This is a genomic window from Herbidospora sakaeratensis, assembly GCF_001570525.1.
Lineage (GTDB): Bacteria > Actinomycetota > Actinomycetes > Streptosporangiales > Streptosporangiaceae > Herbidospora > Herbidospora sakaeratensis.
Window position 1 is genome coordinate 897867 of sequence record NZ_BBXC01000008.1, and the last position, 43552, is coordinate 941418.

General features: G+C 71.8%; 42 protein-coding genes (1 of these 42 running past the window's edge). 6 read left to right on the forward strand and 36 right to left on the reverse strand.

Going from position 1 to position 43552, the window contains the following annotated elements; all coding sequences use genetic code 11:
- The 3 genes in view from AW271_RS09830 to AW271_RS09840 are tightly spaced (at most 22 nt apart) and all read left to right on the forward strand, a layout consistent with a single transcriptional unit that may run on beyond the window.
- Positions 1-426, forward strand: the 3' portion of a protein-coding gene (locus AW271_RS09830) for a hemerythrin domain-containing protein (protein ID WP_062335129.1). Its footprint begins 165 nt before the window's first position; 426 of the gene's 591 nt are visible here — the last part of the coding sequence; its start codon lies off the left edge, out of view; its stop codon occupies positions 424-426.
- Positions 427-448: 22 nt separating this feature from the next.
- Complete coding sequence (gene sigJ / locus AW271_RS09835; RefSeq protein WP_062335131.1) at positions 449-1321, forward strand: RNA polymerase sigma factor SigJ; 873 nt, start codon at positions 449-451, stop codon at positions 1319-1321.
- 22 nt (positions 1322-1343) lie between these two features.
- Positions 1344-2504, forward strand: coding sequence for an NAD(P)-binding protein (locus AW271_RS09840; RefSeq protein ID WP_062335133.1), 1161 nt, complete (start codon positions 1344-1346; stop codon positions 2502-2504).
- Positions 2505-2598: 94 nt separating this feature from the next.
- Here the strand turns inward: AW271_RS09840 and AW271_RS40615 are convergent, their stop codons facing one another.
- The 13 genes from AW271_RS40615 to nadD all read right to left on the reverse strand — a co-directional run bounded on the left by AW271_RS40615 (position 2599) and on the right by nadD (position 14393).
- Entirely contained in the window at positions 2599-3321 is a 723-nt protein-coding gene (locus tag AW271_RS40615; protein WP_083976353.1) for an alanyl-tRNA editing protein, read from the reverse strand.
- Complete coding sequence (locus tag AW271_RS38355) at positions 3212-4630, reverse strand: CynX/NimT family MFS transporter (protein WP_083976355.1); 1419 nt, start codon at positions 4628-4630, stop codon at positions 3212-3214. Before AW271_RS38355 ends, AW271_RS40615 begins: the two co-directional genes overlap by 110 nt.
- 123 nt (positions 4631-4753) lie before the next feature.
- A complete protein-coding gene (locus AW271_RS09855; protein WP_083976357.1) occupies positions 4754-5338 on the reverse strand; it encodes an SRPBCC family protein in 585 nt (194 codons plus the stop codon).
- Between the two features lie 30 nt (positions 5339-5368).
- Positions 5369-5761, reverse strand: a complete 393-nt coding sequence (locus AW271_RS09860; protein ID WP_157554000.1) for a hypothetical protein — start codon at positions 5759-5761, stop codon at positions 5369-5371.
- Positions 5758-6108: a hypothetical protein gene (locus AW271_RS09865; RefSeq protein WP_062335139.1), complete on the reverse strand. Its 351-nt coding sequence runs from the start codon at positions 6106-6108 to the stop codon at positions 5758-5760. The genes AW271_RS09860 and AW271_RS09865 overlap by 4 nt, the downstream gene beginning before the upstream one ends.
- Positions 6109-6129: 21 nt before the next feature.
- Positions 6130-6765, reverse strand: coding sequence for a response regulator transcription factor (locus AW271_RS09870; RefSeq protein WP_062335140.1), 636 nt, complete (start codon positions 6763-6765; stop codon positions 6130-6132).
- A complete protein-coding gene (locus AW271_RS09875; protein ID WP_062335142.1) occupies positions 6762-7877 on the reverse strand; it encodes a sensor histidine kinase in 1116 nt (371 codons plus the stop codon). The genes AW271_RS09870 and AW271_RS09875 overlap by 4 nt, the downstream gene beginning before the upstream one ends.
- 55 nt (positions 7878-7932) lie before the next feature.
- Positions 7933-9027: a carboxylate-amine ligase gene (locus AW271_RS09880; RefSeq protein ID WP_245653003.1), complete on the reverse strand. Its 1095-nt coding sequence runs from the start codon at positions 9025-9027 to the stop codon at positions 7933-7935.
- Positions 9028-9113: 86 nt separating this feature from the next.
- Positions 9114-10910 carry an ABC transporter ATP-binding protein gene (locus AW271_RS09885; protein WP_062335144.1) on the reverse strand — a complete coding sequence of 599 codons (1797 nt, stop codon included), beginning with the start codon at positions 10908-10910 and terminating at the stop codon, positions 9114-9116.
- Complete coding sequence (locus tag AW271_RS09890) at positions 10907-12622, reverse strand: ABC transporter ATP-binding protein (RefSeq protein WP_245653004.1); 1716 nt, start codon at positions 12620-12622, stop codon at positions 10907-10909. The genes AW271_RS09885 and AW271_RS09890 overlap by 4 nt, the downstream gene beginning before the upstream one ends.
- Positions 12623-12673: 51 nt before the next feature.
- Entirely contained in the window at positions 12674-13315 is a 642-nt protein-coding gene (locus AW271_RS09895; RefSeq protein ID WP_062335148.1) for a histidine phosphatase family protein, read from the reverse strand.
- Positions 13312-13713: a ribosome silencing factor gene (gene rsfS, locus AW271_RS09900; RefSeq protein WP_030454810.1), complete on the reverse strand. Its 402-nt coding sequence runs from the start codon at positions 13711-13713 to the stop codon at positions 13312-13314. The genes AW271_RS09895 and rsfS overlap by 4 nt, the downstream gene beginning before the upstream one ends.
- 80 nt (positions 13714-13793) lie before the next feature.
- Positions 13794-14393 (reverse strand): nicotinate-nucleotide adenylyltransferase, encoded by a 600-nt coding sequence (gene nadD, locus AW271_RS09905; protein WP_083976361.1) that lies wholly within the window; start codon positions 14391-14393, stop codon positions 13794-13796.
- Between the two features lie 65 nt (positions 14394-14458).
- On the opposite strand from nadD, the gene AW271_RS09910 reads away from it, so the two are divergent.
- Positions 14459-15478, forward strand: coding sequence for a M48 family metallopeptidase (locus AW271_RS09910; RefSeq protein ID WP_062335153.1), 1020 nt, complete (start codon positions 14459-14461; stop codon positions 15476-15478).
- Here the strand turns inward: AW271_RS09910 and AW271_RS09915 are convergent.
- From AW271_RS09915 to AW271_RS40620, 3 genes are read right to left on the reverse strand one after another with little or no spacing between them, the layout of a single operon-like run.
- Positions 15475-17718: a serine/threonine protein kinase gene (locus AW271_RS09915; protein WP_062335161.1), complete on the reverse strand. Its 2244-nt coding sequence runs from the start codon at positions 17716-17718 to the stop codon at positions 15475-15477. The genes AW271_RS09910 and AW271_RS09915 overlap by 4 nt on opposite strands.
- 52 nt (positions 17719-17770) lie before the next feature.
- A complete protein-coding gene (locus AW271_RS09920) occupies positions 17771-18154 on the reverse strand; it encodes a DoxX family protein (protein ID WP_062335163.1) in 384 nt (127 codons plus the stop codon).
- Positions 18151-18315 carry a hypothetical protein gene (locus AW271_RS40620; RefSeq protein WP_169806304.1) on the reverse strand — a complete coding sequence of 55 codons (165 nt, stop codon included), beginning with the start codon at positions 18313-18315 and terminating at the stop codon, positions 18151-18153. Before AW271_RS40620 ends, AW271_RS09920 begins: the two co-directional genes overlap by 4 nt.
- A gap of 86 nt (positions 18316-18401) precedes the next feature.
- Between AW271_RS40620 and AW271_RS09925 the strand changes: the two genes are divergently transcribed.
- On the forward strand, positions 18402-19046 hold the full coding sequence (locus tag AW271_RS09925) for a LuxR C-terminal-related transcriptional regulator (protein WP_062335165.1): 645 nt from the start codon (positions 18402-18404) through the stop codon (positions 19044-19046).
- A gap of 13 nt (positions 19047-19059) precedes the next feature.
- On the opposite strand, the gene AW271_RS09930 is transcribed toward AW271_RS09925, so the two are convergent.
- The 20 genes from AW271_RS09930 to AW271_RS10025 form a co-directional block, all read right to left on the reverse strand.
- Positions 19060-20310, reverse strand: a complete 1251-nt coding sequence (locus AW271_RS09930) for a glutamate-5-semialdehyde dehydrogenase (protein ID WP_062335167.1) — start codon at positions 20308-20310, stop codon at positions 19060-19062.
- Between the two features lie 9 nt (positions 20311-20319).
- The gene (proB, locus tag AW271_RS09935; RefSeq protein ID WP_218008004.1) at positions 20320-21429 is read right to left on the reverse strand and encodes a glutamate 5-kinase; all 1110 of its coding nucleotides are present in this window, start codon (positions 21427-21429) and stop codon (positions 20320-20322) included.
- Between the two features lie 12 nt (positions 21430-21441).
- The gene (obgE, locus tag AW271_RS09940) at positions 21442-22785 is read right to left on the reverse strand and encodes a GTPase ObgE (RefSeq protein ID WP_062335168.1); all 1344 of its coding nucleotides are present in this window, start codon (positions 22783-22785) and stop codon (positions 21442-21444) included.
- Positions 22786-22872: 87 nt separating this feature from the next.
- Entirely contained in the window at positions 22873-23130 is a 258-nt protein-coding gene (rpmA, locus tag AW271_RS09945; RefSeq protein ID WP_030454820.1) for a 50S ribosomal protein L27, read from the reverse strand.
- A gap of 6 nt (positions 23131-23136) precedes the next feature.
- Positions 23137-23451, reverse strand: coding sequence for a 50S ribosomal protein L21 (rplU, locus tag AW271_RS09950; protein ID WP_030454821.1), 315 nt, complete (start codon positions 23449-23451; stop codon positions 23137-23139).
- A gap of 172 nt (positions 23452-23623) precedes the next feature.
- The gene (locus AW271_RS09955; protein WP_062335175.1) at positions 23624-26539 is read right to left on the reverse strand and encodes an Rne/Rng family ribonuclease; all 2916 of its coding nucleotides are present in this window, start codon (positions 26537-26539) and stop codon (positions 23624-23626) included.
- 106 nt (positions 26540-26645) lie between these two features.
- A complete protein-coding gene (locus AW271_RS09960; RefSeq protein ID WP_245653005.1) occupies positions 26646-27365 on the reverse strand; it encodes a TIGR03936 family radical SAM-associated protein in 720 nt (239 codons plus the stop codon).
- Between the two features lie 120 nt (positions 27366-27485).
- Positions 27486-29411, reverse strand: a complete 1926-nt coding sequence (locus tag AW271_RS09965) for a TIGR03960 family B12-binding radical SAM protein (RefSeq protein ID WP_062335180.1) — start codon at positions 29409-29411, stop codon at positions 27486-27488.
- A gap of 19 nt (positions 29412-29430) precedes the next feature.
- Positions 29431-30315 carry a phosphotransferase family protein gene (locus AW271_RS40625; RefSeq protein ID WP_062335182.1) on the reverse strand — a complete coding sequence of 295 codons (885 nt, stop codon included), beginning with the start codon at positions 30313-30315 and terminating at the stop codon, positions 29431-29433.
- Positions 30312-31727 (reverse strand): NsdA family TPR-like regulatory protein, encoded by a 1416-nt coding sequence (locus AW271_RS40630; protein ID WP_062335184.1) that lies wholly within the window; start codon positions 31725-31727, stop codon positions 30312-30314. The genes AW271_RS40625 and AW271_RS40630 overlap by 4 nt, the downstream gene beginning before the upstream one ends.
- Positions 31728-31781: 54 nt before the next feature.
- Positions 31782-32033 carry a hypothetical protein gene (locus AW271_RS09980; protein WP_062335186.1) on the reverse strand — a complete coding sequence of 84 codons (252 nt, stop codon included), beginning with the start codon at positions 32031-32033 and terminating at the stop codon, positions 31782-31784.
- 108 nt (positions 32034-32141) lie between these two features.
- Positions 32142-33305, reverse strand: coding sequence for a rod shape-determining protein RodA (gene rodA / locus AW271_RS09985; protein WP_062335189.1), 1164 nt, complete (start codon positions 33303-33305; stop codon positions 32142-32144).
- Complete coding sequence (gene mrdA, locus AW271_RS09990; protein WP_062335310.1) at positions 33305-35350, reverse strand: penicillin-binding protein 2; 2046 nt, start codon at positions 35348-35350, stop codon at positions 33305-33307. Before mrdA ends, rodA begins: the two co-directional genes overlap by 1 nt.
- Positions 35347-35856, reverse strand: a complete 510-nt coding sequence (gene mreD / locus AW271_RS09995; protein WP_062335191.1) for a rod shape-determining protein MreD — start codon at positions 35854-35856, stop codon at positions 35347-35349. The genes mrdA and mreD overlap by 4 nt, the downstream gene beginning before the upstream one ends.
- Positions 35857-35861: 5 nt before the next feature.
- Positions 35862-37052, reverse strand: a complete 1191-nt coding sequence (gene mreC, locus AW271_RS10000; protein WP_063817926.1) for a rod shape-determining protein MreC — start codon at positions 37050-37052, stop codon at positions 35862-35864.
- Positions 37053-37057: 5 nt separating this feature from the next.
- Positions 37058-38089: a rod shape-determining protein gene (locus tag AW271_RS10005; protein WP_030454832.1), complete on the reverse strand. Its 1032-nt coding sequence runs from the start codon at positions 38087-38089 to the stop codon at positions 37058-37060.
- 184 nt (positions 38090-38273) lie between these two features.
- Complete coding sequence (ndk, locus tag AW271_RS10010) at positions 38274-38684, reverse strand: nucleoside-diphosphate kinase (protein WP_062335193.1); 411 nt, start codon at positions 38682-38684, stop codon at positions 38274-38276.
- A gap of 44 nt (positions 38685-38728) precedes the next feature.
- Positions 38729-40234: a hypothetical protein gene (locus AW271_RS10015; protein ID WP_062335198.1), complete on the reverse strand. Its 1506-nt coding sequence runs from the start codon at positions 40232-40234 to the stop codon at positions 38729-38731.
- A gap of 38 nt (positions 40235-40272) precedes the next feature.
- Positions 40273-40614 (reverse strand): DUF4233 domain-containing protein, encoded by a 342-nt coding sequence (locus AW271_RS10020; protein ID WP_245653006.1) that lies wholly within the window; start codon positions 40612-40614, stop codon positions 40273-40275.
- Positions 40614-41924: a bifunctional folylpolyglutamate synthase/dihydrofolate synthase gene (locus AW271_RS10025; RefSeq protein WP_062335203.1), complete on the reverse strand. Its 1311-nt coding sequence runs from the start codon at positions 41922-41924 to the stop codon at positions 40614-40616. The genes AW271_RS10020 and AW271_RS10025 overlap by 1 nt, the downstream gene beginning before the upstream one ends.
- Before the next feature lie 36 nt (positions 41925-41960).
- Here AW271_RS10025 and AW271_RS10030 point away from each other — a divergent pair, with 36 nt between their 5' ends.
- On the forward strand, positions 41961-43091 hold the full coding sequence (locus tag AW271_RS10030; RefSeq protein ID WP_062335205.1) for a folylpolyglutamate synthase family protein: 1131 nt from the start codon (positions 41961-41963) through the stop codon (positions 43089-43091).
- The last annotated feature ends 461 nt before the right edge of the window (positions 43092-43552 follow it).

The window sequence follows — 43552 nt, forward strand, 5'->3', positions numbered from 1 at the left end:
GCCCTGTGGCCCGCCCTGCGCGCAGTGGTGCCCGAGACCGACCTGGCCCTCCTCGACGCCATGGAGGCCGAGCACGCCGTCATCGACCCCGCCCTGGCGGCCGTCGAGTCGAGCACCGCCGCCGACCTGGCCGAGAACGTGGCCGTCCTGCGCGACCGGCTGACCGCCCACCTGCGGCACGAGGAGCGCGAGACCCTCCCCCTGATCGCCGCCACCCTCCCGCAGCAGGAGTGGGCCCGGTTCGGCGAGCTGCACCGCGGCCGCGTCGGCTCCGACACCGGCCGCTACCTGCCCTGGCTGCTCGACTCCGCCTTCGACGACCTGGCCGACCGGGTCCTGGCCGGCATGCCCGAGTCGTTCAAGGCCGCCTACCGGGACGAATGGCTCCCGGGCTACCTCGCGACCCGGGGCGTGTCACATTCCTAGGGCGTGATACGTCTGTTCCGTCATGACCACAGAGTCGTTCAGTGAGCACCGGAAGGTCCTGCTCGGGGTCGCCTACCGCATCCTCGGCAGCGTCACCGACGCCGAAGACGTCGTCCAGGAGGCCTGGCTGCGCTGGTCGCAGCTGCCCGAGGGCCACGCTGACGACGAGCGCGCCTATCTCGTCCGGGTCGCCACGAACCTGGCCATCGACCGGCTCCGGCACGTCAGGACGCGCCGGGAGTCCTACGTCGGCCCGTGGTTGCCCGAGCTCGTCAGCACGCCCGACGTGGCCGAGGAGGCCGAGCTCGCCGACACGGTCGAGCTGGCGCTCATGGTCGTGCTGGAGACGCTCTCGCCGCTGGAGAGGGCCGTCTTCGTCCTGAGGGAGGCGTTCGGCTACAGCCACGCCGAGATCGGCGCGGTCCTCGGCCGCGACGAGGCGGCGGTCCGCCAGCTCGCCAAACGCGCCCGCGACCACGTCAGGGAGCGGCGGCCGCGCTACGACGTCGACCGGGGCGAGCGCCGCGAGATCACCGAGCGGTTCGTCAGCGCCGCCGCCGGGGGCGACCTCGACGGGCTGACCGCCCTGCTGGCCCGCGACGTCACGCTGGTCGGCGACGGCGGCGGGAAGGCCAAGGCGCCGCGCAACATCCTCGCGGGGGCCGGCAACGTGGCCCGGTTCCTGGTCGCCATCGCCTCCGAGCGCGGCGTCGACCGCTTCCTGGGCGGGGCCGACGTCGAGCTGTCCATCGAGATCGCGAGCGTGAACGGGGGGCCGGCGGTCGTCGTCCATGCCGACGGGCGGGTGGCGGCGGTCTTCTCGCTGCTCGTGGCCGACGGGCTGGTGCAGACGGTGTACGTCGTGGCCAACCCCGAGAAGATGTCACACCTGTGAGGTCGCGCCCGTCCACGGGTGCATGACGCAGATCACCATCATCGGCGGCGGGCTCGCCGGGCTGACCGCGGCCATCGCCTGCGCCGAGCAGGGCGCGGACGTCCTCCTCCACGAGGCCCACCAGACCCTCGGCGGCCGGGCCCGGTCGACCGCCGGGCCCTACGTCGCCAACGACGGCACCCACGTCCTCTACGCCGACGGAGCCCCGTTCCGCTGGCTGCACCGGCGCGGCCTGGCCGGGCCCTGCCGGTCGCTGGGCCTGAGGGAGGTCAGGAAGATCCGGGTCCGGTACGACTCCCGTCTGCTCTCCCGCCCGCCCCGCCCGCTGGTCACGGCCCTCCTGAACCGGGGCCGCGAGGCTCCCGTACACGAGAGCTTCGAAAGCTGGGGCCACCGCTGCCTGGGCGAGGAGGCGACGGGCGCCGTGGCCGGCCTGCTGGGCGTGGTCACCTACGAGGCCGACCCGGGCCGCCTGTCGGCGAAGTTCGTCTGGGACCGCTTCCGGCGGGTCTCGCGGCCCGGCTTCCCGGCCCCCCGCTACGTCGTCGGCGGCTGGGGACGCATGATCGAGCGCATGGCCGCGCGGGCCCGCGAGCTCGGCGTCGCGATCGAGACCGGTTCGCGGGTCACCGAGCCGCCCCCGGGCCCCGTCATCGTCGCCACCGGCCTGGACGCCGCTCGCACCCTCCTCGGCGACCCGGCCCTGACCTGGGAGAGCGGCCGGGCGGCCCTGCTCGACCTGGGCCTCCGGCGCGACCCCGCCGACGCCTTCCTGGTCGCCGATCTCGACGAGGGCGGCTTCTTGGAACGGTACTCATCGCCCGACCCCACCCTCGCGCCCGAGAACGAGAGCCTGATTCAGCTCCAGATGCCGCTACGTCCCGAAGAGAGCAAGCTCACAGGGATCGCCCGGTTGGAGCGGCTCGCCGACCTCGGTCTCCCCCGCTGGCGCGAGCGCCTCACCTGGCGGAGAGAGGCCCTCGCCTCGCGCCGCACCGGCGCCCTTGACCTGCCCGGATACACCTGGCGCGACCGTCCGGCCATCGACCGGGGCGACGGGGTCAGGCTCGCCGGAGACAGCGTCGCGGCCCCCGGTCTGCTGGGTGAGGTGGCGGTCAACAGCGCCCTGGAGGCGGCCCGTCAGACGGTCGGATCGATCGGGAAAACGCGCCTGATGACGTAAAGGATGGGGGCAGATTGGCCCGATCCACCTCCCATGGCCTAGGCTTAATGAGTGGTCGCCCGAGGCGAGGTCAGGTCGCCTCGGGCGGCCACCCTTATTTGCGGGCCACGCGCGTCGTCATCGCCAGTTCGTCGCCGTCCAGAGCGAACTCCACCGCGACCGCGTTGAGCTCTCCCGTACTGGTCAGATGGGTGCCCCCGCAGGGGATCGACGCCTCGGCCCCGGGCAGCAGGCAGCGCCACGTGCGGCGGGCGGTGAGGGCCTCGTCGGGGCAGTCGACCCAGACGGGCGCGTCGGCGGCGATCCACTCCTTGAGGCGCTCGCCGACCTGCTCGGTCACCGCGGCGAGGTCGAGGCCGGCGGGGTCGAAGCCCTTGCGCCGCAACGACTTGCCGAGCCTGTAGACGTCGCGGCTGCCGTGGTTCAGGATCCGCGACGACGTGATCGCGAGCTGGTCGAAGTCGGGGTGGCCGAGGCTGTCGGCCCTGGCCTCCTTGCGCCACAGCGGCGCCAGCGCCTCGTTGAGCGCCAGCGCCGTCAGATGGCAGGCGGTGTGGCCGGCCGAGAGGCCGTGCCGCCGGTCGGGGTCGACCCACAACTCGACCTGGCCCTCGATGGGCTCCTCCATGATGTGGACGACCAGCCAGTGCCACCCCTCGGCGCCCCGCTTCACGGGGATCTCGTCGCCGATGTAGAGGGTCTGGCCGTCAGTCGCACCGGTCTGGCAGTCGACCACCCGGGCCCCGGCGAGCAGGCCGGTGTCGGCCGGCTGGTCGGGCCAGGCGTGGTCGAGCGGGTGGAACGGGGTCCGGGCCACGATGACTCCGTGGCCGCCCCCCAGCGGCACCCGCGCGACCACTTCCGACGACCCGGTCAGCCCGCCCTGGGGATAGGTGACCTGGGTCGATGCGCGAAGGTCCATGACTGTCATTATCGGGCACGGCGTCCAGAACCCGGTCGCCGCCCACGTACCATCCGGTGACCGCCTGGGCCGCCACGACCACGAAGAGCAGGGCGAACGGCAACGTCCAGCCGCCGGAGAGCTGGTAGAGCAGGCCGACCAGGAGCGGCCCGGCCCCGGCGATGAGGTATCCGGCGCTCTGCCCGAACGCCGACAACGCGGCGGTGGCCTCGGCGGTCCGGGTGCGCAGCCCCAGCAGCGCCAAGGCCAGTGGGAACGACCCCATGGCCAGCGACAGCACCAGCGTCCACACGATGATCGCCTGGCCGGTCATCAGCCCGGCGAAGCCGATCACGTAGATGGCGACGAACCCGAGCACCAGGGCCCGCTGGTCGCGCATCCGGGTCGCCAGGGCCGGCACGACGAGCGAGACGGGGATGCCGACCGCCGCGAAGATCGCCATGACGGTCCCGGTCTGCTCGCCGGTGAACCCGTGGTCGAGCAGGAACTGCGGGAACCAGCCGAAGATGACGTACGCGATCAGGCTCTGCGAGCCGAAGTAGCCGGCCATGGCCCAGGCGAGCCGGTTGCGGAGCAGGTCCCCCGGCCTGATCCCGCCGGCCGCGCCGCGCTCGGGCTCGGTGCGCAGCAGCGCGAGCCACGGGATGACCGCCACGGCCGCCAGCGCCGCCCACACCCCGAGGGCGACGTGCCAGTCGCCGTCGGCGGCCTTCTGGATCGGCACGGTCGCGGCCGCCGAGATCATCGTGCCGAACGCGAGCCCGACCGAGTAGAGCGTGGTCAGCGGCCCCGGTCGCGACGGGAAGTGCCGCTTGATGAGCGTGGGGATCAGCACGTTGCCGATCGCACCGCCCGCCAGCGCGACGGCGCTGGCCAGCAGGAACACCGCGGCGTCGTCGACCATCGACCGGATCAGCAGGCCCACGCCGGTGAGCACCAGCGCCGCCACGAGCAGCCGGTGTTCCCCGGCCCGTCGGGACAGGGCCGGGGTCACCGCGCCGAAGGCGGCGAAACAGAGGACCGGCAGCGTGGTGAGCACCCCCGCGGTCACCGCCGACATGCCGAGAGAGTCTCTGACCTGGTCCAGCACGGGGCCGACGCTGCTGACCGCGGTACGCAGGTTCAGCGCGGCCAGCACGATCCCCAGGGCCACCAGCCAGGCGATCGATCCGGTACGACTTCGGCGGGCGGCGATCGCTGCCATGCCTAACTCAATCCCCCACTCATCGAATCATCCTATGATTCGACAAAGTTTAGGACCCTTTTGTCCCGTTAGGCAAACTGGTTGTAATGAACGTGGGTGGCCCGGGGGCCGCCCACGGGGGAATCAGGCCACCGGAGGGGTCATCGGCGGGCCCTCGTCGTACCGGGGGTTGCCGAAAGGCCGGGGCGTCGCGCCGGGCGTCGGGCCGGGCGGGGGCAGGGTCGTGTCGCCCGGCAGGGCGCCCCCCGGCTCGTGCCGGTCGCCGACGTCGCCGCGCCAGCCGCCGGTCTCCTCGCCGCGCGACTCGATGAACTCCTTGAACCGGTCGAGGTCGCCGTTGACCCGCATGCGGACGATCTGCAACGCGTCGCCCACGGTCTCGGTGAACCCCTCGGGGTCGTACTCCATGCGCAGCGTCACCCGGCAGGCGGCGGCCCCGAGGGTCTCGAAGGTCACCGTCCCCGACTGGCGGGGGCGCTCCAGCGAGCGCCACTCGATGCGGTGGTCGGGGGTCTGCTCGGTGATCTCGGCCTCGAACTCGCGCCGGATGCCGGCGATCTCGACGACCCAGTGCGTGCGCCGGTCGTCGAGCTGCTTGACCGACTCCACGCCTTCCATGAATTCGGGGAAGGACTCGAACTGCGTCCACTGGTTGTAGGCGGTCCGGATAGGCACATCCACGTCCACCGTGTGTTCGATCGTGCTCACTGCCGTTCCTCCAGAATTGTTGGGGAACGGTCACCCCTGCCCGCGTCTGCGGTTTCCGAACAACCACAGCAGACCGATCACCGGCAGGACGAGCGGGATGAACAGGTAGCCGCTGCCGTATCCCGACCACACGGTCGCGTGCGGGAACGCCTGCGAGTCGACGATCGACAGGGTGCCCACGACGAGCACGCCGGCCAGCTCGATCAGGCACGCCGCCACCGCCAGCCGCTCGTTCCCCCTGGCCAGCGCCACGGTCAGGACGATGTAGACGGCCGCCGCGACCGCCGACAACGAGTAGGCCAGCGGCGCCTCGGAGAACTTCGCGGCGATCTGCACCCCGGCCCGCGCCGAGGCGGCCAGCGCGAAGATCCCGTAGACCGCGACGAGCACCCGGCCCGGCCCGGTGTTCACCCCGGTGGTCACGGCATGTCCCACAGCTGCAGCAGCCGCCCCGTCATGACCCCGGCCGTGAACGCGGCCACCGCGATGACGGCGGGCCCCCAGCGGGTGCGCTCGGCCCGGCCCCACCAGAGCGCCGCCGGCGGGATGACGATCGTGCCGATGAGGTAGCCGACGAAGGTGGCCTGCTCGGTGACCTGACCGGCCTTCGGGAACGCGATCACGGCCTGCACGACGAGGGCCAGCTCGACCAGGACCAGCCCGGCCAGGATGAGCGCCCCCATGGGCCGGTTCCGGATCGCCGTGACGAGGGAGACGACGGCCAGCAGCAGGGCCGCGCCGATCACCCATCCGGAATAGGCGGAGAACATGCCCAGCAGGGTACCGGTGGCCTATGCCAGTCCGTGCTCCACGGCCAGCACGGCGAGCCTGATCCGGTTGGCGCACCCGGTCTTGGCCATCACGCTGGCCACGTGGGTCTTCACGGTGGTGACGCCGAGGCTGAGCCGCTCGGCGATCTCGGGGTTCGACAGGCCCGCGCCGACGAGCGCGAGCACCTCGCGCTCGCGCCGGGTGATGGGCAGCGGCGGCGGTTGCCCGGCGGGCACGTGGGTGACCGCGCGCTCGACGATCCGGGCCAGCGCCGACCGGGAGAAGGCCCGGTCGCCGTCGGCGGCCCTGCGCACGGCGTCGAGCAGCTCGGCGGGCGGGGTGTCCTTGACGAGGAAGCCGCAGGCCCCGGCGTTCAGCACGGCGTAGAGGTTCTCGTCGTCGTCGAACGTCGTCAGGGCCAGCACCCGCGTGGCCGGGCGGGCCGCCGTGATGCGCCGGGTGGCCGCCACGCCGTCGAGGCCGGGCATGCGCAGGTCCATCAGCACGACGTCGGGGATCAGGTCGTCGACGAGCCTCACCGCGTCGGCGCCGCCGCCGGCCTCCCCCACCACCTCGACGTCGCCGGCCGACTCGAACAACATGCGCAGGCCCATGCGGACCAGCTGCTGGTCGTCGACGAGCAGCACGCGGATCATGTCAGCACCTCCGGGAAGGTCGCCCGCACCCGCCAGCCGGGCCGCCCCGGTCCGGCCGGTCCGGCGGTCAGGCTGCCGCCGAGCAGTTCGACGCGTTCGCGCATGCCGAGCAGGCCGTGCCCGGTACGCGCGGCCGGGGGCTCGCGCCCGGCGCCGTCGTCGTCGATCTCCACCCGGACCGTCCCGCCGAGGCGGGTCACCCGGAGCGAGGCGCGGGCCGAGGGCCCCGCGTGGGTGGCGGCGTTGGCCAGGCCCTCCTGGGCGACGCGGAGGACCGCGAGGCCGCGTACCGGATCGAGGTCGGCGACCCCCGGGTCGACGGCCGACTCGACCACCAGCCCGGTGCCCTTGGCCCGGTCGACCACCGCGCCCAGCGCGTCGGGCAGCCCGCCCGGGTCGACGAACGAGGCGTCGAGCGGCGCCCGCAACACGCCGACGAGGCGGCGCAGGTCGTCGAGGGCGGCGGAACCGGCGGCGTGGAGGTCGTCGAGCACCTCGGTCACCCGGGGGTCGGCGCCGGGCGCGAGCACGTGGCGGGCCACGCCGACGCGCAGCACCATCGAGGACACGTGGTGGGCGACCAGGTCGTGCAGCTCGCGGGCGATGGCCGCGCGTTCGGCGGCCCGCGCCGCCTCGACCCGCCGGGCCGCGCCGTCGCGCTCCCGCCGCGCGGCCTCCCGGGCCAGCCGCACGTAGCCGCCGAGCAGCAGCGGCACACCCTGGAGGATCACCACCCGGAACACCACCTCGCCGGCCGAGCCGGCGTGCCAGCAGACGACGAACCCGCAGGCCGCGGCCGCCCCGAGCACCTGCCAGAGCGGCGCGCGCACGGCCGTCTCGAACAGCAGCACGCAGGTCAGCACCTTGAGCGCGGGGGTGACCGCGAACCCGTGCAGCTCGCCGTAGAGCAGCAGCCCGGCCGCGATCAGCGTGGCCGCCGGCGGCGACCACCGGCACACCCCGGCCAGCGCCAGCGCGAGCAGGGCCAGCGCCCAGTCGCGGCCCTCCACGCCGGGGATGATCCACACCAGGTCACCCACCAGTGCGGCCAGCAGGATCGCCAGCCGCACCAGGATGTAGTCAGGCTCGAAGACACGCTCGATCCACACCACGCGAGGAGCGTAACCGGCCGGATCGCCGGAAACCTCCTCCCGCGGCAGGACCCGGTCAGCCCTCGGCGGTCTCCCGCACCAGCAGGTCCACCACATCGGTGGCCTGCCCCTTCTTCCGGTACGCCGCCCGCTGCCGCGCCGCCGACCCGCCGAGCCGCACGGCCTCCAGGGCGAGCGCCGAGACGGTCTCCCAGTCGCCGAGCGCCTCCAGGGTCGGCCGCAGCTCCTCCAGCAGCGTCTCCACCAGCAGGCCCGCCGGGCCCGGTTTCCCGGTGAGCGGCGAGATGAGGTCGCCGCTCAGCCCGGAGCGGGCCGCCCGCCAGGTCGCCGCGCGCAGCAGCGCGGGCCGCTGGTCGAGCCGGGGCGGGGCCCCGGCCTCCACGGCGTCGGTCTCCCTGACGACCAGGGCCCGGAACAGCCCGGCCAGCAGGATCATGTCGTCGACCCGGGGCACCGCGTCGCACACCCGCAGCTCCATCGTCGGCACGTGGGCCGACAGGCGGATGTCGAAGTAGACCATCCCCGGGTCGTCGATCACGCCCGAGGTGACCAGGTCGGCGACGGCCTGGTCGTATTCGGCCGCCGAGGCGAACGGCCCGAGCGGCCCGGCGGTCGGCCAGCGCTGCCAGGCCAGGGCCCGGCTGCTGGCGTAGCCGCTGTCGGCCTCGAACCAGTAGGGCGAACTCGCCGAGACGGCCAGTAACACCGGCAACCAGGCCTGCACCCGCTGCGCCACCAGCACGGCCAGGTCGCGGTCGGTGATCTCCACGTGGACCTGGCCGCCGCAGATGAACTGCTCGCGGGCGATGAACTGGTAGCTGTCGAGCAGGTATTCGTAGCGTTCGTCGGCGGTGAGCTCGAACCCCTCGGCGCCGTGCAGAGGGGCGGTGCCGGAGCCGACGATGCCCAGGCCGTGGGGTTCGGCGCTGGCGATCAGGCGACGGCGCAGGCCGACCAGGTCGGCGCGGAGGGCGGCCAGGTCGGGGGTCGGGGTGCTGTTGGTCTCGACGACGGCCCGCTGGAGCTCGGCCGAGAAACTGCTGTCGGGAAGCCCGTCGAGGACGACATGGGCCTGTGGGGTCAGCCGGCGGCTGACGAGATCGACGACGTGGAATTCCTCTTCCACGCCCAGCGCCACCAAGCGAGTCATAAGACGTGATCTACCCATCATCCGGTGAATGAGCACGAACTAGGTCAAGCGAGACGCAGACGGCCGGAGGCCGGCTGTGGCTCGCATTAGGAACCTGCCTCAGAAACACTGTCGAGCCAGGCCTGGTGCAGGCCCGCGAACCGTCCCGCGCCGGCGATCAGCTCGCCGGGAGGGCCGTCTTCCACCACCCGGCCGCCGTCGATCACGAGAACGCGGTCGGCGATCTCCACGGTCGACAACCGGTGGGCGATGATCAGGGCGGTCCGGCCCGTCAGCACGGTCCGCAGAGCGCGCTGGACGAGCCGTTCGCTGGGCACGTCGAGGCTGGAGGTGGCCTCGTCGAGGATGAGCACGGCCGGGTCGGCCAGGAACACCCGGGCGAACGCGACGAGCTGCCGCTGCCCGGCCGACATGCGCGCGCCGCGTTTGCCGGCCTCGCCGTCGAGCGAGGAGACGAAGCCCCGCACCCCGACCGCGGCGGCGGCCGCCTCGACCTCGGCCGTCGACGCCGATGGCCGCCCGAACCTGATGTTGTCGGCCACGCTGCCGCCGAACAGGTAGTTCTCCTGGGTGACCATGACCACCGCGCGCCGCAGGTCGGCTTCGGCCAGATCGCGCAGGTCGACGCCGTCGAGGGTGATCGCGCCGGTGACGGGGTCGTAGAACCGGGCGATCAGCTTGGCCAGCGTGGTCTTCCCGGCCCCCGTCGCCCCGACGACCGCGACGGTCTGACCCGCGGGGATGACCAGGTCGAGCCGGTGCAGCACCGGGACGTCGGGCTGGTAGCGGAACCGCACGTCCCGGAAGACGACCTCGCCCCGGGCGGCCGGCAGGGCCAGCGGCACGAGCGGCTCGGGCACGCCGGGACGCTCCTCCAGCACCCCCGACAACTTCTCCAGCGCCGCGCCCGCCGACTGGAGCGTGTTGTAGAACTGCGAGATCTCCTGCATGGGCTCGTAGAACTGCCGCAGGTACAGCAGGAACGCGGCGAGCACCCCGACGGTGACCTCGCCGTGGATCGCCAGCCAGCCGCCGTAGACCAGCACCGCCGCGATGGTGACGTTGCCGAGCAGCTTCACCCCGGGCTGGAACAGCGCGATCAGCCGCATTCCGGCCAGGTTGGCGGCCCGGTAGCGCTCGTCGAGCTCCTCGAAGATCTCCTGGTTCCGGTCTTCCCGGCGGAAGGTCTGGGCCGCCCGGATGCCGGTCATCGACTCCACGAAGTGCACGATCACCCCGGCGACCGCCTCGCGGCTGCGCCGGTAGGTCACCAGGGAGGCCCGCCGGAACCAGCGGGCCATCAGGAACAACACCGGGAACGGCGCCAGCGCGACCAGGCCGAGCCGCACGTCGAGCACGAGCAGCATCACGGCCGTGCCGAACAGCGTCAGCACGGCAGTGATCAGCCCGTCGAAGCCGCCCGCGACCAGTTCGGCGATGGCCTCCACGTCGGAGGTCAGCCGCGAGATCACCCGCCCCGAGGTGTACTTCTCGTGGAAGGCCGGGGACAACCGCTGGAACTGCTCGAACACCCTCCGCCGCAGCTCCAGCAGCGTCTCCTGGCCGATCTGGCCGGAGAACCGCAGGAACGCCTGCCGGGTCAGCGCCTGGGTGACCGCGCAGCCGAGGATGGCCCCCACGATCAGCAGCAGGGTCCGCGTACCCGCCGGGATCCCGGTGTCGATGCCGACCTTCACCAGGTAGGGGATGGCCAGCCCGGCCGCGTTCGCCACCACGATCAGCACGACGAGCAGCCCGATCGCCCGGCGGTGCGGGCGCAGCAGATCGCCGAGCAGCCGCCGCGACCGGGCCCGGAGCAGGACGTCGGCCGCCGCGTCGAGGTCGTCGCGGTTCTCCGCCGCGACGCCGCACCAGTCGGTCAACTCAGCACCTCCTCCGCCGCCAGGAGCGCCCGATACCCCGGCACCTGGGCCAATAACTCCCGGTGAGTGCCGACGTGGGTGATCGTCCCGCCGTCGAGGAGGGCGACCCGGTCGGCCAGCAGCACGGTGGAGGCCCGGTGGGCGACCACGATCCCGGTCGCGTCGGCCAGCACGCGGCGAAGGGCGTCTTCGACCAGCGCCTCGGTCTCGACGTCGAGCGCCGACAGGGTGTCGTCGAGCACCAGGATCCGGGGCCGCCCGAGCACCGCGCGGGCCAGCGCGAGCCGCTGCCGCTGCCCGCCCGACAGGGACATGCCCTGCTCGCCGATCCGGGTGTCGAGCCCCCACGGCAGGTCGTAGGCGAAGGTCGCCTGCGCCACCTCCAGCGCGGCCCGCACCTCGGCGTCGGTGGCGTCGCGGTGGCCGAGCGTGACGTTCTCGCGCACGCTCATCGAGAAGAGGGTGGCCTCCTCGAACGCGGTCGCCACGATCGACCGCAGGCACGGCAGGGTCAGGTCGCGTACGTCGTGGCCGTCGACGGTCACCCGCCCCGAGGTGACGTCGAGGAGCCGGGGCACCAGCGCGGTGAGCGTGGTCTTGCCCGAGCCGGTCGCCCCGACGACGGCCAGGGTCTCGCCCGGCCGGACCTCCAGCCACAGGTCGTCGAGCACCGGCCGGTCGGCGCCCGGGAAGCGGAACCCGGCGCCCTCGAACCGCAGGTGCCCGCGCGGCCGGTCGAGCACGAGGGTGCCGCCGACGATGGCGGGCTCGGTGTCGAGCACCTCCAGCACCCGGTCGGCGGCGGTCATCGCCTCCTGGCCCATCGCCAGGATGTAGCCGAGCGAGGAGACCGGCCAGACCAGCTGCAGCACGAACGAGGTGAACGCCACCAGTGCGCCCAGCGTCAGCGATCCCGCGCCGACCGCCGTGGCCCCGAGCAGCAGCACCAGCGCCAGGGTGACGCTGGGCACGATCTCCAGGAACGTGAAGAACCGGGACGAGAGCCGCACCTTGCCCAGCGCGGTCTCCTTGACGGTGACCGCGAGGCCGTCGTACCGGGAGAAGACGTGGCCCCCGCGGCCGAACGCCTTGATCGTGCGGATGCCCAGCGCCGACTCCTCGACGTGGGTGGCCAGGTCGCCCTGGCGATCCTGCAGGGTGCGGGAGATCGTCCGGTAGCGCTTCTCGAACCGGTTGGAGACGACGATGACCGGCACCGCCGCCAGGGCCACCAGCAGGCCGAGCGGCCAGTGGAGCCGCAGGAGCAGGAACGTCACCACGGCGAGCTGGATGACGTTCATGACGAGGAACAGCGCGCCGAACCCGAAGAAACGGCGGATCGTGCCGAGGTCGGTGGTGGCCCGGGACAGCAGTTGTCCCGACTGCCACTCGTCGTGGAAGGCCATCGGCAGCCGCTGGAGGTGGGCGTAGATGTCGTCGCGGAGGGCGGTCTCCACGCCGAACACCGCGACGCCCTGCAGCCAGCGGCGGAACCAGGTCATGACCGCCTCGACCACACCCAGCACGAGGGCGAGCAGGCCGAGGGGGATCAGAGCGGTGAAATCACCGCGGGCGATGGGCCCGTCGATGATCTCCTTGCCGACCAGGGGGATCGCGAGCCCGGCGGCGATACCGGCGACCGCGGCGATCCAGCTGACGATGACGACGGTTGCGAAGGGCCGGAGATAGGACTTGAGTCGCCAGAGGGACAACAAGTGCATAGTCCCAACGACTACAGGCTCAGCCCGTTTCCCGGGAGGCCACTATCGCGTGGCGTCGTCCTGGAACTCCGGTTTGTCGTCGCTGCTGACGGGTTCGGGCAGGGTGCCCGCGTTGTGCTCGCCGACCCGCCAGCCCTTGCGGCCCTGCTTGAGCAGCGACCACGAGCAGTTGCCGAGGCCGCCCAGCGTGTGCCAGTGCTCCCGCGGCAGGCCCAGCATCGCGAGCATGCCCAGGCGCAGCGCCGCGCCGTGGGAGACGACCACGAGCAGCCCGTCGTCGTCGATCTCCTCTACCCAGCGGAGCATCGCCGCCGACACCCGGGTGGCGACCTCGACCTCGGTCTCACCACCCGGCGGCTCGAAGGCGGCGTACTCGGCCGGCCAGCGGGCCGCCATGACGTCGCCCGTCAGGCCCTCCCACTCGCCGCCGCCGCGCTCGCGCAGCTCCTTGTCGACGGTGACCGGCAGGCCGGTCACCCGTCCCAGCGCCAGGGCGGTGTCGTGGGCCCTGCTCAGGTCGCTCGACACGATCTTCGTCGGCCGGAGCGCCGCCAGCAGCGACGCCGACCGGGCCGCCTGGGCGACCCCGGTCTCGTCGAGCGGGATGTCGGTGTGCCCCTGGAACCGGTGTTCGACGTTCCAGCGGGTCTGGCCGTGCCGGAGGCAGACGATCCGCCGGCTCACCCCTCACCCCGCGCCCGCTGGGCGGCGGCCTGGGCGACGCTCTCGGGCAGCGCGATGGCCGGGCAGTCCTTCCAGAGGCGCTCCAGGCCGTAGAAGTGACGCTCCTCCTCGTGCTGCACGTGGACCACGATGTCGATGTAGTCGAGCAGCACCCAGCGGCCCTCCCGCTCGCCCTCGCGGCGGACGGGCTTGGCCTCGGCGTCGACGCGCAGGCGCTCCTCGATCTCGTCGACGATGGCGCGGACCTGGCGGTCGTTGGAGGCGGAGCAGACGACGAATGCGTCGGTGATCACCAGCCGGTCGCTCACGTCGTAGGCGACGATGTCGTCGGCGAGCTTGTCGGCCGCGGCCTCGGCGGCGACCGAAACGAGCTGGATCGATCGTTCAGATGCGGTCACGATGCGGTTTGTTCCTCCATGACGGGGATGTGATCCCAGAGTGCCCACCCCTCGGGGCGCTCTTCAAGCCTATTGCCGCCCTATCGGTAAAGACCCCGCTTGCCGATGTACTGCACGATCCCGTCGGGCACCAGATACCAGATGGGCTGACCGGCGGCCACCCGCTCCCGGCACTCCGACGACGAGATCGACAGGGCCGGCACCTCGATCAGGCTGACCTTGCCGGTCGGCAGGCCCGGGTCGTGCAGGGTGTGGCCGGGCCGGGTGCAGCCCACGAAGTGGGCGATCGTGAACAACTCCTCGGCGTCGCGCCAGCCGAGTATCTGGGCCAGCGCGTCGGCGCCGGTGATGAAGTAGAGCTCGGTCTCCGGCCCGTACGCCGCCGCGACGTCACGGAGCGTGTCGATCGTGTACGTCAGCCCCGGCCGGTCGACGTCGACCCGGCTGACCGAGAAGCGCGGGTTCGACGCCGTCGCGATCACGGTCATCAGATAGCGGTCCTCGGCGGCCGACACCGTGCGGTCGGCCTTCTGCCACGGCTGGCCCGTCGGCACGAAGACGACCTCGTCGAGGTCGAAGTGGTGGGCGACCTCGCTCGCGGCCACCAGGTGGCCGTGATGGATGGGGTCGAAGGTGCCGCCCATGATGCCAAGCCGCCTGGTGGTGGCCCCGTTTCTCATAGCACGGACGATAACGTCCGCCCTCTCACCGGGTTCATGCGCGGCGGCGGAAGCACCGACGTAGCATGCCGAGCATGACCACTCCCGATCGCACCCGCACGCCGCTGCCCGGCATCAGCTCCCGCGCCTACGAGCACCCCGCGGACCGGTCCGCCCTGGTGGCGATGCGCTCGCTGACCGGGTTCGACTCGGTGCTCAAGCGCACCTCCGGGCTCTTCTCCGAGCGGCGGCTGCGCCTGATGTTCCTCGCCTCGGCGGTCCGCACCTCGGAGACCCAGTTCCGGGGCCTGTACGACATGGGCCGCGACAGCGCCTACATCCTCGACCTGGCCCGGATCCCCGAGGTCTACGTCCAGCAGGATCCCAAGGTCTACGCGATGGCGATCGGCTTCGACGAGCCCTTCATCGTCGTCTCGACCGGCTGTCTCGACCTGCTCGACGAGGAGGAGCTGCGCTTCGTCGTCGGTCACGAGACGGCCCACATCCTGTCGGGGCACGCGGTCTACGGCACGATGCTGCAGATCCTCACCCGGCTGGCCACCCGGGTCGCCTGGATCCCCCTCGGCTACATCGGCCTGCGCGTGATCGTCGCCGCCCTCGAAGAGTGGGCCCGCAAGGCCGAGATGTCCGCCGACCGTGGCGGTCTTCTCGCGGGTCAGGACCCCGAAGCCGCGCTGCGCGCCCTGATGAAGCTGGCCGGCGGCTCGCGCCTGCACGAGATGAACATCGAGGCCTTCCTCGACCAGGCCCGCGAGTACGACACCGCCGGCGACGTCCGCGACGGCCTGCTCAAGGTGCTCAACCTGCTGGGCACCACCCACCCGTTCGCGGTCACCCGGGTCGCCGAGCTCGACCGCTGGCGGCGCGGCGGCGACTACGACCGCATCCTCACCGGCGACTACCCCCGCCGCACCGACGACCACACCGCCAAGATCTCCGACGAGGTCAAGGCCGCCGCGGCGTCCTACCGCGAGTCGTGGGCGCAGTCGCAGGACCCGTTCATCGGCGTCCTGCGCGACGTCGCCGAGGGCGCGGTCAACGCCGGGGAGCGCATCTTCAACCGCTTTTCCCGGAGGGAAAACTAGAACAACGAGCCGACGATCCTGACGGCGGCGGCGCAGATCGCGACGAACCCGCCGAGCACCGCCAGCGCGCGCAGCCCCTCCCTGCGCAGCTCCGGCAGCTCGGCGCCGACCTTCTCCACCTCGCGGCCGATGATCGCGCCGCAGACCACGCTGAAGACGAGCCCGGCGACCGTGACGGGCACGGCCTGCTCCCACCAGACGGGGGCCACCTGCCCGCCCGCGGTCACCCACATCGCCCCGAACGCCAGCGCCCCGGCGGGCAGCCCCGGCCAGGCGACCCCGGCGATCAGCGAACCCGAGAACGACACCGGGAACAGCCCGATGCGCAGGGCCTTCTTCAACCGTCCCGGCCGCCGCCTCCGCGTCAGCCAGTGCCCCACCCAGAGGGCACGGGCCAGCACGACGAACACCCCGGTCACCGCGAACGTGGCGGCCGGGTAGACCACGCACCCGATCACGCACGGCACCGCCACGGCGGCCAGCACCAGCAACGAGGTCCCGCCCGTGGGCACCGCCTCGGGCGGCGGCTTGACGCTCCGCCGCCGCCGCGTCTGCACCACGGCCTCGGCCCCGAGCCGCGACTCGGCCTCTTCCCGCCCGCCCTTGTCCTTGGCACGCCGGGACTCGACCGGCGACGCGCCGGAATCAGCGGCCCGCCGCCCGCCGTCGGCGGAGCCGGAGTCCCGGGTCCGGCGGCTCTCGGCCGAGCCGGACTCCCGCGTGCGGCGATTGGAGTCGGCCGAGCCGGGCGCGGCGGTATCTCGGGTGCGCCGGCCGCTCTCGGCGGTCCCGACACCACCGGCGTCCCGGGCCCGCTGCCCGGCATCAGTCGAAGCGGCGCTGGTGGTCTCCCGGGCGCGGCGGCCGCCTTCGGCCGAACCGGCAGCAGCCGCATCCCGGCTGCGGCGACCACTCTCGGCCGCGCTCGAACCGGCGTCATCTGGGGCGCGCCACCCGCTGTCGGCTGAGCCGGAGTCCCGGGTGCGGCGAGCACCGTCGGGGGCACTCACACCGCCCCCGTCACGGGCACGCCGCCCACCTTCAGCCGAGCCGGTGCCGCCCGCATCCCGTGCGCGCCGCGCGCCATCGGCCGCACCCACGCCGCCCCCGTCACGGGCGCGCCGCCCACCGTCAGCCGAGCCGGTGCCGCCCGTATCCCGGGTGCGGCGAGCGCCATCGGCTGCGCCTGCTCCCCCCGTATCCCGGCCACCGCGGCCGTCGTCGGGCGTGCCCGCACTGCTGGAGTTCCAGCCGCGCCGCCCACCGTCGGCCGAATCCGGCGCGCTCTCGCGGGCACGGCGGCTTTCGGGGGCGCTCCCCCGGTTCTCGCGGTTGCGGCGGCCGCCGTCGGTGTCGCGGTCGTCCGCGCCGGCGTTCTCGCGGCCTCGGGGGCGGCGGGAGGGCTCGCCCTCGGACTCCTTCTCGCGGGCGTCGTGTTCCTCCGCCGCGCGGGCCAGCCGGGTCATGCGGTCGGCGAGGATCGCGGCGGTGGGGCGTTTGGCGGGATCGCGGTTGAGGGCCGCCCTGATCTGCGGGAGCAGGGCGGGGGGCACGTCCTTGAGGTCGGCCTTGCCGTGGAGGATGGCGTACATCTGGGACTCGGCGGAGCCGCCGCCGAAGGTGGGGCGGCCGGTGGCGGCGAAGGCCACGGTCGCCGCCCAGGCGTGCAGGTCGGCCGGTTCGCCGACCTGTTCGCCGGCGAAGAGTTCGGGCGCGGCGTAGCCGGGGGTGCCGAGGAAGGTGCCGGTCTGGGTCATCCGGGTCGCGTCGAGGACCTGGGCGATGCCGAAGTCGATCAGCACCGGGCCCTCGTCGCCGATCAGCACGTTGGCCGGTTTCAGGTCGCGGTGCACGATCCCGGCGGCGTGGATGATCGCCAACGCGGTCGCCAGGCCGCGCGCGAGGCGGATGACCTCCACCTCGGGCAGCGGACCGTCGCGTTTGACCGCGTTGAGCAGGGTGTCGCCGGCGATGTGCTCCATGACCAGGTAGGGCCGGTCGCCGGAGAGGTCGGCGTCGAGGACCCGCGCCACGTAGGGGCTCTCCACCCGCCGCAGCGCGCGGACCTCGCGATCGAGCCGTAATCGGGCGTCGGCGTCGCCTTCGATGGCGTCGCGGAGCATCTTCAGGGCGACCTGCTCACCCCGTTTGGTGGCCGCGAGATAGACCTCGCCCATGCCACCACGGCCCAGGCGCTCCAGGAGCGCGTATGGGCCGACCCGCCCCAGACGTCCACCCATAGGTGTGGTCACGATAGTGGAGCGCCACGACATTTCCCCGGAGCCACGCCGGTCATCGTCGGAAGACGTACCGATCCAGGGAGATCCGGCCGGGTCCGGCGACGGCGAGCATGACCGCCACCGCGCCGAGGGCCGTGACGAGTTCGAACGAGCCGTCCTTGACGTGCACGAACAGGAACGCGCCCGACATCACCGCGAACAGCATGGCCCCCGCCAGGGCGGTCAGCAGCCCGAGCACGAGCATGATCCCGCCGCCGAGTTCGGCGACCGTGGCGAACCAGGCCGACGCCCGCGGGGCCGGTACGCCCGCCTGGGTCATCGCCTGGGTGGTGGCGTCGATGCCGCCGCGCGCCTTGGCCCAGCCGTGCTGGATGAACGTGGTTCCGAGCGCGACGCGGCCGAACAGGGCGGCGGCGTCGTACAGGGCGGGCCTCACCGGAGCAGGGAGTCGAGGCGGGCGCCGGGCTCGCGGAGCTCGGCCGGGCGGGGGGCGGAGAGCCGCCATCGAACCAGCCCATGCCGCTCCAGGGCGAGCAGCAGCCGGTCGGCGCCCGCGACGACGGCCACGATGAAGCTCAGCGTGACGAGAAGATCCATGCCTCCCATGATTCACCGGCGCTCACGCAGAGTGACTGAAGTGGTCGCCAAGTCATCCTCAAGAGCCTTAAGCCACTCTTTGACCCATGAGCGAACCCGTTACCGTCGTCGTCGCCGGCGAGACCTACCTCTACACCGAGGGGGTCCGCTGGGCCCTGGCCGGGGCCCCCGGGATCAAGCTGCTGGCTCTGGCCGACGACGGTCCGGCCGCGCTGAGGGCCGCCGTCAAGCTCGGTCCCGACATCCTGCTGATCGACCTGGCCCTGCTGCACGAGGTCGACTACATCGCCCGCCGCTGCCCCGACGTCAAGATCATCGTGGTCGGCCAGCACGCCGACGAGCTCAGCCTGATGGCGGCCATGCGGGCCGGCGCCCGGGGCTACGTCATGACGAGCGCCCACCCGGCCGAACTGATCACCGCGATCCGCGCCGTGGGGGTGGGCCACCTGGTCTTCGCCCGCGAGGTGGCCGCGGGGTTGCGCGAGAAGCTGACCACCCGGTCGACCCGGCCCGCCTTCCCCGAGCTGACCACCCGGGAGCACGAGGTCCTGGAGCACCTGGCCGACGGCCGCAGCAACGCCGAGATCGCCAAGGTGATGTGCCTGGCGCCGAAGACGGTCCGCAACCACGTCAGCAACGTGCTGACGAAGCTGGAGGCGGAAAGCCGCTTCGACGCCGCCCTCCGGGCCCGCGACGCCGGGCTGGGCACGCGCGTGCTGGTGCGGGCCTGAAAAAGACCGGGGGTCAGCCGCGCACGTGCCCCTCGCCCACGTAGACGAACTTGGTCGAGGTCAGCTCGGGCAGGCCCATCGGCCCCCGGGCGTGCAGCTTCTGGGTGGAGATGCCGATCTCGGCGCCGAAGCCGAACTCGCCGCCGTCGGTGAAGCGGGTCGAGGCGTTGACCGCCACGGCGGCCGAGTCGACCAGCGCGACGAACCGCTTGGCCGCCGTCTGGGAGTCGGTCACGATCGCGTCGGTGTGGCCGGAGCCGTAACGGGTGATGTGGGCGACGGCCCCTTCCAGCGAGGGCACCACGGCGGCGGCGATGTCGTAGGAGAGGTACTCGCTGGAGTACTCCTCCTCGGTCACCGCGACCACGCCGTCGCCACCCAGGGCCATGATCGCCGGGTCTCCGTGCACGGTCACCCCGGCCTCGGCCAGGGCCGCGACGGCCTTGGGCACGAACTCGGCGGCGATGGCCTCGTGGACGAGCAGCGTCTCGGCCGAGTTGCACACCGACACCCGCTGGGCCTTGGCGTTCACCAGGATCTTGAGCGCGCGCTCCTGGTCGGCGGCGGCGTCGACGTACACGTGGCAGACCCCGACGCCCGTCTCGATGACCGGCACCGACGACTCCTCGACCACGCTGTTGATCAACGACGCGCCGCCGCGCGGGATCAGCACGTCGACGAGCCCGCGCGCCCGCATAAGCTCCTTGACCGACTCGCGGGTCAGGCCGGGCACCAGCTGCACCGCCCCCGAGGGCACCTCGGTGGCCTCCAGGGCCTCCTGCATGATCTTCACCAGGGCGGTGTTGGACGAGTAGGCGCTGGACGAGCCGCGCAGCAACACCCCGTTGCCGCTCTTCAGGCAGAGCGCGGCGGCGTCGACGGTCACGTTCGGCCGGCCCTCGTAGATGATCCCGACGACGCCCAGCGGCACCCGGATCTGCCGCAGCTCCAGGCCGTTGGGCAACGTGGAGCCCCGGACAACCTCGCCCACCGGGTCGGGCAGCTCGGCGATCTCCCGCACGGCGTCGGCGATCTGCCCGATGCGCGGCACGTCGAGGCGCAGCCGGTCGATCATCGCCTCGGACGTGCCGTCCTGCCGGGCCTTGGCGACGTCGGCGGCGTTGGCCTCGACGATCTCCTCCGCGCGGGCGACCAGGGCGTCGGCGACGGCGCGCAGCGCGGCGTCCTTGGCCGCGCGCGGCAGCGGGGCGAGCAGCCGGGAGGCTTCCTTCGCCGCGTTCGCCACCTGCAGGAACTCGCTCATTGACCGCTCCTAGAGAATCACTATGTCGTCACGGTGGATCAGTTCGCGCTCGTATTCGGGCCCGAGGGCGCTGGCCAGCTCCCGGGTCGACCGGCCGAGCAGGTCGGGGATCTCGCCGGAGTCGAAGTTGACCAGCCCGCGCCCGACGAGCTCCCCCGTGGGCCCGCACAGGTCGACCGGGTCGCCGGCGGAGAACTCGCCCTCGACCTTGAGAACACCGGCGGGCAGCAACGACATCCGCCGCCCGGCCACCGCTTTCACCGCGCCTTCGTCGAGATGCAGCCGTCCCCGGCCGGTGGTGGCGTGGGCGAGCCAGAGCAGGCGGGTGCCGGGATGGCGGCCGCCCGGGTGGAACACGGTGCCGACGTCGTCTCCGGCGAGCGCGTGGGCGGCGTGGGCGGCGGCGGTGAGCACGACCGGCACCCCGGCACCGGTGGCGATCTTGGCGGCCTGCACCTTGGTGATCATGCCACCGGTGCCGACCCGGCCGGAAGTGCCGAGCTCGACGCCCGCGAGGTCGTCGGGGCCGCGTACCTCGGTGATGCGATTGGCTCCCCCGGGACGGCGCGGGTCGCCGTCGTAGAGGGCGTCGACATCGGAGAGCAGGACCATCGCGTCGGCATGGGTCAGGTGGGCGACCAGGGCGGCGAGGCGGTCGTTGTCGCCGAAGCGGATCTCGTCGGTGGCCACCGTGTCGTTCTCGTTGACGACCGGGACGATGCCCAGCTCCAGCAGCCGCGCCAGGGTGCGCTGGGCGTTGCGGTGGTGGGAGCGCCGCATCATGTCGTCGGCGGTCAGCAGGACCTGGCCGACGCGCAGGCCGTAGCGGGCGAAGGAGCTCGTGTACCGGGCCACCAGGACGCCCTGGCCGACCGAGGCGGCGGCCTGCTGGGTGGCCAGGTCCTTCGGCCGGGCCTTCAGCCCCAGGGGGCCGAGCCCGGCCGCGATGGCGCCGGAGGAGACGAGCACGAGCTGGGTCCCGGCCGCACGGCGGGCCGCCAGCACGTCGACCAGCGCGTCGACCCGGTCGACGTCGATCATGCCCTGTGGGGTCGTCAGCGACGACGAGCCCACTTTGACGACGATCCGCCCGGCCGCGCCGATGCGCTCCCTGACCACTTCGAATTCCCCCTAGATGCGGTTGTCGCTGCCTCTGGGCCCGGCGACCCTGGCGCCCATGGTGGGCTGCCAGTCGAAGATGTAACCGTTCTCCATGGAACCGATGACGACCTCGACCCCGGGCTCGGCGCCGGCCTTGACCAGTTCCTCCTCGACGCCGAGGCGCTCCAGGCGGTCGGCGAGGTAGCCCACGGCCTCGTCGTTGGTGAAGTCGGTCTGCCGGATCCAGCGCTCGGGCTTCTCACCGGTGACCTGGAAGGTGCGCTCGTTGACGCGGCGCACCGTGAAACCGGTCTCGCCGAGCTGCTTGGGCCGCAGCACCAGCCGCGTCGGCTCCACGATCGGCTTGTTGGCCCGGTCGAGTTCCACCATCTCGGCCATCGCGAAGGCGAAGGGCTTGAGGCCCTCGTGGGTGGCGGCGGAGACCTCGAAGACCCGTACACCCCGCTCTTCCAGCGAGGCCCTCACGATGTCGGCCAGCTCGCGCCCGTCGGGCACGTCGACCTTGTTCAGCACGACCATGCGCGGCCGGTCCTGGAGCGAGCCGTAGGCCGCCAGCTCCGCCTCGATCACGTCGTAGTCGGTCAGCGGGTCGCGGCCGGGCTCCAGGGTCGCGCAGTCGAGCACGTGCACGATCGTCGAACACCGCTCGACGTGGCGGAGGAACTCGTGGCCCAGGCCCTTGCCCTCCGACGCCCCCGGGATCAGGCCGGGCACGTCGGCCACGGTGAACACCGTCTCGCCCGCGGTGACCACGCCGAGGTTGGGGATGAGCGTCGTGAACGGGTAGTTGGCGATCTTGGGCCGGGCCGCCGACAGCGCCGCGATCAGCGACGACTTCCCGGCGTTGGGGAAGCCGACCAGCGCCACGTCGGCGACCGTCTTGAGTTCGAGGACGATGTCGCCCTCGTCGCCCGGCTCGCCCAGCAGCGCGAACCCGGGCGCCTTGCGCTTGGCGTTGGCCAGCGCGGCGTTGCCGAGCCCGCCGAACCCGCCCGACGCGGCGACGTACTGGGTGCCGGGCCCCACGAGGTCGACCAGCACCTCACCGGAGCGGGCGTCCTTGACCACCGTGCCGTTGGGGACCTTCAGGACGATGTCCTCGCCGGTCGCGCCGTCACGGTTGGCGCCCATGCCCTGCTTGCCGTTGCCCGCCTTGCGGTGCGGCCGGTGGTGATATTCCAGGAGCGTGGAGGTGTTGGCGTCGACCTCCAGCACGATGTTGCCGCCGCGCCCGCCGTTGCCGCCGTCGGGCCCGCCCAGCGGCTTGAACTTCTCGCGGTGGACGGACGCGCAGCCGTTACCGCCGTCTCCCGCCTTGATGTGCAGGAGGACGTGGTCCACGAAATCCGCCACAACGATCCCTTCGAAAGCTTGAAGAAACACGACGAGGCGGATCGGTGGAAACCGACCCGCCTCGTCCAATTCCGGTGTCTAGCGGATCTACTCCGCGACCGGGATGATGCTGACCGCGCGGCGACCGCGCTTGCGGCCGAACTGCACGTGACCGGCCGACAGCGCGAACAGCGTGTCGTCGCCGCCACGGCCGACGTTGTCGCCGGGGTGGAAGTGCGTGCCACGCTGGCGGACGATGATCTCGCCGGCGTTCACGAGCTGGCCACCGAAGCGCTTGACACCGAGCCGCTGAGCGTTCGAGTCACGGCCGTTCCTGGTGGACGAGGCGCCCTTCTTGTGTGCCATGATTCACTACTTCCCGGAGTCGATGCCGGTGACCTTCACCTGGGTGTACCGCTGGCGGTGACCCTGGCGCTTCTTGTAACCGGTCTTGTTCTTGTACTTGAGGATGCGGATCTTGGGGCCCTTGACCTCGCCGAGAACCTCGGCGGTCACCGCAAAACGGGCCAGGGCGGCGGCGTCATGCGTGACATCGCCGTCGTTGACGACGAGGAGAGCCGGAAGCGTCAGCGAGGACCCAACCTCGCCCGCACCCGCGTCCACCTCGATGACGTCTCCGACGGAGACCTTCTGCTGCCTGCCGCCGCAACGAACGATCGCGTACACCGCGGAACCCTTCTTGTCTACTGGATGCTGCGCCCCGGCATCCGATCGCTAACAGATGAACCGGCGAACCAGGAGGGGCGCGCGAAGCCAAGCGCGCCACCAGGGCGCGCCGGTTCTCTAGGGTACCGGGTTCCGGTCCCGAGGTCGAACCGAGCGGCCCGCCGGTGGTGAACTAGTCGGCTGATCTTGACCGTCGGGACCGGCGCCGGGAGCGCGGCTGGTCGTCGACGGTGTCGGTCACCGAGTCGCGGGAGTCGTGGGCCGCCACGGCGTTGCCGCCGTTCTCGGCCTTCTCCAGCTTCTCGGCCACCGCCTTCTCGATCGCCATCTTGCCCTGCGTGCCGCGCGGCTCGGGCTTCCCGTCGACCGGCTCGGTCGAGATGATCACCCCGCGCCCGTGGCAGCAGTCGCACTGCGTCGAGAACGCCTCCAGCAGCCCCTGGCCGACCCGCTTGCGGGTCATCTGCACCAGACCCAGCGAGGTGACCTCGGCCACCTGGTGCTTGGTGCGGTCGCGCGCCAGGCATTCGAGCAGGCGGCGCAGCACCAGATCGCGGTTGCTCTCCAGCACCATGTCGATGAAGTCGATCACGATGATGCCGCCGACGTCGCGCAGCCGCAGCTGGCGGACGATCTCCTCGGCGGCCTCCAGGTTGTTCCTGGTGACCGTCTCCTCCAGGTTGCCGCCCTGGCCGGTGAACTTGCCCGTGTTGACGTCGACGACGGTCATCGCCTCGGTCCGGTCGATCACCAGCGAGCCGCCCGAAGGCAACCAGACCTTGCGCTCCATCGCCTTGGCGATCTGCTCGTCGACCCGGTAGGCGGCGAAGACGTCGACGTCCTCGTCCCACTTGGCGACGCGCTCGGCGAGGTGCGGGGCGACGTAGTCGACGTACTCCTCGACGGTCCGGGCGACCTCATCGCCCTGGACCACCAGGTTGCTGAAGTCTTCGTTGAAGACGTCGCGGACCACGCGGACCGTCATGTCGGGCTCGGCCGACAGCAGCTCCGGCGGGCTCGCCGACTTGGCCTTCTTCTGGATGCTCTCCCACTGCGCCGCCAGGCGGGCGACGTCACGGGCCAGCTCCTCCTCCGAGGCCCCCTCGGCGGCGGTGCGCACGATCACGCCCGCGTTCTCGGGCATGACCTTGCGCAGGATCTGCTTCAGGCGCGTGCGCTCCTTGTCGGGGAGCTTGCGCGAGATGCCGGTCATCGAGCCGTCGGGGACGTACACGAGATAACGGCCGGGAAGGCTGATCTGCGAGGTGAGCCGGGCGCCCTTGTGACCCATCGGGTCCTTGGTGACCTGCACCAGCACCGACTGGCCCGACTTCAGCGCGGCCTCGATCCGGCGCGGCTGGCCTTCGAGCCCGGCGGTGTCGAAGTTGACCTCACCGGCGTAGAGGACCGCGTTGCGGCCCTTGCCGACGTCGACGAACGCCGCCTCCATCGAGGGCAGCACGTTCTGGACCTTGCCCAGGTAGACGTTGCCGACATAGGACTGGCTCGCCTCACGGTCGACGTAGTGCTCGACCAGCACGCCGTCTTCGAGCACCGCGATCTGGGTGCGGCCGCCGTGGCGGCGCACGACCATGACGCGCTCGACCGACTCGCGGCGGGCCAGGAACTCCGACTCGGTGATGATCGGCGGGCGGCGGCGGCCCAGCTCGCGCCCCTCGCGGCGGCGCTGCTTCTTGGCCTCCAGGCGGGTGGACCCGCGGAAACCCTGCACCTCGTCGACCGACGACGTGGTGGTGGCGCGGCCGGCGCGCGGCGCCCGGATGCGCACAACGGTGTTGGGCGGGTCGTCGGTGACGACCGCGTCGTCCTCGCCGCCCCGGCGCCGCCGGCGGCGACGGCGGCGCGAACCGCCCTCGGAGCCGTCGCCCTCGTCGTCGGCGTCGTCTTCGGACTCCTCGGCGGCGGCCTGGGGCTCCTCCTCGGAGTCCTGGCCCTCGCCCTCTTCACGGCCACGCCCTCGGCCACGGCCGCCACGGCGGCGCCGGCGGCGGCGCGAACCGTCGCCCGACTCGTCGTCGCCGTCGTCGTCGGACTCCTCCTCGGCCTCCTCGGCGGCGACCGGCTCGGGCTCGGGCTGCGGCTGGACCGGCGGCTGGGGCGCGGGCTGCTGCGGCCGGGCGGGGACCGCGGCGGCGGCGTCGGGCGCCTGGAACAGCGGCTGGAAGACCGCGGCCGGACGCTGGAAGGTGTACTGCTGCGGCTGCTGCTCGGCGGCGTGGAAGCCGAACGGGTCGGCCAGCCGCGACGGCTTGGCGCCCTCGTCGAGGTCTTCGAGGTCTTCCCCGGCCGGCTCGTCGTCGAGCGGCTCCTCGGTGGGCAGCGTGAACATCATCGCGGCCGCGACCTGCGCTTCCGCCGCGTTGAGCGCGCTGGATCGTTCCGTGGCGCCCTCTTCGTCCCTCTTGCGGGTGCGGCGCCGTCTGGTCGGCTTCTCGTCCTCTTCGGAGACCGCCTCCGGCGTCTCCTCGATCTTCTTCCTGGTACGGCTCCGCCGCACGGGCGCGGCCGTCTCGGCGTCGGGCGCGACGTCACCCTGGGCCGCCTCGACGGCGGCGGTGACCTCGGGCGCGGCCGACGCCACGACGACCTCGGCGGCCTGCTCCTCGGGAACGACCGCTTCCTTGGCCGCGCGGCTGCGCGTCGTGCGCTTGCGGGCGGGGCGGCTCTCGCTCGCCTCGGCCTCGGCGGGCGCAGCGGCCTCGGCGGCGGGCGCGGCCTCGTCGTCGGCGGGCCGGGTGCGGCGCCGGGTGCGCTTGGGCTTCTCGGCGGGCTCAGCGGGCTCGGCGGCCTCGGGAGCCGCGGGGGCGGCCCCGGCGGAGTTCGCGGCGCCGTTGGACGCCGAGTTGCCGGAGGCGGCCGGGGACGCCGTGCCGGTCGTCGAATCGCCCGTGCCGAGGGCGTTCGCCACCGACGCCTGAATGGCGGGCGCCGGGGGGATCTCGTCGGGCTCCGGCGGCGGACCCGCCGGGCGGCTGGCCGCCCGTCTGCGGGCAGGCTTCGCCGTTGTCACCGAAGACGTGGTATCTGCAGTTGTCGTATCGCCGACAGTGGGCTCGTTGTCGAGCATGCGGGCGCTCTCCCGTCAGCCCCCGGGCGCGTTTCCGCGCCGCGCGGGGGCTCTTCTCGTCTCTCGTGGTCCGCCCGGCCACCTTCCGGGGCCATGACGGCAAGTCCTATTGGTCTCCACCAACCCGGTCGGCTTCGAGCGGGTCGGCGGGCTCACCGGTCGACGCGTCAAGGGGCCCCTGCGCCAGCCTGGTCACCGAAGGCGGTGACGGCGGCGCGAAGTCGGCCACGAGACGCAGACCCATGAGCACGTCGTCGGGTCGGACGGCCGGAGTTTCGTGCCGAACGACCATGCGAAGTATGACACACGACTGATTCGGCCCTCCCTCCCCGTGATCGTCCTGGTCAGCGGTCAGCGACACCAGCGATGCCACGGCCCCCCGGGCGTCGAAGTTCCGCATCCCCTTCTTGGTCAGGCGTTCGACCGCGACCTCTCCTGCGGTCATGAATTCCTTCACCGCGCCCTCGGCCGCCACCGGATCGGCTCCCGGCAGGCGCACCTCCCACAACGAGCCCTCCAGCCGGTCGGCCAGGCTCCCCGCACGCGCTTCGACCACGTCGAGCACGTCGAGACCCGGCGGCAGCGAGGCGTCGAGGGCGGCGCGCAACTCCTGCGGACGGCAGGGGCGGGTCACCGCGATCTCGAGGTATTCGGCCTCGCTGGCCACCCCGGTGGGGGCGGCTCCCGCGTAGGAGATCCTCGGGTGAGGGCTGAACCCCGCGCTGAAGGCCACCGGGATGTCAGCCCGCCGGACCGCCCTTTCGACGGCTCGGGAGATGTCGCGGTGACTCGTGAAGCGCAGCCGCCCTCGTTTCGCGTAGCGCACGCGCAGACGCTGCGCCACCGGCGCGGGCGGGGGCCCATCGGGTGCGGGTTTCAGAGGTCCGTGTTCCTTCCAGTCTCGTTTCGTGGGCCTGGGGGAAGCCGCTCCCCCGGGCCGTCTTCCTCAGGATACGACCGTGAGCGGGAGCAGCTTGCGGCCCGTGGGGCCGATCTGGATCTCCGTGCCCATGGTCGGGCAGACGCCGCAGTCGTAGCAGGGCGTCCAGCGGCAGTCTTCGACCTCGACGTCGTTGACGGCGTCCTGCCAGTCCTGCCAGAGCCACTCGCGGTCGAGGCCGGCGTCGAGGTGGTCCCACGGGAGCACCTCGTGCTCCTCGCGCTCCCGGACGGTGTACCAGTCGACGTCGACCGGCTCCCCGTCGAGCGCCTCGGCGGCGCAGGCCATCCACCGGTCGTACGAGAAGTGCTCGCTCCAGCCGTCGAACCGGCCGCCGTCTTCCCAGACCTTCTGGATGATCTTGCCGACGCGGCGGTCGCCCCGGGACAGCAGGCCCTCCACGATCGACGGTTTGCCGTCGTGGTAGCGCATGCCGATCGCCTTGCCGTACTGCTTGTCGTTGCGCAGGGTGTTGCGGAGTTCCCGCAGCCGCCGGTCGACCGTCTCGTGGTCGGCCTGCGCGGCCCACTGGAACGGGGTGTGCGGCTTGGGCACGAACCCGCCGATCGACACCGTGCAGCGGACGTCGCGCGAGCCGGTCGCCTCGCGGCCGGCCTGGATGACCTTCTTCGCCAGGTCGGCGATGCCGAGGACGTCGACGTCCTCCTCGGTCGGCAGCCCGCACATGAAGTAGAGCTTCACCTGCCGCCACCCCTGGCTGTAGGCCGTGGTGACGGTGCGGATCAGGTCTTCCTCGCTGACCATCTTGTTGATGACCTTGCGCATCCGCTCCGAGCCGCCTTCGGGGGCGAAGGTGAGCCCGGACCGGCGCCCGTTGCGGGAGAACTCGTTGGCCAGGTCGATGTTGAACGCGTCGACCCGGGTCGACGGCAGCGAGAGCGAGACGTTGCTGCCCTCGTAGCGGTCGGCCAGGCCCTTGGCGACCTCGCCGATCTCCGAGTGGTCGGCGCTCGACAACGACAGCAGGCCGACCTCGCTGAAGCCGGACTCCCTGATGCCGTTGTCGACCATCGCGCCGATCGTGGTGATCGACCGTTCGCGCACCGGGCGGGTGATCATGCCCGCCTGGCAGAACCGGCAGCCGCGGGTGCAGCCCCGGAAGATCTCCACGCTGAACCGCTCGTGGACCGTCTCGGCCAGCGGGACCAGCGGCTTCTTCGGGTAGGGCCACTCGTCGAGGTCCATCACGGTGTGCTTGAACACCCGCGAGGGCACCCCCGAACGGTTGGGCACGACCCGCTTGATCCGCCCGTCGGGCAGGTATTCGACGTCGTAGAACCGCGGGACGTAGACCCCGCCGGTCTCGGCCAGCCGCAGCAGCACGCCGTCGCGGCCGCCGGGCTCGCCCTCGGCCTTCCACTCGCGGATGACCTCGGAGATCGCGATGGCGATCTGCTCGCCGTCGCCGAGCACGGCGGCGTCGATGAAGTCGGCGATCGGCTCCGGGTTGAACGCCGCGTGGCCGCCGGCCAGCACGATCGGGTCGTCAGGACCCCGATCGGCCGCGCTGAGCGGGATGCCGGCCAGGTCGAGCGCGGTCAGCATGTTGGTGTAGCCGAGCTCCGTCGAGAACGAGAGGCCCAGCACGTCGAACGCGCGCACCGGCCGGTGGGCGTCGACGGTGAACTGCGGGACGCCCTCGGCCCGCATCAGCTTCTCGAGGTCGGGCCAGACCGCGTAGGTCCGCTCGGCCAGGGTCTCGGGCAGCTCGTTGAGGATCTCGTAGAGGATCTGGACGCCCTGGTTGGGCAGGCCGACCTCGTAGGCGTCGGGATACATCAACGCCCAGCGAACCGTGGCCTCGTCCCAGTCCTTGACCGTCGAGTTGAGCTCACCCCCGACGTACTGGATCGGCTTCTGCACCTTCGGCAGCAGGGCTTCCAGGCGGGGAAACAGCGACTCGACAGACATGTGACCCAGGGTATAGGAGCTAGAAGGCGCGCCAGGTCCGGTTGTCGCCCGCCCGGAGCGAGGCCAGCCGGAAGCGCAGCACGCCGAGGGCGTCGCGGTCGAGGTGGGCGTTGCGCAGCAGCGCCGTCAGGGTCTGGAGCTCCCGGGTGTCGCGGAGCACCGGATATCCGGCCCAGTTGCGGATGTCGTAGCCGTAGGCCTCGACGAACCCGTCGCGCTGCGCCTCGGTGAGACCGAACCTGACCCCGGCCATGGTCGGCGCCAGGTCGATCTCCCGTGGCCCGGCGCTCACCGAGTCCCAGTCGCACAGCAGGTGCCCCCCAGGTGTACGGAGCAGGTTTCCCCGGTGCGCGTCACCGTGAACGAGTCCGTACGGCAGGGAGAACTCCAGCCGCTCGTAGTAGGCGTCGGAGAGCGCCGAGCACCGTTCGGTCAGCCACTCGCGCTCTTCGGGATCGATCGCTCGGGCGTCCGCGATGGCCCGCCTGATGGTCCCGAACGGGTCGTAGGTCGGCAGGTCGAACGGCACCGGCGGCAGCGCGTGCAGCCGCCGGAGCAGCAGTCCGAGCGGGACCGGCCCGGGGGGCGGGCCGTCCTGCTCCTCGTAGTGCCAGAAGGTCACCAGGTAGCCGTCTACCGCGATGGGCTGACGGACCTCGGCGGGCCGGGTGGCGGGGAACCCCTGGGCGGCCAGCCATCGGGTGACCTTGATGGAGGTCACCAGGCGGTCGTACTTGCCGGGGGTGGTGGCGGTCGCCATGCGTACCACCAGGCCCTCTTCGGGCAGGTGGTAGACGACGCTCGCGAAGCTGCGCAGGAGCCGGGCTCCGGCGGAGTTCAGACCGGCCTCGCGGCAGGCCTCGATGAGCGCGGCCGGGATTCCGGCGACGAGGGGAACGGTCACGGGGAGAGCCTCCGCTGGTCGGATGCCGCCAGGGTGTGGGTGAGGCCGACGGAGCAGAACCCCTCGATCTGGCGGGCCATCCGGTCGGACACCAGCGACCGGCTGGCCGCGAGGGTGGCGCCGAGGCTGTCGATGCGGCGGTCGGGGGGCAGATCGAGCAGCGGGGCCACGGCCTGCTCGGCGCCCTCCTGGTCGTCCTCCATGACGTAGGCGATCGCCAGATGGGCGCGGGCCATGGCCTCGCACCCGTAGGAGCGGTTCTCCCGCTCGTCGGTGGAATACAGGGCGATCGACTCGGCCGCCTCCTGGATCGCCCGGGAGGCGTCGCCCAGATGGAGATGGGTGACGGCTGCGTAGTAGTGCTGTTTGGCGGGCCGGAAGGCGAACTCCCCGGCGATCTCGTCGTGGAGCTCGTCGCGGCCGCCCCGCGACCGCGCGTCCTCGGCCCGCAGCAGGGCCTCCCGCGCTTCTTCGGTACGGCCCAGCATCGCGGCCGACCGGGCCCGGAGCATGTAGAGCCGGGCCCCGCCCGACCCCGAGTTGAGATGGGTGAGGGCGTCTCCGGCGTACCGGAAACTGTCTTCGTAACGCCGGTCCCACAGGGCCACCGACGCCTGCATCCCGCGTGACCATCCCATCAGGGACGTATGCCCCGCGATGCGGCCGTAAGTCCACGCCGCGCGGGCGAGTGTGTCGGCGGGCAGCCGGCGGCCCATGTCCATGCTGGCGTTGGCCATCAGGCCGCACAGGGCGCCGGTGAGGAAGTAGAGGTCCTGCGCCTGCCCGGGGTGGATGCGGCGGTCGAGGGCCTTGCGGGTCTGCTCCTGCAGCACCCGCATCTCGACGAACAGCGGGAGGGGTGACTCCCAGACGTATCGCCGGCCCACCCAGACCACCTGCGTGCGTAAGCGTTCCAGCGCGCCCGCGCCGAGTTCGCTGTTCTCGACCTCTTCCGCGTGCTCGCTGGCCTCGCGCGCGGCGTCCTCGACCGGGTCGGCGGTGCCGGCCGCGGCGTGCGCCCGGCGGGCCTCCTCGGGCGTGTAGTCGCGGGCGAAGCCGAGCTGGACCGGCCCGGTCTCGAACAGCCGGCACAGCAGGTCGGTGTACTCGCGGTCGGGCCGCGCCCCGGCCTCCCATTCCCGCCAGGAACGTTCGGACAGGCCGCGCCGCTTGATGCCGGCCCGGTCGCACATGTCGTGGAACCGCTCGATCGCCTCTTCGACGGTCCAGCCGTTCGCCAGGCGCATGCACTTCAGGCGCGACGTCTGCGGGGAACCGGCGTGGATCTCCTCCGCGATCTGGTGGATGATCGCCGTGGAGGGCGGTTCCCCCAGTGCCGCGAGGGTGCGGTCGCGGATCGCCGACGCGAACTGGATCGCTGAACGGTCGGCGCCGCGGGCGGAGTAGGTCATGCTCTCTCCAGGTGGGGACGGTTCCACGCTAGCGTCGCGATCGTCACGAAACGGTCACCGCGCAGCCTGCGAGCCGCTCTCACGGCCCGTCCGGAAAGGGCCCACCTCACCGCCGCTCCGGACCTGGGCCATGAACAACTGCCCGCACAGACTGCCGGGTGTGTCGGCGAACCACACCATCGGCGGGTTGCCGGCCGCCGCGGCGGCCCACCGGCCGTTGCCGTAAACGATCCGGTAGTCGGGAAAAGCCTTGCGGAGCAGGTCCAACGCGCGCATTCGCTCACGCGCCTCGTCGTCCGGGGTCACGCTTCCTCCGTCTGCGGAGTCACCGCCTATTCAAGGTTCGTTCCCAGAGTGTTCGCCGAACGGTAGCGGCACCAGTGAGAGCCCGCCGCACCTTCATGCGGACCACTCTCAGGTACGCCGCCCGCTGTGAATGGCCTGGAGCATCCCCACGCTGATCATGTTGGCCAACGTGGCGGTGCCTCCGTAGGAGACGAACGGAAGAGGCAGTCCCGTGATCGGCATGATGCCGATCGTCATCCCGACGTTGATGAACGTCTGGAACGCGAACCAGCAGACGATCGCCGCCGCGACCAGCGCGCCGAACCGGTCGTCGCACTGCCGCGCGATCGTGATGCCCCGGACGAGCACCACGCCGAGCAGGGCGACCACGGTCATCGCGCCGAGGAAGCCGAACTCCTCGCCGGCGACGGTGAAGATGAAGTCGGTGTGCTGCTCGGGCACGAACCGGCCGGTGGTCTGCCCGCCCTCGAACAGCCCCTTGCCGTAGATCTCTCCCGAGCCGATCGCGATCAGCGACTGGGTGGCGTTGTAGCCGAAGCCGCGCGGGTCGCTGGCCGGGTTCATGAACGCGGTGAACCGGGCCACCTGGTAGGGCTGCAGCAGCCCCAGGAACCACACCATCAGCGCCGCCGCCACGGCGATGACCAGCACCAGGGCGATCCACCGCTTGCGGATGCCCGAGAAGACCAGCACGCTCGCGGTGATCACGGCCAGCACCATCGTGGTGCCGAGGTCGGGCTGGAGCATGACCAGCCCCATCGTCAGCCCCGCCGCCGCCAGGGCCAGCCCCACGTCGAGCGGCCGGGGCCGGTCGGTGCCCTCGGCGGGCTCCGACAACAACATCGCCAGCAGCAGGATCAGCGCCGGTTTGGCCAGCTCGGAGGGCTGGAGTCCGAAGCCGCCGCCGAGCATGATCCACGAGTGGGAGCCGTTGACGGTCGACCCGACCGGCGTGATCACCAGCGCCAGCAGAGCGAGGCCGGCCGCGTAGGCCACCGGGGCGTAGGCCCGCAGCCGCCGGTGGTCGACCATCGAGACCAGGCCGCACAGGACCGCGCCGACGCACAGGATGAGCAGGTGTTTCTTGAGCATGCCGGTCGGCTCGATCGCCGTCCAGGTGCGGGTGGACGACCACACCAGCAGGGTGCTGATCGTGCACAACGCGGCCACGGCGACGAACAGCACGCCGTCCATGCGCCAGACGGCGGCGTCGGTCCCGATGGCCCGGCTGGCCAGCGACCGCTTGCGGATCCGGGTGATCGGCGTGGACATCAGCGCTTCACCGTCCCGTCGGGGCCGATGACCGGCAGGCGCTCGGCCGGGCGGCCCGCGGGCAGGGCGGCCGGCTGCTTGTTCAGGCCGTAGATGCCCTCGTAGATCTGCCGCACGGCCGGGGCGGCGGCCGAACCGCCCATGCCGCCCTGCGAGACCATGACGACGACCACGAAGCGCGGGTTCTTGGTGGGCGCGAACGAGGCGAACCAGGAGGTGTCCTGCTTGCCGTAGACCTCGGCCGTACCGGTCTTGCCGCCGATGCGGACCACGTCCATCGGGAAGCCGCCGAAGGCGCCCGCGGCCGTACCGTCGGAGGCGACCTCGCTGAGGGCGCCCCTGATGTAGTCGCGCGTCTTCTTGTCGATCGGCAGCTTGCCGATCACCGGCGAGTCGATCATCTTGGACGAGCTGCCGTCGGGCCGCATCAGCGCCCAGCCGATGCGCGGGCTGCGCAGCTTGCCGTCGCCGACCAGCGCCGCGTAGGCGTTGGCCAGCTGCAGCGGCGTGACCAGCACGTCGCCCTGGCCGATCGAGAAGTTGGCGGCGTCACCGGGACGCCACTGGAAGCCCTCCAGGCAGTTCTCGTAGGCCAGCTGCTTGAGGAAGGCGGCGCGGGAGGCGTCCTTCACCTCGGGGTAGCCGGTCTTGGCCCGGTTGCAGTTGGTCTTGCGGGTGGCCGCCCACAACTCCTTCTTCCAGAAGCGGTCGGGGATCCGGCCCGGCGACTCGCCGACCAGGTCGACGCCGGTCAGCTTGCCGAAGCCGTAGGCGCGGGCCATCGCGGCCATCGGGTCTTTGGCGGTCGCCTTGGGCTGCATGCCGCCGTCGCGCTGCCACATCTCGTAGGCCGCGCGGTAGAAGATCGTGTCGCACGACTTCACCAGCGCGGTGTGCAGGTTCATCGGCCCGAGGCCGATGCCCCGGAAGTTGTTGAACGCCCGCGCGCCGACCATGTAGGAGCCGGGGCAGTCGTAGGTGCCGTTGAGCGGGTAGCCGTCGGCGACCATCGCCGACACCGAGCTGACCTTGAACGTCGAACCGGGCGCGAAGGTGCCCTTGATCGCCCGGGAGACCAGCGGCTTGCCGGCCTTCTCCGACAGCAGCGTCTGGTATTCCTTCTCGGAGATGCCGCCCGTCCAGACCCGGGGGTCGTAGGTCGGCACGCTGCCCATCGCGATCACCCGGCTGTTGCGCGCGTCGAGCACGACCCCGGCGGCGCCGTCGGCCTGGGGCGCCTTCTTCATCGCGTCGGCCAGCGCCTTCTCGACGATCGACTGGACGCGGGCGTCGATGCTGGTGATCAGGGTGTCGCCGGCCACGGGCGCGACCTGCTGCTCGACGCCGATCGCCTTGCCCATGCGGTCGACCTGGACCCGGCGCAGACCGGGGGTGCCGCGCAACTGGTGGTCATAGACGGCCTCGAGACCGTCGCGCCCCACCAGGTCGACGCCCGAGAAGCTGGTCTTGAGGCCCTGCCGCTTCTCCAGCTCCTCCTGGGTCACCGGCTGCAGGTAGCCGAGCACCTGGGACGCGTCGGACCCGCCCGGGAAGTCGCGATGGGCCTGGACCTCGGCGGTCACCCCGGGAAACTCTTCCTGGCGCTCCAGGATGGTCAGCGCCTCGCGCTGGGTGACCCGGTCGTCGACCGGGATCGGCTGGTAGGGCGACCCGGTCCAGCACGGACGGCTGACGCCCGGCCCGCACGACCGCAGCCGCTCCCGCAGCTTGTAGACCGGGGTGGCGAGCACGGCCGAGAGCTTCTCCAGCACCTCCTGGCCACCGCGCGGCATGCGTTCGAGCTGGGTGCGGTCGACCGACACCACGAGCCGGGTCAGGTTCCGCACCAGCGGACGCCCGGTCGAGTCGAGGATCTGGCCCCGCAACGCCGGCACCATGACCGCGCGGGTGCGCGTCTCGGTCGCCTTCGCCACGTACTGCTGCCCGCGTACGACCTGCACCTGGTAGAGGCGCACGCCGAGGACCACGAGCAGCGCCAGCACCGTCAGGTGGAGGACCACGAAACGGGTCCGCATCCGGGTCATGTCCGCCTCCAACCCGGCACCGCGGCCGCCGTCGCCTTCTCGGGCCGGGGCCCGTACATCTTCAGCGCCGCCCACACCACGACCGGCGCGGCCAGCAGGTTGACCAGCGCCGCCATGGGCCACACCGCCTCGAACGTGCGTAGATCGATTCCCGGATCACCCAGCAGACCGCTCACCGCCAGCGCGAGCGCCGGCGCCCCCGCCGCGCAGGCCGCGACGGTGAGCAGCGGCCACCGTTCGCCCCAGCGCCCGGCCGCGAAGCCGACCAGGCACAGGACCAGCGCGTGCTGGCCCAGGGCGTGGTCGGCGGGCGGCAGCAGATCGGCGCCCAGGCCGGAGAAGAAGCCGATGGTCGCCCCGGCGACCGGCCCCCGGATCGCGCCCAGCGCGATCACCACGAGCAGCACGAAGTCGGGCACGACCGACACCGGCAGCCGGTTGACCACGGTCACCTGCAGCACGAGGGCGGTGAGCACGAGCAGCGTGGTGAGCAGGATCCGGGGCATTCAGATCACGCCGCCTCGTCGTCCGGTATGGACGTCTCGCCCTCGCGCCCGCGGACGGGCTCGGCGGGGCCGCGGTTCTCCCGGTCGGTCGTCCGCGCGTTGCCCGGAGCGGTGTTCTCAGGAGCGGTGTCCTCCGGGCTCACGTTCTCCGGAGAGGTGTTCTCAGGTCGGGAGTCGGGCCGCGTGTTCCGCGGCGCGGGGTTCCCCGGACCGGTCTCCGGATTCGTGACGCCGGGCCGCGCGATCTGCGGCTGCGCCTGCTGACCTGGCAGCGCCGTGGTCGCGGGCTTCGGCTTGGGCTTCGGCTTGGCCGCGGGTTTGGGCGCCTGCGGAAGCAGCGCGTCGCGCGGATCGCGCTTCGGCCCCTCGACCACCACCCCGACGACGTCGATCGAGCTCAGGTCGGCGAACGGCTTCGCGTAGGCGGTGCGGGTGAGCTCACCCGGCGTCGCCTCAACCTTCTCGATCACGCCGATCGGCACCCCCGCCACATAGGGCACGCCCTGCTGCGAGCCGAAGCTGACCAGACGGGTCCCGGCCGCGATCGGCAGGGTCGAGTCGAGCAGCCGGAACATGATCCGGCGGCCCGAGTTGCCGTTGGCGCCCAGGCCGCTGATGACCCCGAGCTCGCCGCTGTTCTCGATCCGGGCCCCGGTGGACGAGGCCGGGTCGCACAGCAGCACGACCGTCGCGGTCGACGCGGTCGCCCGGACCACCCGCCCGACGAGACCCTGCCCGTTGAGCACGGTCATGTCGGGCTTGATGCCGTCGGCGGTGCCGGCGTCGATCTCCACGGCGTCCTCGAAACCGGGCGAGGCCCGGCGCGCCACGACCTGCGCCGGCACGACCTTGTAACCGCCGAGGCCGGACAGGCCGAGCATGGCCTGCAGCTCGGCCGACCGGCGCTTGTCGATCCGCTGAGAGGACAGTTCGCCCTCCAGCTTGGAGTTCTGCGCCTTCAGATTGGTGATCTGCTCCCGCGACCCCTGCGCGCCGGCGAGTGCGCCGACGAAGCCGCCGATCGGCTCGGTGACCGTGGAGACCCCACGCTCGACCGCGCCGAACGCCGAGGTGACGATCGTGCGCAGAGGCCCGAACACGGGCGTGTTCTCGCTCCGGTGGTCCACCGTGATCAGGACCAGGGCCACGGCCAGCAGCAGGCCGAGGAACAGACGGGAGCGGCGGCTGTCTTTCATCGTTCTCAGTTCCTCGCCTCGGGCACGAGCACCTGCTGCAGGGCGTCGAAGTCCTCCACGCACCGGCCGGAGCCGAGCGCGACCGAGTCGAGCGCGTTGTCTACCAGGTGGACGGGCATGCCGGTTTCCTCACGCAGCAGGGCGTCCATGCCCTTGAGCAGGCCGCCGCCGCCGGTCAGGGCGAGGCCGCGGTCCATGAGGTCGCCGGACAGTTCGGGCGGGCACTTGTCGAGGGTCGACTTCACCGCGTCGACGATGGAGCTGACCTGCTCGGCGATCGCCTCGCGGATCTCCCTCGCCGACACGACCACGGTCTTCGGCAGGCCGCTGACCAGGTCACGGCCGCGGATCTCGGCCTGTGGCTCCTCGGCCGACGCGCACGCCGAACCGATGGCGATCTTCACTTCCTCGGCGGTGCGCTCGCCCAGCATGAGCGAGTGCTCCTTCTTGGCGTACGTGATGATCGCCTGGTCGAGCTCGTCGCCGCCGACCCTGATCGACTGGCTGGTGACGATGCCGCCCATCGAGATGATCGCCACCTCGGTGGTGCCGCCGCCGATGTCGACGACCATGTTGCCGGTCGGCTCGTGGACGGGCAGGCCCGCCCCGATGGCCGCCGCCATGGGTTCCTCGACGATGTAGACGCGCCGGGCGCCGGCCTGGTAGCCGGCCTCCTTGACGGCGCGCTGCTCGACGCCGGTGATGCCGCTCGGCACCGCGACGATGATGCGTGGCTTGGCGAAGTGCCGCCGTTTGTGCACGCGCTGGATGAAGTATCGGAGCATGCGCTCCGTCACGTCGAAGTCGGCGATGACGCCGTCTTTGAGTGGTCGCACCGCGACGATGTTGCCTGGCGTACGGCCGATCATCCGTTTCGCCTCGATGCCGACCGCGACAATGCGGCCGGTCGAGGTGTTGATCGCCACGACGGACGGCTCGTTGAGCACGATGCCGCGCCCCCGCACGTAGACCAGGGTGTTGGCGGTGCCGAGATCGACCGCCATGTCGCGGCCCAGGAAAGCAAAGTGGCTGCCCATAGGGAAGGAGGCCTTCCTTCAGGTGGTTAGCGGGAGTAACGCATCGCACTCGAATCGTAACGGGTCGTACCCAACGCCGAGCACACCGACCCCACCCCAATTACATAAATCCGCTGGTCACGGGCTTTCAGGCGGCGAAAACGCAAGAAAGCCCCGGCGTGGCCGGGGCTTTCAGGAGGGTTCCTCAGAACCGGTCGGGGAAGAAAATCTTGATCTCCCGCGCGGCGGACTCGGGAGAGTCGGAGCCGTGGACGACGTTCTCGCCGATCTCCAGGGCGTGGTCGCCGCGGATGGTGCCGGGGGCCGACTTCACCGGGTCGGTGAGCCCGGCCAGGCCGCGGAAGGCCTCGATGGCGCGCGGGCCCTCGACGACCAGGGCGACCAGCGGGGCGGAGGTGATGAAGTCGACCAGCTCGCCGAAGAACGGCCGCTCGGAGTGCTCCGCGTAGTGGGTCTTCGCGGTGTCGGCGTCGAGCTGACGCAGCTCCATGGCCGCGATGGTCAGGCCCTTGCGCTCGATGCGGGCGATGACGTCGCCGATGAGGCCGCGGCGGACACCGTCCGGCTTGATGAGGACGAGCGTGCGCTCGGACACGGGATCACTCCTTTGTGAAGGCTTCGTGGGAATCCGAGGGAAGCTTACCGGTCGGATTCGTCACCCTCGGCAATCACTTCGGGCGACGGCGTCGGCGCGGGCACGACCACCTTGGGCTCCCCGGCGGCGGCCACCCGGGTGCCCCGGCGGGCCGACAACGCCGACAACCCGAGCACGAGCACCACGCCGAACCCGCCGACCAGCGCCCACACGTGGAGGGCCTCGACGAACCCGTCGACCATGCCCTGGTAGGTCGCCATGCCCGACGGCGCGGCCGAACGCAACCAGGTCACCTGGATGCCGGTGCCGAGCAGGAATCCGGCCAGCATGGCCGGGAAGAGCAGGGTGAGCCCGAACAGGGCCGCCACGGGCCCGGCCAGCCGCAGCGCGCTCACCAGCGCCACCGCCGCACCGGCGGCGACCAGGGTGAACGGCACCGCGAGCAGCAGCCCGTCGACGGTCGGCACCAGCAGCCGGATCGCGCACAGGCCCACGACCAGCACGACCAGCCCGGCCCCCACCAGCTTGGCGCTCTTCTCCTCGGCCGCCCGCCCGGCCACCGCGGCGGCCCCGAGGGAGCCGATCACCGCGACCACGAGCGGCCAGGCCATCGCGTCGAGCCCCGGACCGCCGAGCCACGGCATCTCGACATAGGTCACCTGGGCGGCCGTCGGCAACACGACCAGCCCGACGGCCACGCACGTGAAGCCGAGGGTGCGCGCCCCCGGCGTGGCGGCGGAGACGGCCAGCCCGAGCATCGCCACGAGCGCCAGACCGGCCACCGCGACCACCAGGCCCGAGGGCCAGTCGTAGGTGGTGCCGACCGCGAGCACCGCGATGCCCGCCGAGGGGACCGCCGCCATCAGCAGCCGGGACCGTTCCGCCGAACCGGGCGGCGTGGAGATCAGCAGCCGGTCGGTCGCCGCGGCCGTGGTCTCCCAGGCCAGCCGCCACAACACCAGATAGACGGCCGCCAGGGTGAGCGCCACCCCCGTCAGCAGCGGGAACGGCTGCAGCGTGACGGCCCACGACCGCACGTTGTCGATCGGCCACAACGCCAGCGCCTGAGCGGTGACCAGCGAGACCGCCAGCATCCCGGCCCACAGGGCCAGCAGCCCGCGCCGGGCCCGCCGCTCCCCGGCCGCGACCAGCGTCGCCGGGATCAGCAGCCCGGCCCCGACGCCGTGGACCACCCGCAGCAGGCCCACCAGCATGGGCCCGTCGGCGTAGCCCCCGCCCGCGTCGGCGGCGGCCAGCATCGCCAGCCCCAGGACCAGCACGGGAGCCGCCTTGAACCGCCGCACCGCGACCGCCGCCAGCGGCACCGTCAGGAGCATCACCGGCAGCGCCAGGCCGTGGGCCCGCATCATGTCGATCTGGGAGACGCCGGGCGGCAGCAGCGCCGCCACCTGCGAGATCGTGTTGGGGATCGACACGATCGCCAGCGGCAGGGCCACGGCGATCAGCAGGCCGACGACGGCGTCGGTCACGATCGGCCGCCGGGCCAGACGCACCGCGTCTACGGCGAGCGCCCGGACCCGCTGGGGCACGGCTGGCTGAAATGGGGGGACGGCCATGGCGACCGACTTTAGCGCTTCGTCGCCCCTTCGACACGGCGAGCGACGAGAATCGCGGTCACCCACAGCGCCCCGAAGATCACCCCGAGGAAGAACATGGTCGACACCATGAATCCCGAGGCGATCGCGAGCACCTGGACGGCGCTGCCCAGGACGTACCCGATCTGCTTCTTGAGCAGCCCGGCGGCGACGACGCACAGGACGGCGAGCCCGCAGCCCACCCCGACGGCGATCGGCGGATCGACCTTGCCGACCATGATCGCCACAGGGGTCATCAGCGCGACGACGATCGCCTCCATGCCGAGCACCGAGGCACCCAGCCGCCGCATTCCCGGCGTAACTTCGAAGTTCATCATCCGGCCTTCAACAGGATTCGGGCGTCACCGGCGGTCACCACCGAGCCGGTGATGAGCACCCCCGAACCATACTCGTCGCCCTCGTCGGCCAGCCCGACGGCCACGTCGATGGCGTCGTCGAGCCGGGCCGACTCGTGCACCCGGTCGGGCCCGAACACGCCCCTGGCCCGATCGGCCAGGTCGTCGACCTCCATGGAGCGCGGCGAGGAGTTGCGGGTGACCACGACCTCCTCGACGACGGGCTCCAGCAGCTCCAGCATCGTCTCGACGTCCTTGTCGGCCATGACGGCCAGCACCGCGATCAACCGGGTGAAGCCGAACGACTCCCCGATCGCGTCGACGGTCGCCTCCATGCCCCCGGGGTTGTGGGAGGCGTCGACCAGCACCGTCGGCCCGCGCCGCACGACCTCGAGCCGCCCCGGGCTGGTCACCTGCGCGAACGCCTGCCTGACCAGCTCCTCGCCGAGCGGCTCGGCCGCCGTGGAGAGCGCCTCGACGGCCGCCAGCGCGGTCGCCGCGTTGCCGGCCTGGTGGCCGCCGTAGAGCTTCAGCAGCACCTCTTCGTAGGTGGCGTTCAACCCGCGCAGATGCAGCAGTTGACCACCCATCGCCAGCTCGCGCCCGAGCACCCCGAACTCGATGCCCTCACGCGCAACGGTGGCCCCGACCTCGACGGCTCGCCGCACGATCACCTCGGCCGCCGGCAGCTGCTGCTGCGCGAGGATCACGGTCGAACCGGGCTTGATGATGCCGGCCTTCTCCCCGGCGATCGTCTCGACGTCGGGCCCGAGGTATTCGGTGTGGTCGAGCGAGACCGGCGTGATCACCGCGACGAGACCGTCGGCGACGTTGGTGGCGTCCCAGGTGCCGCCCATGCCGGTCTCGACGACCGCGACGTCGACCGGCGCGTCGGCGAAGGCCGCGAACGCCATCGCGGTGAGCACCTCGAAGAAGCTCAGCCGCCCGAACTTCTCGTCGACGATGCCGAAGTAGGGCTCCAGTTCCTCGTAGACCTCGACGAACCGCTCCTCGGAGATCGGCTCGCCGTCGATCGAGATCCGGTCGCGCATGCTGGCGAACTCGGGCGAGGTGTACCGCCCCACCCGCAGGTTCCGCTCCCTGAGCAGCGCCTCCACCATCCGCGCCGTGCTCGACTTCCCGTTGGTGCCGGCGATGTGGATGATCGGGTAGGCCGCCTGCGGATTCCCCAGCAGATCGACGAGCCCAGCCATCCGGTCGAGGGTCGGATCGATGTCCCATTCGACACCGCGGGCACGGATCGCGGCCTCAACTGCGTGGATCGTCACCCGCCCAGCTTAGGCCCGTTCAATAAGCTGTCGGGAATGAGCTCCGACGAGGCCTTCTTCGCAGAATGGACCGCCCGCGCCCCCGGTTCGCGCCGGGACCTGACCCGCGCCCGCCGTCTCGCCGAGGCCGTGGGCGCGGTGGCCGCCGTACCGGTGCTGACCGTCGTCGGCAGCAAGGGCAAGGGCACCACGGCGACCTACGCGTCGGCCCACCTGGCCTCGACCGGCGCCCGCGTGGTCACGGTGACCAGCCCCGGGCTCCGCGGCAACCGCGACCGCATCCGCGTCGACGGCGTCTCGATCACCGATGAGGAGCTGGCCGCCCTGGGCGCCCGCCTGGCCTCCGTGGCTCTGCCGCCCTCCGACGGATACCTCTCCCCCGCGGGCCTGTTCACCCTCGCGGGGGCCCTGCACGCCCACGACGTGGCGGCCGACTACCTCGTGCTGGAGGCCGGGATGGGCGGCGCTTCTGACGAGGTGTCGCTGTTCCCCGCCGAGGTGGTGGCCGTCACCGAGATCTTCGCCGAACACGTCGGCATCCTCGGGGACACCGTGGCCGAGATCGCCAGAGAGAAGGCCGGCGTCATCACCCCGGACACCAAATGGGCCGTGACCCTCCCACAAACCCCGGAGGTCCGCACCGAACTGCGAGCACGGGCCGGAGACCGCCTCCACGAGATCACCCCCGAGGCGACGCCCTGGACCAGAAACACCCTCCTGGGCCGATCGGCCGCCGTCCACCTCACAGGCAAAGAGCCAACCACCGTTTCGGTACGCCTCCCGGCCCGCTTCTCCCACCACGACATCGGAACAACACACCTGACCATCGACTCCCCGATCACCGGCGCCGGCGTGACGATGTCGGTGGACCGGGCCCTGACCGAATGGGGACACCTCGACCGCGTCCTGCTGTGCCTCCCGGACCACAAGGACCTGGAGGGGGCCATCGAGGCCCTCAAGGGCCTGCCGGTGACCTTCGTGCGCCTGCCGGAGACCCACCTGAACTTCACCCGGCCCCTGCCTGCCGACTGGGATGTGACCACCATCGCCCAGGTGGACGCCCGCTACATCGAGGCCCTGGGAGAGAAGGTGCTGGCCCTAGGCACCGTCTATTTCACCGGCCACCTGCTCGACAACCTCGACATCCCCACCGACCGCCTGTTCTGACGCTCCGGCCCCGGCAGGCCAGGGCCCAGCATGGCCCCAGAAACAACGAAAGCCCGGCTGCATGGCCGGGCAGAAAACACCCGCGCGAAACCCGACACCAGCACCGATGCGGGCCGCGAATAACTCGTGAAACGCCGAAGGCCACCCGCTCGCCAGGAATGCCTAACAAGTCTCCGCAGGTGATGCGGACCTGCCCGGAAACGACCAAAGCCCAGCCGCGCGGCTGGGCCAGAACAACACCCGCAAACGGCGAAAGCCACCCCCCGGCTGACGCCAGGCCGACACCCGATGGCGTGCAGGCAGCTTGCACGCGCCCTGGAAACGACGAGAGCCCAGCCAAACGGCTGGGCTCACCCCATGAAACGCCTTCGGTAGAGAAACGACGAAAGCCCGGCCGCAAGGGCCGGGCAGAGAAAGACACCCCCGCACAAACTACCCCAGGGCAGGTTTGCGAATAACGT

Coding starts and splice junctions, on each gene's coding strand:
- AW271_RS09925 (WP_062335165.1), top strand. CDS start 18,402: ATGAGCGAACCCGTTACCGTCGTCGTCGCCGGCGAGACCTACCTCTAC.
- AW271_RS10005 (WP_030454832.1), bottom strand. CDS start 38,089: ATGGGCAGCCACTTTGCTTTCCTGGGCCGCGACATGGCGGTCGATCTC.
- AW271_RS10030 (WP_062335205.1), top strand. CDS start 41,961: ATGAGCTCCGACGAGGCCTTCTTCGCAGAATGGACCGCCCGCGCCCCC.
- AW271_RS09870 (WP_062335140.1), bottom strand. CDS start 6,765: ATGATCCGCGTGCTGCTCGTCGACGACCAGCAGCTGGTCCGCATGGGC.
- AW271_RS09965 (WP_062335180.1), bottom strand. CDS start 29,411: ATGTCTGTCGAGTCGCTGTTTCCCCGCCTGGAAGCCCTGCTGCCGAAG.
- nadD (WP_083976361.1), bottom strand. CDS start 14,393: ATGAGAAACGGGGCCACCACCAGGCGGCTTGGCATCATGGGCGGCACC.
- rodA (WP_062335189.1), bottom strand. CDS start 33,305: ATGTCCACGCCGATCACCCGGATCCGCAAGCGGTCGCTGGCCAGCCGG.
- AW271_RS09930 (WP_062335167.1), bottom strand. CDS start 20,310: ATGAGCGAGTTCCTGCAGGTGGCGAACGCGGCGAAGGAAGCCTCCCGG.
- AW271_RS09910 (WP_062335153.1), top strand. CDS start 14,459: ATGCCGAGCATGACCACTCCCGATCGCACCCGCACGCCGCTGCCCGGC.
- AW271_RS40630 (WP_062335184.1), bottom strand. CDS start 31,727: ATGACCTACTCCGCCCGCGGCGCCGACCGTTCAGCGATCCAGTTCGCG.
- mrdA (WP_062335310.1), bottom strand. CDS start 35,350: ATGACCCGGATGCGGACCCGTTTCGTGGTCCTCCACCTGACGGTGCTG.
- mreD (WP_062335191.1), bottom strand. CDS start 35,856: ATGCCCCGGATCCTGCTCACCACGCTGCTCGTGCTCACCGCCCTCGTG.
- AW271_RS09880 (WP_245653003.1), bottom strand. CDS start 9,027: ATGACTCGCTTGGTGGCGCTGGGCGTGGAAGAGGAATTCCACGTCGTC.
- mreC (WP_063817926.1), bottom strand. CDS start 37,052: ATGAAAGACAGCCGCCGCTCCCGTCTGTTCCTCGGCCTGCTGCTGGCC.
- sigJ (WP_062335131.1), top strand. CDS start 449: ATGACCACAGAGTCGTTCAGTGAGCACCGGAAGGTCCTGCTCGGGGTC.
- AW271_RS38355 (WP_083976355.1), bottom strand. CDS start 4,630: ATGGCAGCGATCGCCGCCCGCCGAAGTCGTACCGGATCGATCGCCTGG.
- AW271_RS10020 (WP_245653006.1), bottom strand. CDS start 40,614: ATGAACTTCGAAGTTACGCCGGGAATGCGGCGGCTGGGTGCCTCGGTG.
- AW271_RS09915 (WP_062335161.1), bottom strand. CDS start 17,718: ATGGGTGGACGTCTGGGGCGGGTCGGCCCATACGCGCTCCTGGAGCGC.
- AW271_RS09865 (WP_062335139.1), bottom strand. CDS start 6,108: ATGTTCTCCGCCTATTCCGGATGGGTGATCGGCGCGGCCCTGCTGCTG.
- rpmA (WP_030454820.1), bottom strand. CDS start 23,130: ATGGCACACAAGAAGGGCGCCTCGTCCACCAGGAACGGCCGTGACTCG.
- AW271_RS40620 (WP_169806304.1), bottom strand. CDS start 18,315: ATGGATCTTCTCGTCACGCTGAGCTTCATCGTGGCCGTCGTCGCGGGC.
- AW271_RS09840 (WP_062335133.1), top strand. CDS start 1,344: ATGACGCAGATCACCATCATCGGCGGCGGGCTCGCCGGGCTGACCGCG.
- AW271_RS09955 (WP_062335175.1), bottom strand. CDS start 26,539: ATGCTCGACAACGAGCCCACTGTCGGCGATACGACAACTGCAGATACC.